Origin of the sequence: Paenibacillus illinoisensis NBRC 15959, from assembly GCF_004000925.1 — a bacterium.
In the GTDB taxonomy this organism is placed as follows: domain Bacteria; phylum Bacillota; class Bacilli; order Paenibacillales; family Paenibacillaceae; genus Paenibacillus; species Paenibacillus illinoisensis.
This window is the reverse complement of sequence record NZ_BIME01000023.1, coordinates 1-41,058: the sequence shown is the minus strand read 5'-3', so window position 1 is coordinate 41,058 and position 41,058 is coordinate 1. Positions and strand designations below refer to the sequence as shown.

The following is a 41,058-nucleotide window of genomic DNA, read 5'->3' as shown; positions in this document are numbered from 1 at the left end:
CGGGGGGGGATACTATGAAATCAAAAAAGTTTTTTTCTTCTTTGTTGATTGTTGCCCTTTTCCTTTCTTCAAGCACACTTGCTCATGCGAACGAAAAAGAAGATTGGCGCTTCTACTCTAAAAACATGACTTATAAATTAGATAGTGGCCTAAGTTCCCTTATGCAAAAAGGCTGGAACAATGCTGTGACTCAATGGAACGAAAAAGGAATGAACCTTTATTCTAGCAGCAGTTCCGTTAACACTTTAGGAGTCATTAATGAAGTTTCATCGTCCTTATATGGAAGAATGCATACATGGTATACCACAGATACTTTTATAATTACAAAATTTCAAGGCGGATTAAATATTGGTAATTCCAATATCACAGGATCAAATGTAGCGACTAGCACTGCAACTCATGAAATTGGTCATGCAATGGGCCTTAAGCATAACACTAGCAATTCAATAATGAACACTGCTAGAAATAGATCTAATTTATGGTTCCCAACCTCTTATGATGTTCAAACAATGAAGGAAATATATGCAGGCACCGTTGGGTGGAACGCTATAGCGGCGGCTGTATATCAACCACAGGTCCCTACCGATGTTAATTTAAGCTATGACTTTCCAACAACTAACAATTTAGAAGAAATGGTCAGTGAATCTGACATAATTGTAATTGGAGAATACCAAGACGGCTTTGAAACATGGAATATGTTACGTGACCCTGATAATAGTCAGAAAGAAAGTGAGGAGGGATTTGTAGAAGGCCAACTCTATGATTTTAAAATCGACAAAGTTATTAAAGGAAATGTAAATGGAGAAAACATTAAGGTTAATCATCGAGCTGCAGAATCCTTGACTTTAAAGTTCTCTGAGGGTGTTGAGGAGCAAATTACTGTATCAGACCTCTTCTATATTGAACCTAAAACTAAGAGCAAATATGTATTATTCCTTAAGCAGAATAAAGAGCTAGATAATTATTATGGAGCAATCGAACCGTTCTCGTTAATAATTGACGATAATAATTCCGTTAAACTGAACAGTAATATAATTGGACGTAAAGAAATTAGTCAGGAATTCAAAATTAATAGTGTTACAGTCCATAATGATATTGTAGATTCCATCGAAGATAATATTTCTGGGATGGACCTAGAAGAACTTCTCAATAAGGTGACAGCCATAGAATAAATGATTGGCAAATGCAAAAAAACTGGCCCAAGCAATAGAATTGCTTCTCACAACCAACAATACTATTGAGACAATTGCAGTTTCTTTTGGATTTCAAGGCATGCGTAATTTTTACGAATTTATTCAAAAAATTCACAGGACCTACTCCTAAAGCATAGACTCTCTCTCGTCTAAATACTAAGTCCATAGCTCTCAGGATTACATCAGATTACATTCAAACAGCTCATGATTCTCTAATCGATTACGTAGCTGCACATCAGTGTGGTTTCTGTTCATCTTCAACAGCTATAACATGTTAGATGAATTTAACTAAATTCTTTGCACAACTAATCTGCCCGTTAGGTGAACAAAAGCAGCCGATCACATTGATCAGCTGCTTTCTTAGTTTTGTTATACTATCGCTTCCCTTTAGCGTAATGATTACAAGCCTTGTTTCAGAATATTTCATTTAATAATTCCTTTTGCACCGGCTTAATATTAATGATACTTCTGATTGTTTTTGCCTTTAGTTCAGCATCCTCAATGGAACTGGCTAACCCTAGTTTTAACAGGAAATATCAAGCCCTCCTGCGGTACAACAGTTTTTATCCAATAATCCAAAACGTCGTGTCATGTTCTGAAACATCTCTCTTACGTTGTTTTCCAGAGACCAACCACTTCCACTTAGATATTCATCTAATCGGTAATACGAACATGTTCTTGTCCTCAACAGCTAGTTCATGTACCAATATTTCGCTTTTTTAAGACTTATGACCTCCCTTATGTAGGATGTTTAATTAAATAGGAATTAACAGATTAGTATTCTTCACAAAAAAGTCATAACTATGGACAAAACATTAATAATTTTATAAAATGTAAACGGAGATATTATATATTATATATAATATATAATTTAATTTTTAATAAGGGAGATATTTATAATGGGAAGATTGGTTGGGAAAGTCGTACTAATTACAGGTGCTGCACAAGGTATGGGTGCAATGCATGTTCGTATCTTTGCTAGTGAAGGGGCAAAAGTTGTAGCAACAGATTATAATTATGAAGGTGTACAACAATTAGTTGATGAAGTGAATAAGGAATTCCCTGGTTCGGCAGTTGCTTATAAACTAAATGTTGCAGAAGAAAATGACTGGATAGAAGTAACTAAAAAAGCGTACGAACAATTTGGAAAATTAAATGTACTAATTAATAATGCTGGTGTTCTAGCAAACGCAACATTTGATAAATTAACACACGATCAGTGGAATCGAGTCATGGATATAGATGCATGGGGCGTTTTCATCGGCATGCGTAATGTCCTACCATATATGAAAGAAGAAGGTGTTGGTTCTATCATCAACTTGTCGTCCATTGCAGCAATCAATGCAAGTGGCGGTCTCTCAACATATACTGCTGCAAAGGGCGCTGTAACAGCATTAACGCGTGCGGCGGCAATTGAATTTGCACCGTTTAATGTTCGTGTAAACGCGGTACATCCGGGAACTATAGATACAGCTATGTTCCGAGAAGGATTCCCGACAGATGAATTACGTAACGCTGCGATGAAAGGTCAACCTTTAAAAAGAGTTGGTAAAGTAGAAGAAGTTTCTTATTTAATGGTCTATTTAGCTAGTGATGAATCAGGATTTACAACAGGCACATCTCAAGTAATCGATGGAGGATTTACTGTACAAGCAGGTGATATTACGGCTGTTTCTTCAGAAGAATAAGCATCGATTGAACTTAAAAAAGATAGATTCACAATCGGGTGCCATTTAAATAGATTAGCATCTGATGAGTCATCATATATTACACAATAAAAAAGGTACTAACATTTTTGATTTGTTAGTACCTTTTTTTGATGAATAGAATTGCTCTCAAAGTCTAATTAAACCAATAAGGACCTTTTTGCCAAAAGTTCCAATTCCCGTTCCGCCTGTTTAAAGTCTGATTGAATTAATGCATTAACTGCACCGTCTAAATAGGAGTGCCAGCTCTTTACTTTTTCAGCATCATTCCAAATTGATTGGCAATAGGCTGTTGTAATATATGTGATTTCGGAATAAAACCTTAAAAATACTTTATTTCCAGCAACTTCAAAAATGTAGGAAGATATTTGATCGCATTTTGAGATATACTCAGCTATTTTCTCTTGAACTAATAATTCTTTTGCTTCGTTTAAGGAATTTTTTAAATTCTCTCGATGCTCATCATTCCAGTTTGGAACTGAGTAGGCTAAAGCAACTCTATATAATTCTTTTAGTGCCACAGTGTAGTCAACAATCTCTTCTTCCGATATTGCTTTAACTCGGACACCTTTTCTTGGTAGCCTTTCCACAATTCCGGTATTTTGTAAAATATAGAATGCTTCCCTTACTGGAATGTTACTCACATTAAGTTCCTTTGCTATATTCGTTTCAATTAATCTTGCGCCAAGCCCTAATTCCCCGGTAAATATTTTCCCCAAAATATAATGTGCAATATCATCAGGTAATGAATTTCTTGGATTTTCACTGTTGGAGGTGGATAAGAAATTATTCATCAGTCTATCCTTTCAAATTAATAAAAGATCACAATTATAGTCCGTATCGTATCATCTTATTATAATATATTTTGTATTCGATTTTAAACAAGATTCCAGGGATCTTTATAAAGGTAATTAGAACGGAAAGAAGTTACTTCTTTTATTGGCAACGTAACAAAAACCTCAAGATAAAAAACGACTTGGAAAAATTGAGTTCATCACAATTCCTTTAATCTTTTTTTTCAGCTTCTAATCTTTTTATGCTTTCTCTTTTGGAGATTTACCTGCTGCTACTAGTGATTTCTTAATCCAACTAACATGCCCGTTAGCTTAATAAAAAGGAGCAGCTGCCAGCCGGCCAACTAAACCCCTTGCTTTTTTGGACTAACGTTTCCCGTTAGCTGAACAATAATCTGTTCTTTTATTTCAGATCATGGGTATTCAATTTCCTTTTTGTTACCATTTTCTTCATATATGATCTCTGTTTTTCTGCCATCCGGATATTCCTTGATCATTTTTTCATTTTCTTCATATACAATGGCCACACCATTGCTTTTGGCCTCTTGTCTGGCCGAGAGTGTTGCTTTAACTAAAATTTCATTTAATTCAGAAGTTGACATACGTTTCATGTGGAGATACCCTCCTTAAATAATTGTACGTAAAAGTTTCACACTATTATGGGCGGTTCATTTTTCAAGTTTAGCTACTCCTTCTCCCATAATGCAAGTTATTCTTGCATCAGCTACGCTAACCTGCCCGTTAGTTGAACAAAAGCAGCTGATCACATTGACCAGCTGCTTTCTTTATCTTGTTACAATAACGTTTCCCCCGTTAGTTGAATGAGTAATCTCACTTTTTTAATTGAGTTATCTTATTAAGGAGTACCGCGGTGCAGACAGATATAACACTGGCTAAATATAAAATAGCATATGCTATGGTAGCATAATATGTAAGTTCAGCTTCAATATCGGAGCTTGTAAGAATAATAATGGAAAAGCCAACAACAAAAATAAAAATACCTAATTAGCACGCTAAATAAAAATGCATGAGTAAACTTACAATAAGATATTCTCCATAATTCAATAGCCGCCTTAAAACAAACGGTCATTAGGTGAAATTGAGTCCAGCAATCTTTCTTGTTGCTGGTTTCTTGAGAGGAAATTCTATCTAACACCTGATGAGTATCACAATCCACTGTGTCTCCCGTTAATATTTCTCCTCATGAGACAAAGGACTACGTAAAGCAAAGGGCTTTGACTCATGAGGAGAAGGGGATCAGCGGTGGTACCAGCGCTTTGGTATTTTGGTATCTGTTGCCACCAAAGACGCCGGTAGCATGAGCTTTATTCCTTTTCGAACCTTTTTCAGCCATGTAGCCTACGCTTCAAACAGGGTATGTCTCCGATTCTACCTAATGTCACAGCAGTTCCTTTTTCTCTATGTGCCAGAGGTGTCGTGGCTTACGCGGGCGATAAGCTTACCGATGACACCACCACCAAGACGTTCAAGTGCCTCTGGCACGTCAGTTAAGGATACGACCTGGTCGATCGGCATAGCAATCTTCCCCTCGGAGAACAGTCGCCCAAGTACGGTAATTGCCTCATCGCGCTCGTCGGGAGTCCGTACACTGTGCAAGGCGCCGGTGACAGAGATGCCTTTTATCTGGATCTTGAACGGCTCAATCTTCGGAAAATCTGAGCCACCAGCGAAACCGATCAAAACATACCGTCCGCCGATGGCAATCGCATCGAGTGCCTGATCGACTAAGGGTGATCCGACCGTGTCATATACGATATCGGCACCCTTGCCTCCGGTCAGGGCGCGCACCTGCTCGCTCATCGACCCCGTCCCCAGATCGATGACATGGTCCGCACCTTGCTCACGGCAAAACGCAGCCTTCTTTGCGTCGCGAACGGTAGCAATTACGTTCAGACCCAGAGCCTTGGCGAGCTGGATCGCGGTGGAACCCGTTCCACCCGTACCACCGAGCACCAATACCGTCTCGCCCGTCTTTGCGCGAGCGCGATTGACTAAGCCAACATAAGCGACGTGAAACGTCCCCAGAAAAGCTGCGGCCTGCTCGTCGGACATGTCATCGGCTGCAGGCACCGCTCCGTCGCCTGACGATAGACAATATTCCGCCAAACCACCAGAGTTGGCACCGCCGATTACTCGTGTGCCGACGGGAAACGGATAGCCCGGTCCCGCTACCTCGACAATACCGACCACCTCTTGACCGGGCGTTACCGGCGGGGTCGGCGTTAGGAAATATCGACCTTCAAGCATCATGCGGTCAGGCAGACCTATGTTAGTTGCTAATACCCTAAGCAGCGCCTCACCCGGTCCTGGTACAGGAACGTCGATATCTACCAGCTTCAGGACATCGCTGGGTTTGCCAAATGTTTCTGCGCGCCAAGCTTTCATTTTCGTTCTCATTTTTCAATCGACTCCATTCTCAACTCATTTTTCAGTCCAGTGCACCGAGCCGTTAGGCCTAAGCATGCCGTCAGAGCGCATAAGATACGGTGCCTGTCATTCACATGAACAATGCTCGGGCGATCCTCACGACCGTTTCGACGTCAGGAGATGACCGTTCGCCGACCCGCTCCTCGAACACTTGAGCGGCTATATCGCGGCGTCGCGGAAGACGGTCGCGCTCTGCCGATGCGAGCGCCGGCCCCATCTCGTCATAGGTCAGATCGGTAATGTAGGCTGGCGAGCCGGGCTGCTGCCGCCAAGAATCTGCAAGCATGCCCGCGTCGAAACCATCAAACCCAGTATCATCTACCAATGCGATGGCGACTTCGCGGTCACGCTTCCTGTCACCGGCGACGGGAAGCGCGATGCGGCCCGCCTCCCCCTTGGACCGTCCTTGTGTCTCGAAGGATGCCATTCCAATTGAGTTCCATGCCTTGGTAATCGGACGTCCGAAATAGTCGCGAGCCCACTCGCTCTCGACTTTCCCTGCTTCAAGCTCAGGGATCACGCCGTCCCGGCCAGGGTGATAGTTAGAGATATCGATGACCACCGTCTGCTCGGGCAATGCCGCCACTAAGTGCCTGATTTTCTCAAAGCCTGTATGAGGCACGGTTAGGATCGCAACCTCCACACCATCCAGCGCATCTTCCGCTGTTGCTGCGTACGCACCGGTTTCCAGTACATCGGTTGCAATGCTTTCGGGCCCCCGTGAGTTTGCCACCTTCACGTGGTGACCTGCTGCGGCGAGCTTACGAGCCAGAAGCCTGCCCATTAAGCCAGTTCCAAGAATTCCTATTTTCATGATGCTTCATCCTTTCAGTTAGAGATTATTAGTAGGATAGCAGAGCTGTTTTTTTCACAACTTCTAAGGCTTTTCCTAATTGACGCCCTTGATAACATATTTATCTCTTCTCAATTAGTTTGCATATCTTCAACTCTTGTTACAAAATGAATTCTCTCCGCTAATTGAACGTAGTAATTTCACTTGCTAGACTAGACTTGCTATTGAAATCTTATTAGAGTACCTTATTTAATACAAGTACGATTTTTTTTAGAACATACTACTAAAAATGATACTAATGAGGTTTTTCACACACTTTTAAGGGCAAAAAATATTTTTGGAGGAAAACATATGAACCACAGCAAGAAGTATTCGTTTGATTGTGGAATAAACAAAGTACAAAGAATAGTCGGTGGGAAGTGGAAATTATCGCTATTATGGTATATTTCCGAAGAAACAAGAAGATTTGGGGACATTAAACGAGCTTTTCCGGATATTACACAATCGATGCTAACGAAGCAACTCAGAGAATTGGAAAATGATGGACTTTTACATCGCGAAGTGTATAAAGAGGTTCCACCCAGAGTGGAGTATACTTTAACAAATCTTGGTCAGCGGTTTTTGCCAATCCTTCAAAGTATGTCTGAATGGGGAGATTGCAATTTAGAATAAGAATTGATCTTTTATTATGAGAAAAAAGATTGTTTAACAAACAGCCGGCTGTTGACCGGCTATTTTTCCTTATATGCACTTAAAGAACAGTTCAAATGAGAACAGATTAAACAAGTAAAGAGTAGTGTTTCAGAAGCAAAAATGACTTATCAGCCCGTTTTAAGTAGTAGAAGTTATAGGCTCTTTTAAATCTTCGTTGACCAACCTGCCCGTTAGCTTAACGTCAAAACTTAAGATTTAAATATTTCCCTATTTACATTAATCACATCTTCATGTGTGTGTCCACCGATAGACGCTAAAAGCTTCTCTATGCCTGATCTCTTAATAACGGGGCTTTTTCTTTTTTCGCCTTCGTTAATACTTCGGTTAGCTCCTCTTTAGTTAGTTCAGTACAGTACGCAGGGGTTCCTGGCTGTTGTCTCCACGAATCGCTTAAAGAACCACCAGCAATCGCTATGGCAATGCGTCCATGAGTCCCTTCGGGAGCTCCACGATGTTCTAATGTATAGGCAAGAAATTGTTGAAAGCTTGAATGATAGGTCTACCTAGATGATTGGATACCCTAACACTTTCTGATCCGTATGGTAGAGTAAATGAATATGAGGATAAAAAGTTACCAACCACCAGTTGAATTGGTGATTGGTAACCTAGTATTATATACAATATAAAACGAACATCTTAGAGAGATTTCGTTCTAGTCAAGTTCTGGTTTAGAACCAGATAGATTCTCGCCTGCAGTTAGAATAGTTTTACAGAAAGAATTTACTGTTAGATGATTGTCAAGTGTCACTGTACGACCATCTGGAAGGGAAACAGTTCCTGTCATTGTTGAAAGCAGATAACAATACATACGAGTTCCTGTCGAAACTGGCCAGTGGCTGTAAGCACGACCATGTGCAGCAATTTCTACATCAACGACACAGTTGCCTTTTTCCATCTTTAGCTTCCATTTAACAGGCATATTCATACCACTTCTAGGATCTTCCCACTTCTCAATAATTTGGTAATCGATAATTCCATTACCTGGTCCAAAATCAATTTGTTTATCAGCATATTTTACAAAGCCGATTTGGTTAGGACCGGGCTGGAAGAAGTTTATTTTAACATCACCTTGAATTGTGTAAAGCCACCACATCCAATTAGTTGCAGGAAGATTTTTAATTGGGTCGTTTGACTGCCCTGTAATGATGTGTTCACGAACACCATATCCATTCTCAATCGTTAAATTATGTTCTGATGTGCGAATAGTTCCATTAACGTTAACGAATGCATCATAGCCAGCACGGTCATCCTCGTTAGCCTTTGCGAAAGGTCCCCAGTTCCAAAGAGCTGTACCAATTTGCTCGTACACAAGATCAAGCTCAGCATCACCAGCTTTTCCTTTGATGTTCCATGTAGGAGGAGCTGCTATAAACTGAAGTCCATTAAAGTCCCAAATGACTTTGTCCTCTGTTGCAGTAACCTTAAATTTATCGCCATGCAAACGCTCTTTAGGAGTCCACCCTACACGCACAAAGTTGTTGTCTGTCATGGTACCCCGCTGAGATTTTGGTACAACAATTAACTGAATTTCTCTTTCTGCTGACATACCAGGACCCCAAATGCCCTTTCCATTACCAAAGAGAGCATAGCCGGCTGCCCATAGCAGAATATCGTAGTCTCCTGCTTCTGCGACAACACCAGCAGCAGTTTCTTCCCAAATATCAGTTTGTGATGAAGGCACTGAAAGTGACTCAAAATGAGTCATCTCATCTTCTAGAGTAATTACCTCGTGAGAGGATTTAATATTAGCATACTTGTCGTTATAATCATCTGACATAATACGTCTTCCTTTCTTTCCCTTAATATTAACATTGAAATCTTTTATCATATTTATAAACTCATGAAATTGAATGGACAGATTTGGAGCATCTGTTCATTGTATTTTGTATATCAACCTCCCTCAGTCAAAAGTTAGTGTAAAATTTATTACACTATTTTTTCATAGCAAACTTTACACTATCATTGTCTAAAGTTTAATGTTAATTTGCTATGAGCACATGATATAATACTTATAATCAAAAATTAAGCACATAATCAATACACATTTACACCTTATCCATACATAATAATTGAAGGAGATTTAGAGTTTTCATTACTAAAACATAAAAAGAACCAGAAATGAAGTTTAGATATTTATGTAACTTTAGTACCATGTTTTTGTCGATTTTCGGCAATAGGACCAAGCTCTTGTCCTGAGATTAGGACAAGAACTTGGTCCCTTAAAACATAAGAGCCCGCGCTGGGCGCGGGCTCTTATGTTTCTCTTGTTAATGAATTAAAGGCAGGACAAACGTTCCATCAGCTTAAACCAACGTTCCCAAGAATTATATTATTCAAAAAATGATGCTATTAACGACTGAATCATCTATGATTGGTGCTCTATAAATTAAATGGAGGCTTGCGGTTTAGCAATATCCCTAAAATTCCGCAACATAGGCGAGTACTTCGTCGCCTTCCACACAATTGCGACATCGATATTTATCTTTGGTTCGTTAATCATCCTGTAATCAATAACATCCGTTAAAAGATGTCGGAAACTTCCAGGAACCAAAGCCACTCCAAGCCCTGTTGCCACTAGTCCGAGCAACGCCATATCGGTCTCTGCCTCTTGTATAATATTTGGTGTGAATTTCGCAGCATGACAATGTGCTATTAAATAATCATAGGATCTCGCCCTTACTTCTCTTGAATACACCAAGAAAGCTTCTTCTGCCAAATCTGAAAGGTTTATGAATTTTTTATCTTTCATATAATGGTTTTTGGGGAACGCAATAAAAGCGGGATCACTAAAAATAGTTTCATATTTCAATTCCTCAGACATAGCTCCACCATATAGAGCCACTATACCCAAATCTATTTCTTCATTTATTAAGTTATATTCTAACTCTGGTGAATTTTGTTCCGATAGTATAATCTCAACATCAGAATACCGATTCCGATATTCGCTAACTAAATGAGGCAAAATATTGTGCAGCGTCATACTATTATATCCTATGTGTAATTTCCCTGTTTCTCCCCTAGCGATCTTCCCCGCCTGCTCTACTCCCTTATCCAAAATTCTCAATCCTTCTAGAGTTTTCTTTTTAAGTAATTCGCCTGCGGGGGTCAGTGCTACTGAACGTGTAGTCCGCTCAAATAATTTGAAACCAAGTTCACTTTCCAATTTTTTGATTTGAAAACTTAACGGCTGTTCTGAAATATGTAATAAATCAGCAGCTTTTCCGTAATGAAGTGTATCGGAAACAGCTAAAAAATATTTCAATTGTCTTAATTCCATAGAATCTCTCCTTTATGTATGTTTTCAATATTAATGAGCACCGATTAAGTGTTTAACTTCCAATAATAATGAGAGTACCATATGGATGTAAGGCGATCAAATTATACTTAAAGGAGGATATTATTTATGCCAAAGTTAGGAGATGTGTATGAGCGTGGTAACTTTTTTCAGCAACTTTCCGGTGCTCATCAACCCAGTGTAGAGGATGTATTATCAGACAGAGGTTATTTCGGACTTAAACCGAACCTTACTGCAATTTACGGAAACATTCGTACAGAAGATGGTGAAATGTACGAATTACTTCGTAACTTTAATCCTGATCTGGATACTGAAAAGGCTTATTTGGGACTAGTGATCCAATCCACCAAAGCTGATGGAGAGAATTTGATTTTTGATACAGAACTAACGAAAGATTGTGCTTCCGCTAAAGGAACTGTAGGTATTCAAGACGGAAATGAAGCAGTATGGCGAAAAGCTCCCGGGGTAGTTGGAGATGATTTCGAAATACGCTTCAGTGAAGATTATTTTGTGTGGAAAGAAGAAAAACTTTTCTCTCTGGAAGGACCTATGATTAAACCTGGCCTGCACTGGTACCTCCCCGGAAGAGATGAAGGAACTTATTATGTCTCCCACCTGTTTGAATTAACGGGTGAGTTTCAAGGGGTTAAAGCAAAAGGCTTTGTGGCCTTCGATCAGGTATATATGGCTGACGGTGCTGTCTTATACGGTAACAGAGATATCTTGATGGAGAACTTTGGCCATATTGTATGGTATACCTGGGCAAACAAATATAAAGATGGATCAGTTGAAGGAGGACACTTTCTTCTCGGTCATGACCGCTTAGGTTTCGCTGTATTCACCGATGGAAAGACCGTAACTGCAACACAAAATATAGAAGGAAAAGTTGCTACATCACCGAATAGCCCATTTTCACAAGGGATTGAATTCACAATAGAGGGTGAAAACTGGACGTTTACTCCTGATCCGAGAGGGAAAATGCCCGCTATGCTGCAAAAATATCCTCCAACTCCTCAGCAGGAAGGTAGAATGCAACGTGTTGGTGAGACACGCGAAGTAGATTCGTATTGGGCATGGGGGGAAACTGAGACAAAGCATGGTAATACAAGAATGAGCAAACTCCCAACCCGTAGATAAAAGTAAAATAAAAACTAGTTTATAGAACAGAATGTACTGATATCTGACAACAAGTCAGTGTCAGAATGTTCTGTTTAATTATCATATCCCTTATAAAGCCAATATGGATCGAATATGAAACTATGATTGATTATTATTCCATTAAATAAAAGGAGAATCCTATGGCAGCAGAATTTCCAGGAAAACAGCATAAATATGCCGAATTCAAAGACGTCATTATCCCTATGCGCGACGGCACCAGACTAGTCGGTAGTGTCAAATTTCCACTCAAAGACGGTAAACCGGACTTTACAAAACAATATCCGGTTATTTTGATTCGTTCTGCCTATCTTCACAGTGGTCCAACTACAGCTTGGTATGGACTGTTTGAGTATGCTACAGCAAACGACTATGTGTGTGTTGAAGTCGCAGCCAGAGGAACTGCAAAGAGTGAAGGGCAACTACAGCCTCTTGCCAACGAAGGTTGGGGTGACGATGGAAGACCTGACCATGATGGTTGGGGCATACACCGAGATGGAGTAGATACCATAGCATGGGTTAGAAAACAGCCTTGGTGTAATGGACAGATTGTTACGAGTGGAATTTCATGGCAAGGAGCTTCACAGATTTTGCCTTGGCTTAGCGGTGATATTCTAGGGTTGGAAACATCCGTTATTTCTAATCCGGCAATCAACTCTGCATTTGGGAATAATCTTGGTTTCGAAAACGGCTTCTTTTCTCTCAATTTAAATGTTTTCTGGGCCATTATGATGCTTGATGACCAATTAGCTCATCACAGGTTTTCACCGATTATCAAAGAAAAAATAATGGAGGATAACGCTCTTTTGGGAAATCCTTTAGAAGATCCTCGAAAAGTAAATGCGGGAGAATGGGCAAAAAAATACGGTTTAAAAAATATGCCTATTATGCGTCATATACCATTCTGGCAAAAGTGGGTAGAGAATTATGATAATATTGACTTTTTCTCTTACAACGATATCACCAAACGCACAAACAAATTCAAGAAGCCTCTCGTATTTGTCGGAGGATGGTATGATTTACTCTTAACTAATTCAATTATGGCATATGAACAGGCTGTGACTAATTCAGTCTCTCAGGAAGTTGCGGATGGTCATCGTCTGGTTCTCACTCCATTTAGTCATACTGCACGAACGAACGATCACCGTTTTGCAAACGAGGATACTGACCAGGCTAGTCTAAATATCGATTGGTTCAATCAGCAGTTAAAGGGAATTCCAGCAGAATTATTCCAGAAAGGCAAAGCTGTCATCTATGTTATGGGTGAAGAAAGATGGCGTGCTGAACAGGCTTGGCCGTTGCCTGATACCAAACTCACTGAATACTACCTTCACAGCGATGGTAATGCTAACACTTCTGCCGGTGATGGTGTATTATCTACAGCATTTCCTGTTTCAGAATCAGCAGATCACTACTCCTCAGACCCTGCAAATCCTGTATATAATATACAGGAGCACACAATGTTCGGAGGAATGAACGACCATTCAGGTAATGAGCAGAGAAGCGACGTGCTAGTGTATTCAACTCCTGTGCTGGAAGAAGATGTTGAGGTTACAGGCTGGATTAATGCTACACTTTACGCATCTACAAGCGGAACAGATACGGATTTCATCATGAAACTTCTTGATGTATATCCTGACGGAAGCTCAATGCATCTCACCACAGGTGGTGTACGTGGTCGCTATCGCAATGATCGCAAAAATCCTGAGCCCATGGTTCCAAACCAGATAGAAAAAATGACTTTGAAGATGCGAGCAACAAGTAATATCTTCAAAAAAGGACATCGTATCCGTATTGAGGTTATGAGTACAAATTCATCAATGTACGATGCAAATCCAAACCGGTTTATTGATCTTAGGACTTGCACAGAAAAGGACTATGTGATTGCTGACCAAACCATCTATCACGATGCTGAACATCCATCTTCCATCACCTTACCTATCATACCTGCAGACAAGCAAGGTGAATGGTTGGATTGGCCATATGCTCCTGAAAAGACTGGGGGTTTTGACCATGCAGCTATGGCGGGAAAACCAGCATGTACTGAACCAGTTCCGATGAATACCGCAGATCTTCCTATCGTAGAGTAATTGAAAACACTCATTTTCATGGAGCTGCACTCTAACTAGTAAAACGTTGGAGTGTAGCTCCAGTTATATGTAATGCGTCAGAACATCTAGTGCTTTTAGCTGACGAGCTGCGTAATACGAAAATTACATGTCGTAGATTGAGTGAGCACGACTCCTGTTTTATTAGTTACCTATTTAATTTGACTCGCTAACTTCATTTTTGACCTGTATATAAAACAAAAAGCCATCAAGATTTGCTGTTCTGATACCTTTGAATTCTCCTGTATTAAATTCCCGTTTCTCCTTCAACTCAAGGCTATCCTTGGTTTCTTTTTATAACCAGAATAGATCTCTAAGAATATTAAGCAACCGTTCCCCGCTTTAATACCGAGAAACGGTTGCTGTTTAAAAGGGACTTTATGTGGGGTAACCACAAGTAACCTTGTCCATTATCAGAAGGTTACGCACCCTCTATTATTAGGAGTCCTATGGTTACACGCTGAGCATAAGAAAGTGCTGTCGATTCTCCAGGCGCACCATCAGCTGTTTCTAAATACCTCCTCAAGCATATTTAAATAACCACTCTTAATAGTCTTCTTATCTTTCAGTTTTAACAACAATTGATAAAAACCTGTTCTATAATCGGAATAGTGGGAGATGTTCGCTTTTTCCATCATTGTTGCAAATCGTTTTTCAAACTGTGGTGCATTACGCATCATATACTTGAAATTCATCACCCAGAGCTTCATCAAATGAATCCATTTGTCATTTTCAAACTGTGTTTTGTCATAGCCCAAATTCTTATCACTGTTTAGGATACCGACATCATAAAATGCAAAAGGATTGTCTCCTCCAATAAATGTTGATACTAAAAATTTATCAGGCATCAGGCTGTTTGCAAAATCATACCACACCGGTTGGAACTTCGCTTTTACACTTTCGGTCACTTCGAACAATGCGATATCTGGAGTAACATCTTTAATTGTTAGCAATAAATCTACATCCGAGTAAGCGTCTGAGGTTTGTTCAACACGACTTCCAATTACATCTATTCGGGTAATAAAATCCAACCCATTTAAATGTTCTATCAACTGTTGGGTCAAACCTTCACTAGCCGACGTTCCCACTATATCCCCTCCGCTAAACTCCTGTTTGTCTTGTCTACGTTACTATATAAATAATGCTATTATAACATTCTTTGCTGGGGGTAGGATTAGTGATTATATCCGATCAAATTGGGGGACCCATATACAGTTAGCTTCTTTCGCACAAGTGAGGATGAAAATATGGAAGGTGTCCGTTTGTTCACAAGATTAAACTAACGGGACACGTTAGCGAGCATTCATGAGAAAACTAAATCGTACCGAGGGAGTTCAACATAAACAGCGTTGAACAAAGATAGTCTTTGTACGACGGACAATTGTCACTATCGACTTAATCTGCTGATATAACTACTATCAAACACTATTTCTTTTCTGATTGTGTGTACCATCACTTGTGATACCGTTCACCGCCAATAATCTTCAACTATCTTACCCGCAGTTGAATAAAAGCAGCCGATCACATTGATCAGCTGCTTTCTTAGCATTATTGAGCTATCGTTTTCATTGCCACTTAAAACTATGATCAATAACGAATGCTTAGATTTGTGCCATTCCACCATCTACGAATAGTTCGATGCCGTTGACATAGCTGCTTTCCTCCGAGGCAAGGAACATCACTGCACTGGCGATCTCCTCTGCTTTACCAAGGCGGCTCAATGGAACGGTATCCTTAGCGGATTCAAGGACTTGATCCAACGCCTCTCCAAACAAATCGTCGTAAGCCGGCGTATGGATCATTCCTGGGCTCAGTACATTAATTCGTATTCCGGTCCCCTTTAGTCCGTAACCCAGTTTCTCGCCATCTGGCGGAGCGCCGCTTTGGTTCCTCCGTACACGCTAAACCCTGCATCGCCGATCGTAGATGCCGTTGAACCCGTAAGAATGATGGAACCAGTCTGGTCCGGAAACAGCGGCAGGGCCTTCTGGATGGTGAAAAGAGTACCCTTTACGTTTACATCGAATGTGATCTGGTATTGCTCTTCTGTAATATGGCCCAAGGGCAGGATGCTGCCAAGTCCGGCATTAGCGAAAAGAATGTCCAGATGCCCTTTCTCCTGTCTCACCGTTTCAAATAGTTTGTCCAGATCGTTTAGATTTGATATGTCACCTTGAACGCCAGTGACCCGTTCCCCAATCAATTTCACCGCTGTGTCCAGCTCGTTTTGTCTGCGTCCAGTTATGAAGACATGCGCCCCTTCCTCCACAAAACGCTGTGCCGTAGCAAGTCCGATACCGCTTGTCCCTCCAGTGACGACCACGACCTTACCATTGAAATTCCCCATGATTTCTGTCCTCTCCCTCTTGAGGCCGTATCGCCTATATTAGTACAGCTATAGTAACCAAACCATAACAACGCAGCGATGTTACTTGTGTAAGATGTAATTCCATCGTACAAGTGACATTATGTATCAAACATATCTAAAAAAGAAGTACTTACTTTTTTGTTATATAGTAACTAAAAGGAAACAATTGTAAGGTTGTTGGGCTAAATCTCTTCTATAGCCATTTATATAAACGAAAACCCCAAGCATGATATCCCTGGGGTTTTCGCTTTATACTATTTTTAATCCGTGTGCAAAATTTCGAACTCATCCTGTGCGAATGTTTCCTCTGCATATTTTCCACCCCAGTTGCAAAGATTCTTCAAAATAGATTCAAGAGATTGACCAAGTTCAGTAGTTGAATATTCGACTTTAGGGGGGACTTGATTATACACTTTTCTATGTATCAGTCCACTCGTTTCCAGATCTCGAAGCGTTTGAATAAGCATTTTTTGAGTAATACCTGGTATGAGTCTCTTTAACTCGCTCGTGCGCTTTGGACCTTTAATCAAGTAATACAAAACAAGCCCCTTCCCCTTCCCTCCGATAATGTCCAACGTAACCTCAAGGTCACAATAATATGTTTTCATATTAGTAATAACAGCCCCCGGTTCTATTTATTACTTTATAGCTACTATATAATTAAAAAGCATGTACACTATTAATTAACACTCCAATTCATGATAGCATTTGTTGGTGCTTAAGAACAGTTCTAAAACAGTTATATATTCAGATCATTCAGTAGCTGGTCTTATCCTGAATTATTACTATAAACTGGAATTTATGAGGAATATTTCTCCACCTTAACCTGCCCGTTAGCTTAACGAAAAATGGAGCAGCTGCCGACCGGCAACTGCTCCTTAATTTTTTGGACTAACGTTTCCCGTTAGTTAAATACATTCTTTATTCAACGGTGAAATAAATATCTATCTTTGTTTCCATACGAATTTCTCCTTCAATAAATACTGATAAAAATCACTTCACTTCGGAAACTTGAAATAGTTTAAAAATCACCTCTCAAATTATTTTGAGGGGTGATTTTGATTATTTCTTAGAGTCTGATTATACTTCACAGATGTCTTCTTCCACCTATTTAGTTATGATACGTGGATCGAGTCCATATTGTGATGGTAGTCCGAAGTGATCACGGAAGGTTCTTCCTTCATAGTCTTTATGGAAGATGCCACGTTCTTGCAAGACTGGTACGACATGATCTACAAAGTCATCTATTCCAGTGTTAAAATCATCGATAATGAGTAGGAAGCCGTCTGTTGCATCTGCTTCATACCACTCTTGTAGAAGGTCAGCTGCCTGCTCGCCAGTGCCAACTACCGTTGGGTATGGCTCTAACACGGCATGAGCAAGAATATCGCGTGGAGACCATCCTGCTTTAGCTAGCTCTACTACATGTTGAGATGTAGCATCTAATGGGTGTGCATGAACTGCAGCAAGCTGTGCTTCTGTAAGTGGTTCGTCAGGCTGAGTGAGTTCCTCATTCAGACCAAGGTAAGCACTCAAGAGTCTTAGCTGACCGCGGATGTCTATCTTATCATCGAGTGCAGCACGTTTATCAAGTGCTTCGCGTTTTGTATCACCGATAGTAAACCCAGCGAATGTGATTAGCTTAACTTCATCTGGGTTACGACCTGCTTTTTCTGCGGCATTTCGTACAGTGTTACGTAAAGCTTTACTTTCTTCGATACTTGATGGTCTTCCAATAATGACATTGGCATACATAGCAGCTGCTTGTAGGCCGTAGCTACTGCCAGCAGGCATAACAACGACAGGCTGACCTTGATCAGACGGTGGGATTGGAAGCGGACCACGAGTTCCGACGTGTTGACCTTTAAGGTTGACTGGACGAACATGAGTAGGATCAGCGAACATGCCAGTTTGGTCAGGCTGACCTGCCTCATATTCCCAGCTACCCCAAAGTGCTTGGACGATTTGTACCACTTCATGGAGACGCTCGTACTTTTTCTCACGGGGCGGTAGATTCTTGCCGAAGTTTGCGAATGATTCAGCATCGTAGCTCGGGACAGCATTCCATCCAATACGGCCACGGCTGATGACGTCAAGTGCCTTGAGTTGTCGTGCCAGTAAGTAAGGTTCAGTGAAAGAAGTAGATGCTGTGCCAATTAATCCAATGCTCTCAGTAGCCTGTGATACTGCAGCAAGAGTAATGAGTACATCTAAACTGATTATGGGTGGTGTCTCCCTCAAGTCCTCCTTCGTAAAGAAAAAGTCAGACAAGAAGATGAACTGAAGTCCACCGCGTTCAGCTGCCTTTACCTGTTTTACAGTGGCATTGATGTTCGTGTAATCATTAGGATCGGCGTGCGGCATACGCCATGCGCCTTGATGTATACCAAAGTTGTTCCCTAAGCCTACACCCAGAACCATTTGTTTCTTTTGTATTTTTTGTGTACTTGCATCTGTGTTATCGACATCTTGAACACCAGACGTGAATTCTTTTTTATTATTCATAGTTAAGCCTTCTTTCTATTCAACAGGTTTATTTTAGGCAACATTTGTTGTATGTTGCAACCGCTGTTTCAATTGCACCAATGACCTGCTGAAGGGTGTCCATGACTGCTGTGCAATGCGAAGATATCCTCCTGACTCTAAATTCAAATTTTTCTGGCTAATGTATCAAGAAAATAGAGGTTATAATACAAGTAAATAGTTTAATATTTTCAATTAAAGTCTTGCATTAAAGTATCGACCACTTCTTTTACAGTTCTGATTTCTTTAATTGGCGTAATTCCCGTACCTATAGAAATATAACCATCGTCTGTATTTCCTTCGAGCATCCCGATACGCATTCCGATTGATCCACGCATCAATTTCGCTGTTTCTTCACGACTAGCACCTTGTTTATCCATTTCGACTAGTTTATTCGCTAATTTAGTAGGTAAAGACCGATAGTATGCTGGTAAAGTACGGAACATTAGTAAATCTTCTGCTGTTGCATCTACGATCATTTGTTTCACGTTTTCTGCTGCTGGATTTTCTTTGGTTGGAATAAAGACACTACCAGCAAACACACCTTCAGCGCCTAAAGCAAATGCAGCACGCACGCCTCTAACATCTCCTATACCCCCCGCTGCCAGTACAGGGGTATTAATAGCATCTACAATCATGGGAACAATCGAAAATGTTCCAATAACTCGTTCTGGAACCGTACCCCCTTCATCAAATCCAGTCGCAACATAAACATCAATTCCAAATTCTTCTGCAGCTTTTGCATTTTCAATAGTAGGCGTAAGGGGTCTATAAACAATTTTAATATTGTTTTCTTTTAATGGTTTAAAGATTCTTTCATCCAGTATATCGTTCACAAGAACAACAGGAACCTTTTCGTCAATAACTGTTTCTATAAGTGGCCATGTGAAAGCTAAATCACGATTTACGGCCACAGGTATTCCAAATGGCTTATCTGTTAATGATTTTATTTTTTGTATTTCAGTTCTCATTCTTTCCGCACTAATTTCGGGTGAACGAGTTACCTCAATCTGACCGGCATTGGGACCTAGAAATCCTAATCCACCAGCATTGCTTACCGCTGCAACAAATTCGGCATTAGTAACCCAAGACATCGGACCCTGTATAATGGGTTTTTCTATATTTAATATTTCGCATATTCTATTATTCATAATTGATCCTCCTGCTTGCGATTATTTTAATACCTTGGTCAATAAGTGAATATACTTTCCTTGCTAAATATTTTTCAGTTTGGCTAACTTACTACTGCAATATTCGGCCAGAGTATCTTCGAGGCATCCATAGATATAATTAGGCCACTAAATTTTAGTATACTAAATATTTGTTCGAGAAAAGCTTAGTCTAAGTTTTTCTCCATACGCTCTAGTAAATCCCTTAATATTAAACGTTCTTTAGCTGAAATGGACTGTAATAATTTTTCTTGCTGCTGTTTCCATTTAGATCTAACAGGTTCTTCTAATTCTTTACCTTTGTCCGTTAGATAAATTCTCATAACCCTAGCGTCCTCTGTATCACGTTTACGGTATATGAAACCATTCTGCTCTAGCGTTTTAACCATATTTGTTACCGTAGGCGGTTCGCATTTTAAATGTTCACATAGCTGCATTTGTGTTATTCCATCACCCAACCACAATCGCGCAAGTAAGTTATCTTGTCCTAAATATAGATTAAGTTCTCTAAGACTCTCACTATGATTCCGACGCGTTTGGGAAGAAACTTTATCCAAGGACCCCCGAATATCACAGTCAACACTAACCTTCATATATGAACCTCCTCTAACCCGAAAAATATTTAGCGGCCTAAATATATCATGGTCATTTTTTGTTGTCAATGATCACTTCATTGATTGCTCTTCTTCAGCTAATCTGCTCCAACAGAGCAATAGTGTATCAGTCTCTTCCAGATACTCACCCTTTAGTTCAATTAAATATTGTTTATTTAATAAATGTTGTTGAACATTCTGGTTATCCATTGATAATTGGTCATTTTCCCTGCATATATTCTAGAACTAGTTCTTGTATCCAAATATTCTCGTGCCACAAACAACTTGATCTTTGGATACCCATACTATTTACCTCAACTTCTTTCAAAGCGTCGTCAATAATTACCGTTTAATACTCAATCTCTTCTTCACTTGTGTTTCCGCAAAACATTCTTTATTAATTCATTCATACTCTCATTCTATAATCAATTAAGGTTTTGTTTTTTAAACTTCATTCCAATAACTTTATGTTTTTTTAAAGAAATTACTTGTTCGACCATAAAATCTACAGAATGTGCAAAGTCTGTTCTAATCCAATACTTTATAACACCAATTGTTCCATGCATCTCAAAGTTAATAAGAATTTCGTACTCTTCTTCTAAAGTGACAGTATCACGTTCCAATTGAATTTCTTCAGTGAATATATTCAACAAACATTTCTCAAGACGATGATATAAATCCGGATAACTTTCAATGCGGTCGAGGGCCTTAAACAACTTTTTATGCTTGTTGATATGTTCAAATAAAAGCTTTATAGAAGGAATAGTCTTATCAATGTTCACCCTATCAATACCTCTGTATGGTATCATCATGGACTTATATACCCCTTCGATAGCATCTTGATACAGATCTTCTAATATGTCTTTTTTATCTTGATAGTGGATATAGAAAGTTCCCCGATTAAAATCAGCGCGATTAGTAATTTCACTAATGGAGACGGATTCTGCATCGTTATTTTCTAAAATAAGGTCAATAAAAGCATCGCTTAATAAATTCCTTGTCAATTGTTTTCTTCTGCTTCGTCGATCAGAATTGCTCAAGATAAATCATCCTTTTGTTATTTAAGTAGTTAAAATGAACAGATACATTATCGTTGTTGATTCATCAACATATTCATTTTACCTGCTTATTGACCCTCATGTCGAACATTGTATACCATATAGATGGAAGCGCTTCTATAACAGAACAGAATATGGCGTACAGTCTCAGATTATATAATAGGTTCAGAGATTTTCTTTAGGGGAGGAGTATATATAATGAAGTTAATGGAAGGTAAGGCAGGTCTTGTGACAGGGGCAGGTTCAGGTATTGGACAAGCAACTGCGATTGCTTTTGCCAGAGAAGGTGCTAAAGTAATCGTTTCAGATATTAATGAGGAAAATGGAAATGAGACAGTCAAACTAATTAAAGAAGCGGGTGGGAAGGCAGAGTTCTTTAAGTGTGATATAAGTGATGAAGAGCAAGTAAAAGCACTTGTTTATACAACTGTCTCAACGTACGGTAAATTAGACTTTGCCCATAATAATGCTGGATATAACGGAAAATTCGTTCCATTAGGTGAAATAGAAAGTTCCACATGGGATCAAGTTATGAAAATTAATTTATACGGTACATTTTATTGCATGAAACATGAAATCAATGCGATGTTACAAACTGGTGGAGGAGCAATTGTGAACACTGCTTCTGGTGCTGGTGTAATTGGTGTCGCTAACAATGGCCCTTATAACGCTGTTAAGTTTGGTATCGTTGGACTCACAAGAAATGCTGCTATGGATTACGGTACAAAGGGCATTCGAGTTAATGCTCTCGCTCCAGGAGCTACTATGAGCCCAATGATGAAGAACGCTTTTGAACAAAACTCTGGCACTACTGAATTTGAAGAAAACGTTTTGGCTGGTATTCCAATGGGTAAATTGGCTGAACCAGAAGATCAGGGTAATGCAGTTGTTTGGTTATGTTCTGAACAAGCAAGAATGATTACAGGTATAACCTTGCCAGTTGACGGTGGATATCTAGCTGGTAAAAAATAGATAACTCTGGTATCAATTATCGTGATCTGAAAAATGAATCATAGGAAAACGTAGAGATGTTAAAGTCTCTGCGTTTTTTTACATCAAATCAGCACTGCAATTCGCAGTGTTTTTTGCGTTCACTATATAACTTTGACCTGTGTTAAAATTGGTGTGTACTACTATGCGAAAGGAACGTTAGGCGGATAATGGATAACGAGTTTAAAATCCTTAACCCCAATGTTATCCTCTATACTAATTTCTAAACCCGGACCATACAAAAGTATCAACGACTCGAAAAGTTTGACATACCAACATTAAATCATCACTAAAAGTAAGATTGTATAAACTAAGCTCCCACGTAAAAAATTTGACGTGCTCTTCATACCAGTATGTATAACTCAAATCGCCTTCACCTTCATTTTTCGCAAATTCAGCAGACACTTCATTCATTTTGAGTAGTTCAACATTGGTGTATTGAATAATGGCTGCAGGTTGATTGCTTCCATCTAATACAATATCGTATTGTCCCTGTTTAGGTGGCTCCTCGTTTTCAAACTCATATACGCAATATGCAGCACATGTTGCTGTTTTTATGCCGTCAACAACAAGCTTTGCTAGCGCATCGCCCATCTCCTTAGAACCATCTCCAAACATCCAAGCCGCAGGAACTTCTAAATTCAGCTTTTCTTTTTGAGCATAAATCTTCCAATATTGTTCAATTACGTTTGTTGTCATGATGTTCTCCCCCTGTTGTGATTCTTCCAGATCAATTTGATATGTGGGTTTGTCAGTATCAATATCAATTACGAAATCTGGCCTTACCCCGTCCTCCTCATACTGTGAGGGCTATTTTCAAATAAGCGCTTCTCCTAACTTGAGTAATTATTTCATTCTCAATATATCATTTATTCAACTAACCGCCCCGTTAGTGGAACAAAAGCAACCGATCGCAATTGATAGGCTGCTTTATTCGTATTGTCGAACTATCTTTTCCCGTTAATTTAGTGAATTATTACATAAGCCTGCCTCCACAAGCTTCTCGTCCAGTCTTGCCTTTTGGCACAAATGATGCCTGCTGTGCATGCCAATCATCTCAAACCAATCACGCGCGTTAAGCCAGCCAAACCAGCCATGACGCACCTTGCAAGCCTGATTCGTTCCGCGAACGTGTTCCTCCCAGTATCTCATTTTTATTAACACCTGCTCTAGACCGGCTATGATCTCTTCCTTACTATTCGGGTTACGGGTCCTGTTGACTGGTTCCTCAAGTTTCACACGGACATCGGGCCACACTTTTTCGATAAACGCCTTCGTTCCGACTTCAGTCTTGCCTCCATGTTTTTCTTGAGTCTCCATCGTACAAGTTTGAATATGATCGATGTACTCTTCTGCCACATCGATCACGTGAATATACATTTGTCCAATCGACCAAACGTCTTCCTGGAATTTATACCGCAACTGGTCTATCGTATATCCAGCCAGATTTCGCTTATATTGCTCGATAATAGCCACGGAATCATTTTTTAACATACGGTTTTCACCCCATCACATCTAGTCGTTAAAGCACCTCCGCTATCTCCCAAATATGCCCGTCAGGGTCGGCAAAACAAGCCGTCCGCCGCCCCCAAGGACGCGTTATCGGCCCATTTAACAATGTAACGCCCCGCATTTCCAAATCATTGCATACCCGGTCAACGTCGGGCACTTGGATTGTAAACAGGAACCTTGCACCATCCTCGACACGACCAAACTGAGCCGGATCAATCAACTCTTGGGCATTCGATTGATTTAAGAGATTTATGCATGTATTTCCGTAATCATATACCGCGCAGTTTTCGTCTTCGTATTGGGTTAATAGTTGAAACGACTCTTGATAAAACGTCTTCGAACGCTGGAGATCTTCCACAAATAATGTGATTTCGGTAATTTTATTCGCCCAGCCAGTTATCCCCATCTACATCCGCTCCTATTATTTATTCGTAAACTCCCGTAATCATTCCGGTCGTTTGCTTGTTTATTCCTTCTACTCTACATCCAGCAACTCAATTTCGCTTGGTTGGAATTTTCTGTGTGAAATATCTGTTTCGACGTTCTTATTCAACAATCCTGCTCGTTAACTTAATAAAAAGGAGCAGTCGCCAATCGGCAATCTGCTCCGTGCTCCCTTTGAACTAACGTTTACCGTTAGTTGAATACATTCTTTATTCAACGGTGAAGTAAATATGTTTCTAATAGAATATCTATTTTCATTATAATTAAACATCGATTCTCAAAAAGTACCTTCCTTATTGATTTCTTCAAGCAATTTGGATATTAACAACTTTAGTGAGGAATTAACCTCGTTTTTACGAATTCCCCGTATTCGTTCAATTTATTATTTGCTCCTGAAATTAATAATGCTCCACCATCGAATACATTCGCATTTAATATACTTAAATTAAGTTGTAATGCTTGATGAGCATTTTCCCCATCACATGAAGCTGTAATAACCGCTACTGGTTTCGTGTAAAGCTCAGCAGACGATACCAACCATTCTAAAGCATTTTTCAAGACACCAGGTACACCCTTAATATATTCGGGGGTACAGATAATAACTCCATCTGCTCTTGAAAGCAATTCTCTATATACTTGCACCTCTGCTGGTGGTTAATCATTATCTAATTCACGATTAAAATGTGGGAATTTTTCAATACCATTGTATATTTCCAATATTCAACACTGTTGGGCATGAATTTATTTAGGCTTTTAAGTGCTTTTTGAGTTGATGAGTTTTCTCGACTACTTCCTGATAGGGCTGCAATATTTATCTTTGTTTCCATACGAATTTCTCCTTCAATAAATACTGATTAAAAAAATCACTTCACTTCAGAAACTTGAAGTCGTCCGACATCATTTCTCGTACTACATTTTATATTCAACCTTTTGGTGGTTTATTATAGTCTTTCCTCATGTCACTCATAAGATGTTCCGTATAGTAGACAGATTACTTCCTGTCTATTATGGGATGATTTCATTACTTATACGTCAGCTTGTTTTTTTTAATCTTCGAGCTCTTTGGTGATTTTCGGATATTTCTTATCCAAATCATTAAAATACAACAGGTGAAGATCGGGGATCTGATGGTAGTTGGGCGGTATATGGATCGGATTCGAGCGATTGAGCCTCTCCGGACAACGCCTGCTGGCACCGTTTTTTGGGATATTCAGATGCTAGGTTTGAGGGGACCTCGGCGGCAAGAAAAATTCGGACGATCATGCCTCAAGCGCGAATTGTATTTACTACGGCGTATTCGGAGTATGCGTTAGAAGCGTTTGAAATTCAATTTATCGACTATAAGCTATATCTGAACGTCAAGTCCGTACGGATGCGAATTTCGGCAAGCACCCTGTATTCAGTGCCTCGGGGGAATTTCATATTCATTTGCCGTATACCGAAAGCAGGCAACTATCATGGAAAACGAGCAAGGAGAAGGAGATTAACGCTTTTTTGATCCACTAAATAGGGAAAGCTGTGAATGGACGCTTTTGATAAAGTCGCTTTGGCCGGGGTTACAAAATTCAAAGTATCGCTTTTAAAGACCTTAGCAATTATTTATTTTTTGATAAATTGCATGATTCCTTTAGGAAAAGTATCCTCTACCTCTGTTCTTTTATCATACAGATTGTACCAAGCCTCAGCCACTTGATCAGGATCAAAACTTGTACCCTGTTTGATTAAAGGACTAATGGATAAATGGCCCACAAATATTCCAAGAGGAAGCAAACGCTCGTGTAAACTAAGAATATAGTTTCGGAGTCCAGACATGGCGATACCCGAATTTCCAAACATCGAGCTTGGACTCATTGCGGAAAGATCGCTTGTGAAAAGAAGTGCTCCTTCACCCCGTTCAATCATTTCTGGAAAGACTTGTCTAGCTGTATTAATAGCTCCGATGACAACATTGTTAAAAAATTGAAGTGCGCTCTCATAAGTTGCATTTTGTTAGTGATATCGGCAGCAAAAACCCTGAGCTTCAATCCCCATCTCACCAAGCTGCTCTGCATATTTGTCCAATTTCTCCTGTGTTCTTGAAACTAGGGCGATACGGAAACCGTTTTTTCCAAAAGTCTTGGCCAGCGAGAATCCCAGACCTGGTCCTGCACCGATAATAACCATTGTTTTCAATGTATACTCACCTTCTATAGAGACATTAATAGTCATGATATAGCCCAACATTGTCAAAAAGAGTTGCATAAGAGTTCAAAATCATGCCAACCTTCTTCTATTCTCTGAAACAAATTATTCAACGATTAGTTTTCGTGACTTCAATCGCAAACGAGAGCCGATCTCCTATAGATACAAATACTCTTCTGTACGAGTATTTGTATCTAATTTAGACAATGGAATCCCTCCCGCTTCAGATATTGAACCTATTTAGCTGATGTCTCATCAGGACTACTCCTCCCTCATTTGTCAGTGTCCATCTCTCACTTTCTCTAAACGAATAAAAAACTTTTTTCACTCTGTATTCACAGCCTCTTGTGCTCAAAATGATTTTATCACATAAGAAAAAATAAATAAAGTTGAGTTACTTGACTTTGGACTATTATCGTCTTATATTTGTCCTTGTAAGTATCTTGCGATGGAGGTTTTAACATGACTAGACTTAATGGTAAACGAGCACTTATTACGGGTGGCACCAGCGGAATTGGCTTGGAGACAGCCAAACAATTTCTGGCTGAAGGCGCTGAATTGATTGTCACCGGAGTAACTCCGGCAAATGTAGAAAAAACGCAAAAGGAACTTGGAAATCAAGTCCTTGTGCTTCAGGCAGATTCCCGAGACCTCAATGCTCAACGTCAACTGGCTGATCGAGTTGAACAACATTTTGGCAAACTGGATATTGCCTTTTTAAACGCAGGCGTATCTGACTGGCGTCCATTCGAGCAAATCGATGAAGAAGCCTTTGACCGTTTGTTTGCCATCAACGTAAAAGCTCCATTTTTCTTAATGCAGGCATTAACTCCAGTGATGGCGAACCCATCCTCTGTCGTTTTAATGGGATCGAGCAGTTCTCATGCCGGATATGCACATTCCAACGCTTATGCGGCTACTAAAGGCGCCATTTCCACTCTGACCAAAGCCTGGAATTCCGACTTATTTTCGTCTAACGGAATTCGCTTCAATACGGTGAGTCCTGGACCGATTGATACCCCGCTTTACGATAAGAACAAGCTAGGCGTGTCTGACGAAATTCGTGAGATGGTTATTAACCGCATTCGTGACGGGATTCCGGCTGGACGCATGGGTACTGCCGAAGAGATTGCCAAAGCTGTTGTTTATCTGGCTTCGGATGAGTCCCGCTTCACCATTGGCGTTGACTTGGTTCTGGATGGCGCTCAAACGATTCTCTAATAGGTTAGCCCTATTGCTGCTTAAGCCCTCCGAGGGTGCTTAGGCAGCTTTTTCTTTTAGAACACGATCAACTGTTGTATAGTAGAGAAGAGGGTGCTATCCCTCTGATAAGACTTAAATCCAACTTTGGAGTGGAATTATGGGAACTAAATCAACTTACCATGAACGTATAAAGGAAGAAAAAAGGGCGTGCGCGATTGCAGCTGCACAAGAACTGTTTTTTGAAAAAGGGTATGCGCGGACTACTTTAGCTCAGATTGCAAAACTTGCTGGTCTCTCTACAGGTACACTTTTCAATCATTTTCCGACGAAGGAATTGATTTTTGAAACCATCGTCAAGCATTTTTGGGAGCTTGATCCCGAATGGGACTTTCCACCGGAGCTCGGCTCTCCCCTTCAAGGATTAATAAAGTTCGGACGAGACTACGCATGCGTGCTGACTCGTGATGGAATGGCTCCCTTATTCCGGGTCGTCATTGCAGAAGCCAAGCAGTTCCCCGAGCTCAGTCTTTTTCATTATGAACTGGGCGAAGGCGCCGTGCATCAGAAATTGACGCAATATTTAGTAGATGAAGTTCAATTGGGTAATATAAATCTGCCGGATGTGTCAAAAACGGCCAATGAATTTATGAGTCTAATTGCTGGGCAGGTGCTATGGCCCAAAATGTTGCTGCTTGATTTCAGTATTTCACGAGAGCGAGCTTTTCAAATAGCGGATGAGGCTGCTCATACGATAATAAACAAGTATGCCGATTAAAAAGACGAATACGAGAGATCTCCCAATATGAGACTCCCTCGTGTTCGTTTATTTACGTTCTTTGGAGAAATGAAGAACCATCAGGGTTTATTGATTATCACCGTATTTGTAGAGCGACTTTTGCTTCAGAGAACTCACCTCTATCTGTGATGCGGTTCTCCGCACTTTCTGTCATAATCCAACCTTTAGCGAGGTAGCCACTCTATTGAGACTCACAATCTACTTAGATATACATCTAATATGTAATCGGACTATGTTCTTCTCCATTCCGGTAATCGGTACAAGTTCTTGTCCTTAGCTTGGGACAAGAACTTGTACCGATAAAATAAAAAAGCCGCTAAAATAGCGACTTCAATGGGAACCATGTTCTTGTCCCTCGACAGCAATGTATTCCTGCAATTGGACACGATCATTCTGTGCTAGGGAAAACTCCTTACCCTCCGAATCCTGAGCTACCACTACTGTATTAACTGGAACAGGTCCGGCATCAATGGGGATTTCAAAATGATTTGAAGCAGGATTTAGAATTCCCCCCATTTCATCATAGGCACTTATAAAGGTAAATGATACAGAGAAACCTGCGCTGACCGATGCGCAGGTTTTTCTAATGGACGGACGGGAGAGGTATACATCAAACACCCTAAATCTTATGCAAAAATCTTAAAATTTTCATGGTCTCTATATTTACGGATGAAATAATTAACCCGTTATCTTAGTCAGGCATACCGGAATCGGATTCTACACTTATAAGGATTCCCCATTGCTCTTTATAACCTGTTTATACCAAGCAAACGAATCCTTGCGATATCTTTGCAGTGTTCCTTGACCGGCATTATCCTGGTCTACGTAAATGAATCCATAACGTTTACCCATTTCGGATGTGGAACAGCTAATGATGTCAATAGGTCCCCAGCTTGTGAAGCCCATCAAATCCACACCATCCGCTACAGCTTCCTTCATTTGCTCAATGTGCCGACGCAAATAGTCAATCCGATAGGTGTCATGAATGGTGCCGTCTTCTTCCAGTGTGTCAGTAGCACCAAGGCCGTTCTCAACGATGAATAAAGGCATCCGGTAACGGTCGTACAAACGGTTAAGCGCAACACGAAGACCGATTGGATCAATTGGCCAACCCCATTCGGTAACTTCCAAGTGAGGGTTTTTCACTTGACTAACCAGCATGCCGGAGTTGCTGTTGTCGTTCGGATCGTATTTTCCGATATAGGTCATGTAATAGCTGAATGCAATGAAATCGACTGTGTTGTCTTTAATAATCGCATCATCCTCAGGTTCCTTCACCAGTTCAATCCCGTTCTCCTCAAAATATCTATTCATGTAGGATGGGTATTCGCCCCGTGCCTGAACCTCTGGATAGAACAGATTCATCTGATCTTCCTTCAGCGTTTGCAGAACGTCCTCTGGTTTGCTTGATGCAGCGTACGTTTCCAGACGGCAAATCATACAGCCGATTTGGGCGTTTGGCATCTTCTCTTTACCGCTTTTTACAGCCAGTGCACTCGCTACAAACTGGTGATGAGTCGCTTGATAGGCAACCTGCTCTTTGCTGCCTTTGATTTTATCCTCAAGGATTCCGCCACCCGTATATAGGCTTGTAAGGATCATGTTCATTTCATTAAACGTAATCCAGTATTTCACTTTGTCTTTATAACGGTCAAACAGTGTGTTGGCGAATTTCAGATATAGGTCAATGAGTCTGCGGTCTTCCCAACCATTGTATTTCTGAGTTAGATGTACAGGCATTTCGTAATGGGAGATGGTCACGAGCGGTTCGATATTGTGTTTCAAGAGCTCATCCAACACATTGTCATAGAATGCCAGACCCGCTTCATTAGGCACCTCTTCTTCCCCTGTAGGGAAAATGCGTGTCCATGCCATAGAGATCCGTAATACTTTGAAGCCCATCTCAGCGAACAAGGCAATGTCTTCTTTATAACGATGATAGAAATCTACTCCGTTGCGTTTCGGGAAATACACATCCGTGTTTCCTCCCAGGAACTCTTCAAGCTCAACGGAATTGACGTCAAAGGTAAAATCCTTGCCATTACGAAGTTCTTTGGGTACGAATGGAGCCATGTCCGAAGTCGATAGCCCTTTCCCGTCAGCATCAAATGCTCCCTCCAACTGATTGGCTGCTGTAGCGCCTCCCCACAAAAAGTCTGCTGGGAATACTTTTTTAATGTCTTGTTTTGTCATGATGGTTGTGCTCCTTTTATATTGTAGTTTGTGTTTAAAGTTGAAATCATTTCATATGATAAATATGAAAAAACTTTTAGCGAACGGTGAGAAGAAGCAATTCATTCATTGAAATCACCCCCTTCACATGTACTGGCACAACATCCAGATAATCCGGTGTATTCGTTACAATGACGGGTGAAACAAGTTCCAGTCCCGCCGCTTTGATGCTCTCCAGATCGAATTCAACAAGCGGGTCGCCCAAGCGGACTGCTTGTCCCACTTCTACTTTGACATCAAAGAACTTCCCTTTGAGCGAGACCGTATTTAGGCCGACGTGGATGAGTATATCAATTCCATCCGTGGATTGAAGCATAATGGCATGTTTGCTTTTGGCCACCATCGTGACTGTTCCATCAAAAGGTGCGGTCACTTTGCCTTCTGTCGGCCTGATCGCAATCCCTTTACCTGTCAGCTCATCCGCAAATGTTTTGTCTGGAAGTTCTGCAAGTGGAACAAGTTCCCCGGTAAGTGGACTCTGTACTTCACCTTTCTTCTCTTCGATGGTGTGAACCGTAACTGGCAATCCATTTTCCTTCGATACGGTTTCAGGTTTTACTTCCATCGGTAAAGAGTCTGACGCAGGCGATGGCTGTGGTTCCGAATCATCCCATTTCAGCATCAAAGTCAAGATGAACGAAACGATGAAACTCAAGGCAACTCCAATTAACGCATACCAGAAGTTGGACATCCCGCCCTTCGGGTCGATGTATAACGGCAGTGACAGTAATCCGGGAACAGCAAAGCCAAAACATTTCAGGCCAACTGAGGTTATAAACCCACCGCCAACGGCACCACCAACGAGTGATGCGTAGAACGGTTTTTTCAACTTTAACGTAACTCCGTACAATGCAGGTTCCGTAATGCCCAGTAAAGCGGAAATGCCACTCGACAGTGCAATCGACTTCATGTTCGGGTTTTTCGTTTTGAGAAATACCGCCGTTACCGCGCCAGCCTGACTCATGTTCGTGACCAGGTTGATGGGTAACAAAAGCACGTCATAACCGAGTTTGCTCAAATTTTGCAGTGTTCCCGGGAAAAATGCATAGTGCATTCCTGTCATGACGATTAATGGCATCAAGCCACCAAGGATAATTCCCGTCAAAGGACCGGAATGGGCAAAGAGCCAAGAGGTGCCTATTTCCAAATAATTGCCGATGTATGTGCCTAACGGGCCGATGGCAATCAACAGAACCGGAACCGTAATGACCAGTACAATCATCGATGTAAAAATGACTTTTACCGGGCCTGGGATAATCTTGTCCACCCAGCGATACACGTAGCTAAGCAACCACACACCCAAGATAATCGGAATGACAGACTGCGTGTAATTCACGATCGATACCGGGAGCGAAAGAAAACGAATTGGTTCAAGGTGATTGGCATTGTAAGCATCCAGAATAGTCGGGTACAACAATGTCCCTGCTAATGTCAGAGCAATGTACTCATTCACCTTGAATTTGCGAGCGGACGATACGGCTAACAGGAACGGCAAAAAATAAAAAGCAGCATTGCCGATAGAGGACAAGATCTGATATTCACCACTGGTTTCGTGTAACAGTCCCAAGGACACCAGCAGTGCCAGAATTCCTTTGAGCATACCGGTGCCCACAATAGCCGGCAAAATCGGTGTGAATATGCCCGAGATGGTATCCAAAACGGCGTTGATGCCTCTGGAGCGTGGAGCTTGTTTGTCATGCTCCGTAGAGGTGCCCTGCTTTAGTTGTCCCTCCAATTCCTCATATACCGCCGCGACGCGATTCCCGATAACAACCTGGAATTGATCGTTTTGAAACTGTGCACCGAGGACACCGTCCAGTTTTTTGATCTGCTCCAGTTGAACCTTTTTTCCATCTTTAACGTTGAAGCGGAGCCTAGTGATGCAGTGCCAGGCCTGGATGATGTTTTCTTCTCCTCCTGTTAATTGGATGATCTCCTTGGACAACTCCTTGTGGTTCATGCTGATTCCTCCTCTGTTTTTGGCGAAAAAAAAACCAAATGTCTAACCGATCCGCCGCAAGTGCAGAGTCGGTAACATTTGGTGGTGCCTGATCGAATCAGTAACACTCCATATTCCATTCTTATTCATACGTGATGTGTTAGTCCGCATCGGAATGCGACGTCACTCTCTCGATGTGAATCATTAGATAAACCATCTCATCAGGAGTAATGGTGAACTCATACTGTCGTTCCATAAACTCCTTTATATCTTGCGCACATTGGAAGCTGGAAGGATACCGTTCTGACAACACGTCATACAAAAAATGCTGATCCTTGAACGAAAGTACCTCTCGGTTCATTTGGCGGACGATGAAGTAACGCAAATGGGTGATGAATCTAGAATAGTTCACAGACTCCTTATCCAGAGCATTGCCAAAATGATTGGATATGATCTCTAGGCTTTCGTTGATCATTTTAGTAATTTTTATCGTTTGGTTCATGCTGCCTGAGTCGAGCTGCGAATTCACGAAGTGAAGTGCAATGGAACTTGCTTCACTAGGGGACATCGTTACGTGAAAAGCTTCGTTAATCCGGTCCACGGCTTGTTCGCCCACACGATATTCCACAGGATACAGATGCCGGATGTCCCAGTGAAGTGGATTTTGCACATCCATACCGCTTTTATGGCGTTCAAGTGCAAAATGAATATGATCCGCAAGGGTCAACAGGATTGAACTATTAAGCTTTTTCCCAATCTTCTCCTGGCCTATTTCAATAATTTGATCGGTTATATCGATGATCTGCAGAGGAATATCATGAAAAAATTGTTCGATTCGCTGGTATTTATCATTGGCTTCAATTCTGAACATTTTCTGGATCTGGTTCCGATCAAGGTATTGCCCTTTAGCCTTTTTGAAACCAATGCCTGTGCCTATGACAATCACCTCGCAACCTTCGTCGTCTTCGGCAAGGGCGATGTTGTTATTCAGTGACTTTTTAAATTTCATGCTACCTTCACCCCCTATATAACAAAAGCACCACCATATGTCTACAAACACAAGTATACACTCATGTAACCTAGACTGTGGTGGTGCCTGATCGAATCAGTGACACTCCTTATTTAGCTTTATTTTATATCAACAATGTAATCGGTGTCAATTACAATATAAGGATATGTAATTATTAGGATGATGGGGGCAAGGGCTAATAGTCTGATGGATCAGCTGCTTTGTTTGTTGTAAGAGCTATCGTTTCCCGTTATTTTAATAACCTGCTATACATCCTTCTTGCGACGCATAAAGGTAAGTCTATATTAACATACAGAATCCGACTTTATAGAGAGGTTTCGTTAACCTTTAACAAATCACTTCTGACCTTACTCCTCACTATCTTTCTGTTCAAATACAATTTGCCAGCCATTTGCTTTACCTGATAAATATCCTTGCTCATAGAAATCTATTCCTTCAGAAGTGATGCTTACCGCAACCATTTCAGGTTTTTTTTCAACGGGTTGTGCGATTATATATCCTTTATCCAATAGATAAGATATTGCTCTATGCTTCTCTATATGTTCTGTTTGATAGAATCTATCTCTTTCCACTAGCACAGCAGAATTTTTAGTAAACCAAGCTGTATATAATTCTTCTGTTATGTCATACCTTTCCTGTATCCTTTCCTTAATTTGGATCTCTCGTTTATTAAACATACACACAACCTCCATATAATGAGATCAGGGAGCCTTTAATTAGGCTCCCTGGAGAGCAGTGAATCGTACCCAATTGTTATTGAGCTAACTTTTCCCGCTAGTTTGATCATTGCTCTTTGAAGCTATTCCAGTTTAAATACAATCTTTGTTCCCGTCTCCTTGTCACTGAATGGCTTAATATATTCTATGAACGTTAATTCAAGTCCTGAAGTTTTATCGGGTAGTGGCGGAGATATTACATAATTAGTTGAAGCATGACCTGCGTGGCTACCACCATGAATCATGCGGCAATCATATTGTTCTCCAATTTGCAATTCAAAATGGCTACGAGACCTAGAGATAGAGGATACCTCTGACATATTCACATCCCAATCGATACTAAAAGTCACTACACTTGCGTTACTGTACTGCCTGATTGAATTTATAGTATAGAAAGAGCTTCCTTTTTCGACTGACTTTAGAACAGGTATATGTTTTCTAAAATCTGACGGTTCGATTATTGGCTTATAATACTCTTCACTTCTAAAAGTTCCAAAAACAGCTTTCAGAAAGTCCTCATAAAGTTCAAAAGTTTCAGCCCATACAGAGATATATTCAAATGGCGGGAAACCAGGATTGTTGTTTGAAAGCTGCTTCCGAAGTTTCAACATCTCACAAATTTGCTCGTCAATTTTAGAAATCCGTTCGTCATAATGCTCCGTTGGTCGTTCAAAAGGCATTCGTTTCAAACTTTGTTCTCCCCTTTACCTTGCTTTGTTATCGACTTCTCCCAGAGGTTATTCTCCAACTTCACTAAACTATCCTGCCCGTTAGCTTAATGTATTGAAGGGCAAGATGACGATTAGATATACGCCTAATCGGTAATCGGTACAAGTTCTTGTCCTTGGTTTGGGACAAGAACTTGTACCGATAAAATAAAAAAGCCGCTAAAATAGCGACTTCAATAGGAACATGTTCTTGTCGCTCGACTGCCGTCGTCTTGACCACTTCACCAATTTGTTTTAGATCAGGAGTCTGTCATAAAGATGTTTGACCTCAAATAGATTATCAAGATGAAAGTTTGTACACTCCTCAGTCCATCCTTCATTTTTAGGTTTATAAGAAAACAAATAGAGTTTAGATATACTCATCGCCCCCTTTTACTGGTATAGTCCGCCTTCTTTTGAAGCAGTTCCCTTACGAGGCTGAAATGGGCTGGACGCAAAAAGAAACGGCAAAGCCGTCCTTTACAGACGGCTCCCGTTTCTCGTAGAAATATAAGATAGTATACCGCGAATCTTACAATTAGCGGATCGACTCGGCAATGCGGATGATTTCGCTTCTGTTCACACTACCACTGGAGAGGGAATACAGTGCGTCCTTGGTTTCCCAAAGCAGCGTTCTGTCATCCATCAGGATCGCTTTAACACCGTTCAACTGCAATTCCTCAATCTTGCCGTCTGTACCCGTTTCGAACGCACTCTCTTCATCAGGTAGCCGCTGCTGCATGTAGATACTGCCTTTTGTCTCCTTGTTTGTAAAATGGAGATTGACATATTTGCCGCTTACCTCCTCCTCGTCACGATAGAATTCCGCTCTGTCAAAGGCGTATCCCTCTGGCAAATACTGCGGGAGCTTTACCGGAAAGTCGGCATAGTCGGCCAGCTTTGTTGTGTCCTTTATGCTGAGTATATGCTCCGCGATGTCCGGGTCCTGCTCTCCCTCTTTGGCAGCTTTGTAAGACTGCTTGCCCGTTGATTCCGTCGGTTGAGCCTGAGGTTCTATCTGCGCCACCTCAATATGTCCCAGATTGAACGAAGCCAGCACTTTATCTACTATATCCTGTGCAAAGGAAGGCTGGGCAATGGTTATGCTCAGCACTCCGCCAGCCAGTACAGCGCTCAGCGCGATGGCAGGACGTTTGAATCCGCGTTTATTTTTCATTGTGTTTGCCTCCTGTTTATTGTTCATGGCCCGTACTTTAAACAGCACGGCGCTGCGGTTGGAATATTGGCTGAAATCTTTGCCGGACAGCGCTTGGCCGAGCTCCAGCAGCTCACGGTTTTCCTCTGTACCGGCCAGCCCCCCCGGAGCCGCACCGTGCTCACAAGCCTCTATATCGCGCAAAAACTTATCGTTATTGCCTTTGACTTTCATAACTGATCCACACTCCCAAGTTCAGCTTTCAGTTTTTTCATGGCACGGTAGAGAATCACTCCGATATTGCTTTCGGACAACCCGGTAATCTGGGCAACTTCCGTGTTCCGGAGACAGGCTCCGAATTTTAGCGCCACCAGATTCCGCTCTCTTTCATCCAGTTTGTTAAGCGCACCAATCAGTTTGTCGCTCTGTTCTTCCCGCAGGATTAGGCTTTCCGGGTCTTTTTTGCTTGATACCAGCTCCTTGATTGCTTCCAGCGAGAAGAACCGCTGTCTTTTTTGCCTTCTGTAGTAGTCATTCACTACATTTCTGGCGATGGCGAACATCCATACTTCAAAAGGAGCTTTATTCTGCAAATACGTCTCCAGCTTGCTTAATATCTTTTCAAATACCACACTCGTCAGATCCTCGGCCGTATGAATGCTACTCACACGATAGCCGATATAGTTGAAAATCCGTTTATAGTAGGCTTCAAAAATCTCTGTAAACAACCTGTCTATTTCCGTCTTTTCCCTGATCTCCTCCTGCATGAAAGGGTGAAGCAGCGCGCGGTCTTGCATCACTTGAGAATCTCCTTTCGCCAATGTATTACCTGGCCAAGTAATTCAACAGTTAATACGCCCGTATCCCGGTTCCATTACAAAAAAAAAGAAACGGCTGCATCGCCCTCACAGGGACAGCACCCGTTTGCCGCACATTACAGTATTGTTTTGGCCAGCAAAATCTCCAATGGTTCATCGTTAAGCAGCAGTCCGCCGGCATACCGGCACCCCAGTTTTCTGTAAAAATGCTGCGCCCCTTCATTGGACATCGTCGAGGTCATCAGCTGTTTGAACCCCCGCTGCTTCATTTCATTTTCCCAATAAAAAAGCATCTCGCGGCATGGATATGACTTATCGCAGCTATTACCGGATAAATCTGTAACGGATTTATCTGCATTCCCTAGTGCCTTCAGGCGACCAACACGATTCTTCACACCAACTGCTGTACGAGGTGGTTCCCAATTTTCCAATTTCATATGGTGAGTTCATTGCTCAACAGCTACCTCCAGTTGTGGGTTCTCTAATTCCCATTGGCGGTAAATCTCTACTTTTTCGTTAATGACTTTATAATGTTCTTGAAGCCTCTCGATCTGTTCCGCTAACTTGTTCTTATGGACTTCCAACAGAATTCTCCTTTCTTTGGTCGTAGCGGAACCTTGTCTTCTCAAGTCAGCGATCTGTTGCATTTGTCGAATGGTCATTCCAGTTGTTCGGAGCCTTACCAAAAACGAATCCATGCTATATCGTTTGAATATTGGCAGCGACCGTTCGAACCCCTCTCTATTTGGTAGGCAAGAGAAGCCTCATTCTCTAAAGTGTCATTGTCATTTCACACTATTTTATTTACATAGCTATAATTCTCATGATCTGGGCGAATCCATGTATCTATTCCTTTTTGCGCACCGTATTTGACTCTTCCCGATTCTATTAACTCTGCACTTGTCCTTTCCCACCTAAGTTCCTTAACGCTAGGATTACATCTGCTCTCCATTTACTCATTTAATTCACTCCAATCGAGAATAAAATTTATCTTATATGTTCGATAATATAACATTTAAAATCTATTAACCGCTTAATATCTCAAACTTCATTAAAAAACGAGTAATTACACCTGATTAATGTAAATAAAATTTACATTAATCCATTGATTTCACTTAGATCTCTATTATAATGTTAATAAATCTATCAAATTAGGAGAGGGAGTGTAAACAGTATGATTAGCAACAATAAACTACGAATGATTAGCGGAGCATTTACAGGGATACTTCTTCTTTTACAGCTGCCAACATCAGGATATGCAGCAACCGCCGCGAACACCAGTACAGAGCTAAAAGAATTTGTTTCAGCTAAGTGGGCACCGAGCGACTTCCTCACGTCCTCTAACGGAAAAAGCGCAGTACAAGCAGATGAACTCGTACAATTGTTAAACGAAGCAGCAGATGCGGCGGGTTATGATCAAGACATCATAAATAAATTAGGCTCCACCGAAATCAAACGAGAGAATGCAGCCATTTTACTAGACCAAATTATAGATGTACCTTTTTCGGAAGATATCTCTTTTCTTGATGTGAAAGACAGCACCTACCAACCCTCCATTGAAGTCATTGCAACATCAGGAATTATGAAAGGAATATCCTCGAGCAGATATGGCTTCGGCCAAACGCTCACATACTCTGAAGCGGCTATCGTTGCCTATCGACTCTATCAATATTTACAGCCGTTTAGTCCAATAGAGGCTTCAATCACCTCAATCCAGGACGCGCTTAAGTCTGGTAGATTGAACTCAGAAGAGCTTGTAGAGCTTTATTTGGACAGAATTGGGAAATACGACGACAATGGTCCGAAGCTTAATTCGATTATCACAATTAATGAGGATGCCATCGAGCTTGCAAGAAAGCTTGACGAAGAACGAAAGAAACAAGGAGCGCGCGGACCACTACACGGTATCCCCGTCATCCTGAAGGACAACTTCGATACAATGGATATGCCAACAACCGGTGGCTCTCTGGCACTGAAGGACAGCATTCCATCCGATGACGCTTACCAAGTGAAAAAACTAAAAGAAGCTGGCGCGATTATTTTGGCTAAGGCTAATTTGCATGAATTTGCTTTTGGCTATACGACGTCCAGCTCGCTTGGCGGACAAACGCTTAACCCTTACAATCTGGAAAGAGTACCGGGTGGCTCCAGCGGCGGGACAGGTGCTGCCATTGCTGCTAACTTCGCAACTGTAGGGATGGGGAGCGACACTGGCGGTTCGATCCGAGTGCCTTCCTCATTCAACAGCCTGGTCGGCATTCGCCCTACCATTGGACTATCAAGCAGGGACGGCATTATGCCGCTTGCTCTAACTCAAGATACTGGTGGCCCAATTGCTAGAACCGTAGCAGACGCAGTTGCAGTTCTTGATGCTACCGTTGGTTACGATCGAAACGACGAAACTACCGCAAGCGGTATCGGCCATTTTCCCGACTCCTATTCAGATTATTTGGATGTGGACGGCCTGCATGGAGCAAGGATTGGCATCGTAAGGGAAGTATTCGGTACCGATCAAGAAATTAATGCCGTAATGGACAATGCGATTGACGAATTGAAGCAAAGCGGGGCGACGCTAATTGATAACGTTGCTATTCCAAACTTTGAAGAAATAAACAACTTCGAAAGCTTAAGCAACTGGGAATTCAAGTTCCAGTTCAACGATTACCTGGAGACACTTGGAGCCAACCGCCCTTATGATACTTTATCAGATATTATCTCAACGGGCATGTTCGATACATCCATCGCTAAGCAACTCAAAGACCGCAATGCTAAGGAAACCATGGATGACGAAGCATACAAAGACATCATCCTGTTCCGTACAAAGCTGGCTCAACAGGCCGTTCTGAAAATGATGGCTGACTACGATCTCGATGCGCTTATTTTCCCAACCTCGGCTGAACAAATCGTTGAGATTGGCGGAAACCAGACGATCGGCAATGGATTTAAGCTCAGTTCTTTCACCGGCTATCCTACCGTAACGGTTCCGGCAGGTTTCACGAGCGACAATATGCCGGTCGGCATGGACTTCTTCGGACGTCCATTCAGCGAGCCAACTTTGATTAAGCTTGCTTATTCCTACGAGCAAAACACACACCATCGTCAGGCTCCCAAGCTTACGCCATAACAAACCACCACTAACGACAAACAGCTCTGTTATGATGATATTAATTTTAAATGAGCTAATCTCATAGCTTTTCCCTACTTATGATACGGCTCACCTCGCATGACCTTAAACTAACCTGCCCGTTAGTTTAACCATATTCTCCAGATATCTGTTAAATAAGGCTAACGAGTATTCTTTTTGAGAGATCAAATTTTCTGTAATCTGTTTAATTACCCCTTTATCGCGTAGTTCCAGTAAATCTGGAATCAACAGATCCGTAAGTGCTATCCATTTCGAATCAATGATCTCCGTTG

37 protein-coding genes and 5 pseudogenes are annotated in these 41,058 nt (G+C 41.2%); 9 read left to right on the top strand and 33 right to left on the bottom strand.

Translation table 11 applies throughout. The features are described 5' to 3' along the window. Window positions 1–14 precede the first annotated feature (14 nt). Window positions 15–1,172, top strand: a complete 1,158-nt coding sequence (locus PIL01S_RS29005; protein ID WP_127541285.1) for a matrixin family metalloprotease — start codon at window positions 15–17, stop codon at window positions 1,170–1,172. A gap of 550 nt (window positions 1,173–1,722) precedes the next feature. Here PIL01S_RS29005 and PIL01S_RS29980 read toward each other — a convergent pair. Further along, a pseudogene (locus tag PIL01S_RS29980) lies at window positions 1,723–1,797 on the bottom strand (MarR family winged helix-turn-helix transcriptional regulator); the annotation flags it as partial. 295 nt (window positions 1,798–2,092) lie between these two features. Here PIL01S_RS29980 and PIL01S_RS28995 point away from each other — a divergent pair. Beyond that, a complete protein-coding gene (locus PIL01S_RS28995) occupies window positions 2,093–2,881 on the top strand; it encodes an SDR family NAD(P)-dependent oxidoreductase (RefSeq protein ID WP_127541283.1) in 789 nt (262 codons plus the stop codon). Between the two features lie 158 nt (window positions 2,882–3,039). Here the strand turns inward: PIL01S_RS28995 and PIL01S_RS28990 are convergent, their stop codons facing one another. The 4 genes from PIL01S_RS28990 to PIL01S_RS28975 form a co-directional block, all read right to left on the bottom strand. Next, window positions 3,040–3,693 carry a GntR family transcriptional regulator gene (locus PIL01S_RS28990; protein WP_127541281.1) on the bottom strand — a complete coding sequence of 218 codons (654 nt, stop codon included), beginning with the start codon at window positions 3,691–3,693 and terminating at the stop codon, window positions 3,040–3,042. A 413-nt stretch (window positions 3,694–4,106) separates the two neighbouring features. Then, window positions 4,107–4,304 carry a hypothetical protein gene (locus PIL01S_RS28985; protein ID WP_127541279.1) on the bottom strand — a complete coding sequence of 66 codons (198 nt, stop codon included), beginning with the start codon at window positions 4,302–4,304 and terminating at the stop codon, window positions 4,107–4,109. An 808-nt stretch (window positions 4,305–5,112) separates the two neighbouring features. Beyond that, window positions 5,113–6,111, bottom strand: coding sequence for an NADPH:quinone oxidoreductase family protein (locus PIL01S_RS28980; RefSeq protein WP_246058588.1), 999 nt, complete (start codon window positions 6,109–6,111; stop codon window positions 5,113–5,115). 100 nt (window positions 6,112–6,211) lie between these two features. After that, window positions 6,212–6,955: an NADPH-dependent F420 reductase gene (locus PIL01S_RS28975; RefSeq protein ID WP_127541277.1), complete on the bottom strand. Its 744-nt coding sequence runs from the start codon at window positions 6,953–6,955 to the stop codon at window positions 6,212–6,214. A gap of 330 nt (window positions 6,956–7,285) precedes the next feature. Here PIL01S_RS28975 and PIL01S_RS28970 point away from each other — a divergent pair, with 330 nt between their 5' ends. Next, window positions 7,286–7,606 (top strand): winged helix-turn-helix transcriptional regulator, encoded by a 321-nt coding sequence (locus PIL01S_RS28970; RefSeq protein WP_127541275.1) that lies wholly within the window; start codon window positions 7,286–7,288, stop codon window positions 7,604–7,606. A 230-nt stretch (window positions 7,607–7,836) separates the two neighbouring features. Here PIL01S_RS28970 and PIL01S_RS30220 read toward each other — a convergent pair. From PIL01S_RS30220 to PIL01S_RS28955, 3 genes and pseudogenes are all read right to left on the bottom strand, one after another. Further along, window positions 7,837–8,179: pseudogene (locus PIL01S_RS30220) on the bottom strand (3-hydroxyisobutyrate dehydrogenase); the annotation flags it as partial. A 121-nt stretch (window positions 8,180–8,300) separates the two neighbouring features. Further along, window positions 8,301–9,425 carry a hypothetical protein gene (locus tag PIL01S_RS28960; protein ID WP_127541273.1) on the bottom strand — a complete coding sequence of 375 codons (1,125 nt, stop codon included), beginning with the start codon at window positions 9,423–9,425 and terminating at the stop codon, window positions 8,301–8,303. A gap of 609 nt (window positions 9,426–10,034) precedes the next feature. After that, window positions 10,035–10,925, bottom strand: a complete 891-nt coding sequence (locus PIL01S_RS28955; RefSeq protein ID WP_127541271.1) for a LysR family transcriptional regulator — start codon at window positions 10,923–10,925, stop codon at window positions 10,035–10,037. Between the two features lie 126 nt (window positions 10,926–11,051). On the opposite strand from PIL01S_RS28955, the gene PIL01S_RS28950 reads away from it, so the two are divergent. Together PIL01S_RS28950 and PIL01S_RS28945 are read left to right on the top strand one after the other, a co-directional pair. Beyond that, window positions 11,052–12,080 carry a hypothetical protein gene (locus PIL01S_RS28950; protein ID WP_127541269.1) on the top strand — a complete coding sequence of 343 codons (1,029 nt, stop codon included), beginning with the start codon at window positions 11,052–11,054 and terminating at the stop codon, window positions 12,078–12,080. Window positions 12,081–12,241: 161 nt separating this feature from the next. Beyond that, a complete protein-coding gene (locus PIL01S_RS28945) occupies window positions 12,242–14,188 on the top strand; it encodes a CocE/NonD family hydrolase (RefSeq protein ID WP_127541267.1) in 1,947 nt (648 codons plus the stop codon). A gap of 518 nt (window positions 14,189–14,706) precedes the next feature. Here the strand turns inward: PIL01S_RS28945 and PIL01S_RS28940 are convergent. From PIL01S_RS28940 to PIL01S_RS28910, 7 genes and pseudogenes are all read right to left on the bottom strand, one after another. Continuing rightward, on the bottom strand, window positions 14,707–15,294 hold the full coding sequence (locus tag PIL01S_RS28940) for a hypothetical protein (RefSeq protein ID WP_127541265.1): 588 nt from the start codon (window positions 15,292–15,294) through the stop codon (window positions 14,707–14,709). 513 nt (window positions 15,295–15,807) lie between these two features. Next, window positions 15,808–16,553: pseudogene (locus PIL01S_RS28935) on the bottom strand (SDR family NAD(P)-dependent oxidoreductase). 281 nt (window positions 16,554–16,834) lie between these two features. Next, window positions 16,835–17,182, bottom strand: coding sequence for a winged helix-turn-helix transcriptional regulator (locus PIL01S_RS28930; protein WP_127541263.1), 348 nt, complete (start codon window positions 17,180–17,182; stop codon window positions 16,835–16,837). A gap of 499 nt (window positions 17,183–17,681) precedes the next feature. After that, the gene (locus PIL01S_RS28925) at window positions 17,682–19,079 is read right to left on the bottom strand and encodes an NtaA/DmoA family FMN-dependent monooxygenase (RefSeq protein WP_127541261.1); all 1,398 of its coding nucleotides are present in this window, start codon (window positions 19,077–19,079) and stop codon (window positions 17,682–17,684) included. Window positions 19,080–19,288: 209 nt separating this feature from the next. Then, a complete protein-coding gene (locus PIL01S_RS28920) occupies window positions 19,289–20,248 on the bottom strand; it encodes an NAD(P)H-dependent flavin oxidoreductase (RefSeq protein ID WP_127541259.1) in 960 nt (319 codons plus the stop codon). Window positions 20,249–20,433: 185 nt separating this feature from the next. Next, the gene (locus tag PIL01S_RS28915; protein WP_127541257.1) at window positions 20,434–20,859 is read right to left on the bottom strand and encodes a MarR family winged helix-turn-helix transcriptional regulator; all 426 of its coding nucleotides are present in this window, start codon (window positions 20,857–20,859) and stop codon (window positions 20,434–20,436) included. 425 nt (window positions 20,860–21,284) lie between these two features. Continuing rightward, window positions 21,285–21,899, bottom strand: a complete 615-nt coding sequence (locus tag PIL01S_RS28910; protein WP_127541255.1) for a TetR/AcrR family transcriptional regulator — start codon at window positions 21,897–21,899, stop codon at window positions 21,285–21,287. A gap of 216 nt (window positions 21,900–22,115) precedes the next feature. On the opposite strand from PIL01S_RS28910, the gene PIL01S_RS28905 reads away from it, so the two are divergent. Further along, window positions 22,116–22,889, top strand: a complete 774-nt coding sequence (locus PIL01S_RS28905; protein WP_127541253.1) for an SDR family NAD(P)-dependent oxidoreductase — start codon at window positions 22,116–22,118, stop codon at window positions 22,887–22,889. 234 nt (window positions 22,890–23,123) lie between these two features. On the opposite strand, the gene PIL01S_RS28900 is transcribed toward PIL01S_RS28905, so the two are convergent. The 7 genes from PIL01S_RS28900 to PIL01S_RS29970 form a co-directional block, all read right to left on the bottom strand. Then, entirely contained in the window at window positions 23,124–23,606 is a 483-nt protein-coding gene (locus tag PIL01S_RS28900; RefSeq protein WP_127541251.1) for an ASCH domain-containing protein, read from the bottom strand. A 261-nt stretch (window positions 23,607–23,867) separates the two neighbouring features. Continuing rightward, window positions 23,868–24,401, bottom strand: coding sequence for a DinB family protein (locus tag PIL01S_RS28895; protein ID WP_127541249.1), 534 nt, complete (start codon window positions 24,399–24,401; stop codon window positions 23,868–23,870). 28 nt (window positions 24,402–24,429) lie between these two features. Next, a complete protein-coding gene (locus tag PIL01S_RS28890; RefSeq protein ID WP_127541247.1) occupies window positions 24,430–24,825 on the bottom strand; it encodes a VOC family protein in 396 nt (131 codons plus the stop codon). Window positions 24,826–25,193: 368 nt separating this feature from the next. Beyond that, window positions 25,194–25,505, bottom strand: coding sequence for an NADPH-dependent FMN reductase (locus PIL01S_RS28885; protein ID WP_127541245.1), 312 nt, complete (start codon window positions 25,503–25,505; stop codon window positions 25,194–25,196). Window positions 25,506–25,528: 23 nt separating this feature from the next. Then, window positions 25,529–25,690 (bottom strand): hypothetical protein, encoded by a 162-nt coding sequence (locus PIL01S_RS29645; RefSeq protein WP_164764373.1) that lies wholly within the window; start codon window positions 25,688–25,690, stop codon window positions 25,529–25,531. Window positions 25,691–26,462: 772 nt separating this feature from the next. Continuing rightward, the gene (locus tag PIL01S_RS29975) at window positions 26,463–26,699 is read right to left on the bottom strand and encodes a dehydrogenase (protein WP_246058587.1); all 237 of its coding nucleotides are present in this window, start codon (window positions 26,697–26,699) and stop codon (window positions 26,463–26,465) included. Window positions 26,700–26,852: 153 nt separating this feature from the next. Continuing rightward, on the bottom strand, window positions 26,853–27,026 hold the full coding sequence (locus tag PIL01S_RS29970) for an SDR family NAD(P)-dependent oxidoreductase (protein ID WP_246058589.1): 174 nt from the start codon (window positions 27,024–27,026) through the stop codon (window positions 26,853–26,855). A gap of 480 nt (window positions 27,027–27,506) precedes the next feature. Between PIL01S_RS29970 and PIL01S_RS28875 the strand changes: the two genes are divergently transcribed. Further along, window positions 27,507–28,265 (top strand): SDR family oxidoreductase, encoded by a 759-nt coding sequence (locus PIL01S_RS28875; protein WP_127541243.1) that lies wholly within the window; start codon window positions 27,507–27,509, stop codon window positions 28,263–28,265. Window positions 28,266–28,404: 139 nt separating this feature from the next. Beyond that, the gene (locus PIL01S_RS28870) at window positions 28,405–29,022 is read left to right on the top strand and encodes a TetR/AcrR family transcriptional regulator (protein ID WP_127541241.1); all 618 of its coding nucleotides are present in this window, start codon (window positions 28,405–28,407) and stop codon (window positions 29,020–29,022) included. Window positions 29,023–29,766: 744 nt separating this feature from the next. Here the strand turns inward: PIL01S_RS28870 and PIL01S_RS28865 are convergent. From PIL01S_RS28865 to PIL01S_RS30210, 10 genes and pseudogenes are all read right to left on the bottom strand, one after another. Next, complete coding sequence (locus tag PIL01S_RS28865) at window positions 29,767–31,236, bottom strand: glycoside hydrolase family 1 protein (RefSeq protein WP_127541239.1); 1,470 nt, start codon at window positions 31,234–31,236, stop codon at window positions 29,767–29,769. A gap of 76 nt (window positions 31,237–31,312) precedes the next feature. Beyond that, window positions 31,313–33,235, bottom strand: a complete 1,923-nt coding sequence (locus PIL01S_RS28860) for a beta-glucoside-specific PTS transporter subunit IIABC (protein WP_127541237.1) — start codon at window positions 33,233–33,235, stop codon at window positions 31,313–31,315. 139 nt (window positions 33,236–33,374) lie between these two features. Then, the gene (gene licT, locus PIL01S_RS28855; protein ID WP_127541235.1) at window positions 33,375–34,223 is read right to left on the bottom strand and encodes a BglG family transcription antiterminator LicT; all 849 of its coding nucleotides are present in this window, start codon (window positions 34,221–34,223) and stop codon (window positions 33,375–33,377) included. A 368-nt stretch (window positions 34,224–34,591) separates the two neighbouring features. Then, complete coding sequence (locus tag PIL01S_RS28850) at window positions 34,592–34,921, bottom strand: hypothetical protein (protein ID WP_127541233.1); 330 nt, start codon at window positions 34,919–34,921, stop codon at window positions 34,592–34,594. A gap of 122 nt (window positions 34,922–35,043) precedes the next feature. Then, the gene (locus tag PIL01S_RS28845; RefSeq protein ID WP_218029868.1) at window positions 35,044–35,640 is read right to left on the bottom strand and encodes a hypothetical protein; all 597 of its coding nucleotides are present in this window, start codon (window positions 35,638–35,640) and stop codon (window positions 35,044–35,046) included. A gap of 565 nt (window positions 35,641–36,205) precedes the next feature. Next, window positions 36,206–37,057, bottom strand: coding sequence for a DUF4367 domain-containing protein (locus PIL01S_RS28840; RefSeq protein WP_127541229.1), 852 nt, complete (start codon window positions 37,055–37,057; stop codon window positions 36,206–36,208). Next, entirely contained in the window at window positions 37,054–37,620 is a 567-nt protein-coding gene (locus PIL01S_RS28835; RefSeq protein WP_127541289.1) for a sigma-70 family RNA polymerase sigma factor, read from the bottom strand. The genes PIL01S_RS28840 and PIL01S_RS28835 overlap by 4 nt, the downstream gene beginning before the upstream one ends. 137 nt (window positions 37,621–37,757) lie before the next feature. Further along, window positions 37,758–38,078: an N-acetyltransferase gene (locus tag PIL01S_RS28830; protein ID WP_127541227.1), complete on the bottom strand. Its 321-nt coding sequence runs from the start codon at window positions 38,076–38,078 to the stop codon at window positions 37,758–37,760. 9 nt (window positions 38,079–38,087) lie between these two features. Further along, complete coding sequence (locus tag PIL01S_RS30215) at window positions 38,088–38,225, bottom strand: MerR family transcriptional regulator (RefSeq protein WP_246058586.1); 138 nt, start codon at window positions 38,223–38,225, stop codon at window positions 38,088–38,090. 9 nt (window positions 38,226–38,234) lie between these two features. Next, a pseudogene (locus PIL01S_RS30210) lies at window positions 38,235–38,288 on the bottom strand (hypothetical protein); the annotation flags it as partial. A 527-nt stretch (window positions 38,289–38,815) separates the two neighbouring features. On the opposite strand from PIL01S_RS30210, the gene PIL01S_RS28820 reads away from it, so the two are divergent. Then, window positions 38,816–40,765 carry an amidase family protein gene (locus PIL01S_RS28820; RefSeq protein WP_246058585.1) on the top strand — a complete coding sequence of 650 codons (1,950 nt, stop codon included), beginning with the start codon at window positions 38,816–38,818 and terminating at the stop codon, window positions 40,763–40,765. Between the two features lie 105 nt (window positions 40,766–40,870). Here PIL01S_RS28820 and PIL01S_RS29785 read toward each other — a convergent pair. After that, window positions 40,871–41,058 (bottom strand): annotated as a pseudogene (locus PIL01S_RS29785) (hypothetical protein); the annotation flags it as partial.

Coding starts and splice junctions, on each gene's coding strand:
- PIL01S_RS29005 (WP_127541285.1), top strand. CDS start 15: ATGAAATCAAAAAAGTTTTTTTCTTCTTTGTTGATTGTTGCCCTTTTC.
- PIL01S_RS28995 (WP_127541283.1), top strand. CDS start 2,093: ATGGGAAGATTGGTTGGGAAAGTCGTACTAATTACAGGTGCTGCACAA.
- PIL01S_RS28990 (WP_127541281.1), bottom strand. CDS start 3,693: ATGAATAATTTCTTATCCACCTCCAACAGTGAAAATCCAAGAAATTCA.
- PIL01S_RS28985 (WP_127541279.1), bottom strand. CDS start 4,304: ATGAAACGTATGTCAACTTCTGAATTAAATGAAATTTTAGTTAAAGCA.
- PIL01S_RS28980 (WP_246058588.1), bottom strand. CDS start 6,111: ATGAGAACGAAAATGAAAGCTTGGCGCGCAGAAACATTTGGCAAACCC.
- PIL01S_RS28975 (WP_127541277.1), bottom strand. CDS start 6,955: ATGAAAATAGGAATTCTTGGAACTGGCTTAATGGGCAGGCTTCTGGCT.
- PIL01S_RS28970 (WP_127541275.1), top strand. CDS start 7,286: ATGAACCACAGCAAGAAGTATTCGTTTGATTGTGGAATAAACAAAGTA.
- PIL01S_RS28960 (WP_127541273.1), bottom strand. CDS start 9,425: ATGTCAGATGATTATAACGACAAGTATGCTAATATTAAATCCTCTCAC.
- PIL01S_RS28955 (WP_127541271.1), bottom strand. CDS start 10,925: ATGGAATTAAGACAATTGAAATATTTTTTAGCTGTTTCCGATACACTT.
- PIL01S_RS28950 (WP_127541269.1), top strand. CDS start 11,052: ATGCCAAAGTTAGGAGATGTGTATGAGCGTGGTAACTTTTTTCAGCAA.
- PIL01S_RS28945 (WP_127541267.1), top strand. CDS start 12,242: ATGGCAGCAGAATTTCCAGGAAAACAGCATAAATATGCCGAATTCAAA.
- PIL01S_RS28930 (WP_127541263.1), bottom strand. CDS start 17,182: ATGAAAACATATTATTGTGACCTTGAGGTTACGTTGGACATTATCGGA.
- PIL01S_RS28925 (WP_127541261.1), bottom strand. CDS start 19,079: ATGAATAATAAAAAAGAATTCACGTCTGGTGTTCAAGATGTCGATAAC.
- PIL01S_RS28920 (WP_127541259.1), bottom strand. CDS start 20,248: ATGAATAATAGAATATGCGAAATATTAAATATAGAAAAACCCATTATA.
- PIL01S_RS28915 (WP_127541257.1), bottom strand. CDS start 20,859: ATGAAGGTTAGTGTTGACTGTGATATTCGGGGGTCCTTGGATAAAGTT.
- PIL01S_RS28905 (WP_127541253.1), top strand. CDS start 22,116: ATGAAGTTAATGGAAGGTAAGGCAGGTCTTGTGACAGGGGCAGGTTCA.
- PIL01S_RS28900 (WP_127541251.1), bottom strand. CDS start 23,606: ATGACAACAAACGTAATTGAACAATATTGGAAGATTTATGCTCAAAAA.
- PIL01S_RS28895 (WP_127541249.1), bottom strand. CDS start 24,401: ATGTTAAAAAATGATTCCGTGGCTATTATCGAGCAATATAAGCGAAAT.
- PIL01S_RS28890 (WP_127541247.1), bottom strand. CDS start 24,825: ATGGGGATAACTGGCTGGGCGAATAAAATTACCGAAATCACATTATTT.
- PIL01S_RS29645 (WP_164764373.1), bottom strand. CDS start 25,690: ATGGAAACAAAGATAAATATTGCAGCCCTATCAGGAAGTAGTCGAGAA.
- PIL01S_RS29975 (WP_246058587.1), bottom strand. CDS start 26,699: ATGTTTGGAAATTCGGGTATCGCCATGTCTGGACTCCGAAACTATATT.
- PIL01S_RS29970 (WP_246058589.1), bottom strand. CDS start 27,026: ATGGTTATTATCGGTGCAGGACCAGGTCTGGGATTCTCGCTGGCCAAG.
- PIL01S_RS28875 (WP_127541243.1), top strand. CDS start 27,507: ATGACTAGACTTAATGGTAAACGAGCACTTATTACGGGTGGCACCAGC.
- PIL01S_RS28870 (WP_127541241.1), top strand. CDS start 28,405: ATGGGAACTAAATCAACTTACCATGAACGTATAAAGGAAGAAAAAAGG.
- PIL01S_RS28865 (WP_127541239.1), bottom strand. CDS start 31,236: ATGACAAAACAAGACATTAAAAAAGTATTCCCAGCAGACTTTTTGTGG.
- PIL01S_RS28860 (WP_127541237.1), bottom strand. CDS start 33,235: ATGAACCACAAGGAGTTGTCCAAGGAGATCATCCAATTAACAGGAGGA.
- licT (WP_127541235.1), bottom strand. CDS start 34,223: ATGAAATTTAAAAAGTCACTGAATAACAACATCGCCCTTGCCGAAGAC.
- PIL01S_RS28850 (WP_127541233.1), bottom strand. CDS start 34,921: ATGTTTAATAAACGAGAGATCCAAATTAAGGAAAGGATACAGGAAAGG.
- PIL01S_RS28845 (WP_218029868.1), bottom strand. CDS start 35,640: ATGCCTTTTGAACGACCAACGGAGCATTATGACGAACGGATTTCTAAA.
- PIL01S_RS28840 (WP_127541229.1), bottom strand. CDS start 37,057: ATGAAAGTCAAAGGCAATAACGATAAGTTTTTGCGCGATATAGAGGCT.
- PIL01S_RS28835 (WP_127541289.1), bottom strand. CDS start 37,620: ATGCAAGACCGCGCGCTGCTTCACCCTTTCATGCAGGAGGAGATCAGG.
- PIL01S_RS28830 (WP_127541227.1), bottom strand. CDS start 38,078: ATGAAATTGGAAAATTGGGAACCACCTCGTACAGCAGTTGGTGTGAAG.
- PIL01S_RS28820 (WP_246058585.1), top strand. CDS start 38,816: ATGATTAGCAACAATAAACTACGAATGATTAGCGGAGCATTTACAGGG.